The organism is Priestia sp. P5 (assembly GCF_029522155.1).
GTDB classification, from domain to species: Bacteria; Bacillota; Bacilli; order Bacillales; family Bacillaceae_H; genus Priestia; species Priestia megaterium_E.
The window spans coordinates 2115303-2171895 of record NZ_JAKWFJ010000001.1 but is presented as its reverse complement, the minus strand read 5'-3'; the positions used below and the strand labels follow the sequence as shown (position 1 = coordinate 2171895).

The 56593-nt window shown below is 38.5% G+C and carries 65 protein-coding genes, 1 pseudogene and 2 riboswitches (2 of these 68 only partly in view); of the genes and pseudogenes, 19 read left to right on the top strand and 47 right to left on the bottom strand.

Translation table 11 applies throughout. The features are described from left to right. The 7 genes from MMB69_RS11750 to MMB69_RS11720 all read right to left on the bottom strand — a co-directional run. A protein-coding gene (locus MMB69_RS11750) for an MrcB family domain-containing protein (protein ID WP_221785043.1) crosses the window boundary here: on the bottom strand, positions 1-1349 show its 5' portion. The gene continues 286 nt to the left of window position 1, outside the view; the window shows 1349 of its 1635 coding nt (coding positions 1-1349); the start codon lies at positions 1347-1349; its stop codon lies off the left edge, out of view. A gap of 420 nt (positions 1350-1769) precedes the next feature. Beyond that, entirely contained in the window at positions 1770-2258 is a 489-nt protein-coding gene (locus tag MMB69_RS11745; RefSeq protein WP_115654071.1) for a hypothetical protein, read from the bottom strand. Positions 2259-2272: 14 nt separating this feature from the next. Further along, entirely contained in the window at positions 2273-2773 is a 501-nt protein-coding gene (locus MMB69_RS11740) for a (2Fe-2S)-binding protein (protein WP_115654072.1), read from the bottom strand. A gap of 1 nt (position 2774) precedes the next feature. Continuing rightward, complete coding sequence (locus MMB69_RS11735) at positions 2775-3608, bottom strand: FAD binding domain-containing protein (protein WP_277447765.1); 834 nt, start codon at positions 3606-3608, stop codon at positions 2775-2777. After that, positions 3595-5925: a xanthine dehydrogenase family protein molybdopterin-binding subunit gene (locus MMB69_RS11730; protein WP_277447764.1), complete on the bottom strand. Its 2331-nt coding sequence runs from the start codon at positions 5923-5925 to the stop codon at positions 3595-3597. The genes MMB69_RS11735 and MMB69_RS11730 overlap by 14 nt, the downstream gene beginning before the upstream one ends. An 18-nt stretch (positions 5926-5943) precedes the next feature. Further along, complete coding sequence (locus tag MMB69_RS11725) at positions 5944-6588, bottom strand: NTP transferase domain-containing protein (protein WP_277447763.1); 645 nt, start codon at positions 6586-6588, stop codon at positions 5944-5946. A 2-nt stretch (positions 6589-6590) separates the two neighbouring features. Then, positions 6591-7595, bottom strand: coding sequence for an XdhC family protein (locus MMB69_RS11720; RefSeq protein ID WP_264407588.1), 1005 nt, complete (start codon positions 7593-7595; stop codon positions 6591-6593). A gap of 184 nt (positions 7596-7779) precedes the next feature. Here MMB69_RS11720 and MMB69_RS11715 point away from each other — a divergent pair, with 184 nt between their 5' ends. Together MMB69_RS11715 and MMB69_RS11710 are read left to right on the top strand one after the other, a co-directional pair. After that, positions 7780-8010, top strand: a complete 231-nt coding sequence (locus MMB69_RS11715) for a hypothetical protein (RefSeq protein WP_014459874.1) — start codon at positions 7780-7782, stop codon at positions 8008-8010. Between the two features lie 12 nt (positions 8011-8022). Next, positions 8023-8256, top strand: a complete 234-nt coding sequence (locus MMB69_RS11710; protein ID WP_014459873.1) for a hypothetical protein — start codon at positions 8023-8025, stop codon at positions 8254-8256. 125 nt (positions 8257-8381) lie between these two features. Here the strand turns inward: MMB69_RS11710 and MMB69_RS11705 are convergent, their stop codons facing one another. Then, the gene (locus MMB69_RS11705) at positions 8382-8621 is read right to left on the bottom strand and encodes a hypothetical protein (RefSeq protein WP_013057271.1); all 240 of its coding nucleotides are present in this window, start codon (positions 8619-8621) and stop codon (positions 8382-8384) included. 70 nt (positions 8622-8691) lie between these two features. On the opposite strand from MMB69_RS11705, the gene MMB69_RS11700 reads away from it, so the two are divergent. The 5 genes from MMB69_RS11700 to MMB69_RS11680 all read left to right on the top strand — a co-directional run bounded on the left by MMB69_RS11700 (position 8692) and on the right by MMB69_RS11680 (position 11541). Further along, positions 8692-9165 carry an Hsp20/alpha crystallin family protein gene (locus tag MMB69_RS11700; RefSeq protein ID WP_013057272.1) on the top strand — a complete coding sequence of 158 codons (474 nt, stop codon included), beginning with the start codon at positions 8692-8694 and terminating at the stop codon, positions 9163-9165. A gap of 147 nt (positions 9166-9312) precedes the next feature. After that, complete coding sequence (locus MMB69_RS11695) at positions 9313-10218, top strand: dynamitin family protein (RefSeq protein WP_221785041.1); 906 nt, start codon at positions 9313-9315, stop codon at positions 10216-10218. Positions 10219-10310: 92 nt separating this feature from the next. Continuing rightward, positions 10311-10442, top strand: a complete 132-nt coding sequence (locus MMB69_RS11690; protein WP_013057274.1) for a hypothetical protein — start codon at positions 10311-10313, stop codon at positions 10440-10442. A 74-nt stretch (positions 10443-10516) separates the two neighbouring features. Then, positions 10517-11071: a PadR family transcriptional regulator gene (locus MMB69_RS11685; RefSeq protein ID WP_221785040.1), complete on the top strand. Its 555-nt coding sequence runs from the start codon at positions 10517-10519 to the stop codon at positions 11069-11071. Beyond that, on the top strand, positions 11068-11541 hold the full coding sequence (locus MMB69_RS11680; RefSeq protein ID WP_277447762.1) for a DUF4188 domain-containing protein: 474 nt from the start codon (positions 11068-11070) through the stop codon (positions 11539-11541). The genes MMB69_RS11685 and MMB69_RS11680 overlap by 4 nt, the downstream gene beginning before the upstream one ends. A 25-nt stretch (positions 11542-11566) precedes the next feature. On the opposite strand, the gene MMB69_RS11675 is transcribed toward MMB69_RS11680, so the two are convergent. From MMB69_RS11675 to MMB69_RS11665, 3 genes are all read right to left on the bottom strand, one after another. Beyond that, positions 11567-12262, bottom strand: a complete 696-nt coding sequence (locus MMB69_RS11675; RefSeq protein ID WP_013057277.1) for a class I SAM-dependent methyltransferase — start codon at positions 12260-12262, stop codon at positions 11567-11569. A gap of 67 nt (positions 12263-12329) precedes the next feature. Next, the gene (locus MMB69_RS11670) at positions 12330-12671 is read right to left on the bottom strand and encodes a DUF3147 family protein (RefSeq protein WP_041816570.1); all 342 of its coding nucleotides are present in this window, start codon (positions 12669-12671) and stop codon (positions 12330-12332) included. Continuing rightward, on the bottom strand, positions 12664-13071 hold the full coding sequence (locus tag MMB69_RS11665; protein ID WP_016764337.1) for a MarR family winged helix-turn-helix transcriptional regulator: 408 nt from the start codon (positions 13069-13071) through the stop codon (positions 12664-12666). Before MMB69_RS11665 ends, MMB69_RS11670 begins: the two co-directional genes overlap by 8 nt. A gap of 172 nt (positions 13072-13243) precedes the next feature. Here MMB69_RS11665 and pssA point away from each other — a divergent pair, with 172 nt between their 5' ends. Further along, positions 13244-13735 carry a CDP-diacylglycerol--serine O-phosphatidyltransferase gene (pssA, locus tag MMB69_RS11660; protein WP_170959531.1) on the top strand — a complete coding sequence of 164 codons (492 nt, stop codon included), beginning with the start codon at positions 13244-13246 and terminating at the stop codon, positions 13733-13735. 32 nt (positions 13736-13767) lie between these two features. Here the strand turns inward: pssA and MMB69_RS11655 are convergent, their stop codons facing one another. Then, a complete protein-coding gene (locus MMB69_RS11655; RefSeq protein WP_277447760.1) occupies positions 13768-13995 on the bottom strand; it encodes a hypothetical protein in 228 nt (75 codons plus the stop codon). A gap of 223 nt (positions 13996-14218) precedes the next feature. On the opposite strand from MMB69_RS11655, the gene MMB69_RS11650 reads away from it, so the two are divergent. The 3 genes and pseudogenes from MMB69_RS11650 (at position 14219) to MMB69_RS11640 (ending at position 16610) form a co-directional block, all read left to right on the top strand. Continuing rightward, a complete protein-coding gene (locus MMB69_RS11650) occupies positions 14219-14977 on the top strand; it encodes a TrmB family transcriptional regulator (protein ID WP_264407593.1) in 759 nt (252 codons plus the stop codon). A 104-nt stretch (positions 14978-15081) separates the two neighbouring features. Then, positions 15082-16251 (top strand): MFS transporter, encoded by a 1170-nt coding sequence (locus tag MMB69_RS11645; RefSeq protein WP_057245050.1) that lies wholly within the window; start codon positions 15082-15084, stop codon positions 16249-16251. A gap of 123 nt (positions 16252-16374) precedes the next feature. Beyond that, positions 16375-16610, top strand: a pseudogene (locus tag MMB69_RS11640) (hypothetical protein). On the opposite strand, the gene MMB69_RS11635 reads toward MMB69_RS11640, so the two are convergent. The 6 genes from MMB69_RS11635 to MMB69_RS11610 form a co-directional block, all read right to left on the bottom strand. Further along, positions 16597-17055 (bottom strand): 2-thiouracil desulfurase family protein, encoded by a 459-nt coding sequence (locus MMB69_RS11635; protein ID WP_221785035.1) that lies wholly within the window; start codon positions 17053-17055, stop codon positions 16597-16599. The pseudogene MMB69_RS11640 and the gene MMB69_RS11635 sit on opposite strands and share 14 nt — an antisense overlap. A gap of 83 nt (positions 17056-17138) precedes the next feature. Next, positions 17139-17591, bottom strand: coding sequence for an Asp23/Gls24 family envelope stress response protein (locus tag MMB69_RS11630; RefSeq protein ID WP_277447759.1), 453 nt, complete (start codon positions 17589-17591; stop codon positions 17139-17141). 27 nt (positions 17592-17618) lie between these two features. After that, the gene (locus tag MMB69_RS11625; RefSeq protein ID WP_029322072.1) at positions 17619-17828 is read right to left on the bottom strand and encodes a DUF2273 domain-containing protein; all 210 of its coding nucleotides are present in this window, start codon (positions 17826-17828) and stop codon (positions 17619-17621) included. Between the two features lie 15 nt (positions 17829-17843). Further along, the gene (gene amaP, locus MMB69_RS11620) at positions 17844-18386 is read right to left on the bottom strand and encodes an alkaline shock response membrane anchor protein AmaP (protein ID WP_098524982.1); all 543 of its coding nucleotides are present in this window, start codon (positions 18384-18386) and stop codon (positions 17844-17846) included. Positions 18387-18533: 147 nt separating this feature from the next. Next, positions 18534-19364, bottom strand: coding sequence for a YihY/virulence factor BrkB family protein (locus MMB69_RS11615; RefSeq protein WP_221813276.1), 831 nt, complete (start codon positions 19362-19364; stop codon positions 18534-18536). 282 nt (positions 19365-19646) lie between these two features. Continuing rightward, on the bottom strand, positions 19647-20009 hold the full coding sequence (locus MMB69_RS11610; RefSeq protein WP_071274061.1) for a YidH family protein: 363 nt from the start codon (positions 20007-20009) through the stop codon (positions 19647-19649). A 334-nt stretch (positions 20010-20343) separates the two neighbouring features. Between MMB69_RS11610 and MMB69_RS11605 the strand changes: the two genes are divergently transcribed. Beyond that, on the top strand, positions 20344-21543 hold the full coding sequence (locus tag MMB69_RS11605) for a multidrug efflux MFS transporter (protein ID WP_221785129.1): 1200 nt from the start codon (positions 20344-20346) through the stop codon (positions 21541-21543). Positions 21544-21576: 33 nt separating this feature from the next. On the opposite strand, the gene MMB69_RS11600 is transcribed toward MMB69_RS11605, so the two are convergent. The 4 genes from MMB69_RS11600 to MMB69_RS11585 all read right to left on the bottom strand — a co-directional run bounded on the left by MMB69_RS11600 (position 21577) and on the right by MMB69_RS11585 (position 24471). After that, a complete protein-coding gene (locus MMB69_RS11600; protein ID WP_028413131.1) occupies positions 21577-21876 on the bottom strand; it encodes a TIGR04104 family putative zinc finger protein in 300 nt (99 codons plus the stop codon). Positions 21877-22028: 152 nt separating this feature from the next. Further along, on the bottom strand, positions 22029-23201 hold the full coding sequence (locus MMB69_RS11595) for an MFS transporter (RefSeq protein WP_014459848.1): 1173 nt from the start codon (positions 23199-23201) through the stop codon (positions 22029-22031). After that, positions 23171-23611, bottom strand: a complete 441-nt coding sequence (locus MMB69_RS11590; RefSeq protein WP_221785033.1) for a MerR family transcriptional regulator — start codon at positions 23609-23611, stop codon at positions 23171-23173. The genes MMB69_RS11595 and MMB69_RS11590 overlap by 31 nt, the downstream gene beginning before the upstream one ends. Before the next feature lie 155 nt (positions 23612-23766). After that, entirely contained in the window at positions 23767-24471 is a 705-nt protein-coding gene (locus MMB69_RS11585; RefSeq protein WP_277447758.1) for a hypothetical protein, read from the bottom strand. Positions 24472-24677: 206 nt separating this feature from the next. Here MMB69_RS11585 and MMB69_RS11580 point away from each other — a divergent pair, with 206 nt between their 5' ends. Both MMB69_RS11580 and MMB69_RS11575 read left to right on the top strand, forming a co-directional pair. Next, positions 24678-25265, top strand: coding sequence for a beta-class carbonic anhydrase (locus MMB69_RS11580; protein ID WP_221785031.1), 588 nt, complete (start codon positions 24678-24680; stop codon positions 25263-25265). Positions 25266-25281: 16 nt separating this feature from the next. Next, the gene (locus MMB69_RS11575; RefSeq protein WP_277447757.1) at positions 25282-26901 is read left to right on the top strand and encodes a SulP family inorganic anion transporter; all 1620 of its coding nucleotides are present in this window, start codon (positions 25282-25284) and stop codon (positions 26899-26901) included. Positions 26902-26942: 41 nt separating this feature from the next. Here MMB69_RS11575 and MMB69_RS11570 read toward each other — a convergent pair whose 3' ends face one another. Both MMB69_RS11570 and MMB69_RS11565 read right to left on the bottom strand, forming a co-directional pair. Next, a complete protein-coding gene (locus tag MMB69_RS11570; RefSeq protein ID WP_013057296.1) occupies positions 26943-27626 on the bottom strand; it encodes a response regulator transcription factor in 684 nt (227 codons plus the stop codon). Then, a complete protein-coding gene (locus MMB69_RS11565) occupies positions 27604-29094 on the bottom strand; it encodes a sensor histidine kinase (protein ID WP_277447756.1) in 1491 nt (496 codons plus the stop codon). The genes MMB69_RS11570 and MMB69_RS11565 overlap by 23 nt, the downstream gene beginning before the upstream one ends. 270 nt (positions 29095-29364) lie before the next feature. Between MMB69_RS11565 and MMB69_RS11560 the strand changes: the two genes are divergently transcribed. Further along, on the top strand, positions 29365-29865 hold the full coding sequence (locus MMB69_RS11560; RefSeq protein ID WP_269870781.1) for a GNAT family N-acetyltransferase: 501 nt from the start codon (positions 29365-29367) through the stop codon (positions 29863-29865). Between the two features lie 42 nt (positions 29866-29907). Here the strand turns inward: MMB69_RS11560 and MMB69_RS11555 are convergent, their stop codons facing one another. Next, on the bottom strand, positions 29908-30447 hold the full coding sequence (locus MMB69_RS11555; RefSeq protein ID WP_269870782.1) for an SMI1/KNR4 family protein: 540 nt from the start codon (positions 30445-30447) through the stop codon (positions 29908-29910). Between the two features lie 155 nt (positions 30448-30602). Then, complete coding sequence (locus tag MMB69_RS11550) at positions 30603-32195, bottom strand: APC family permease (protein WP_074680910.1); 1593 nt, start codon at positions 32193-32195, stop codon at positions 30603-30605. A gap of 249 nt (positions 32196-32444) precedes the next feature. Between MMB69_RS11550 and MMB69_RS11545 the strand changes: the two genes are divergently transcribed. After that, positions 32445-34013, top strand: coding sequence for an RQC-minor-2 family DNA-binding protein (locus MMB69_RS11545; RefSeq protein ID WP_277447754.1), 1569 nt, complete (start codon positions 32445-32447; stop codon positions 34011-34013). Between the two features lie 160 nt (positions 34014-34173). Then, positions 34174-35343 carry a stage II sporulation protein P gene (gene spoIIP, locus MMB69_RS11540; RefSeq protein ID WP_264407599.1) on the top strand — a complete coding sequence of 390 codons (1170 nt, stop codon included), beginning with the start codon at positions 34174-34176 and terminating at the stop codon, positions 35341-35343. 26 nt (positions 35344-35369) lie between these two features. On the opposite strand, the gene cobO is transcribed toward spoIIP, so the two are convergent. From cobO to MMB69_RS11455, 17 genes are all read right to left on the bottom strand, one after another. Next, positions 35370-35909, bottom strand: coding sequence for a cob(I)yrinic acid a,c-diamide adenosyltransferase (cobO, locus tag MMB69_RS11535; RefSeq protein ID WP_014459837.1), 540 nt, complete (start codon positions 35907-35909; stop codon positions 35370-35372). A 31-nt stretch (positions 35910-35940) separates the two neighbouring features. After that, positions 35941-36510 (bottom strand): nitroreductase family protein, encoded by a 570-nt coding sequence (locus MMB69_RS11530; RefSeq protein WP_014459836.1) that lies wholly within the window; start codon positions 36508-36510, stop codon positions 35941-35943. Between the two features lie 20 nt (positions 36511-36530). Beyond that, positions 36531-37301, bottom strand: a complete 771-nt coding sequence (gene cobA / locus MMB69_RS11525; protein ID WP_014459835.1) for a uroporphyrinogen-III C-methyltransferase — start codon at positions 37299-37301, stop codon at positions 36531-36533. Next, complete coding sequence (locus MMB69_RS11520) at positions 37298-38680, bottom strand: cobyrinic acid a,c-diamide synthase CobB (protein ID WP_221785023.1); 1383 nt, start codon at positions 38678-38680, stop codon at positions 37298-37300. The genes cobA and MMB69_RS11520 overlap by 4 nt, the downstream gene beginning before the upstream one ends. Positions 38681-38693: 13 nt before the next feature. Beyond that, the gene (locus MMB69_RS11515) at positions 38694-39818 is read right to left on the bottom strand and encodes a cobalt-precorrin 5A hydrolase (RefSeq protein ID WP_221785022.1); all 1125 of its coding nucleotides are present in this window, start codon (positions 39816-39818) and stop codon (positions 38694-38696) included. After that, on the bottom strand, positions 39815-40591 hold the full coding sequence (gene cobM / locus MMB69_RS11510; protein WP_057273283.1) for a precorrin-4 C(11)-methyltransferase: 777 nt from the start codon (positions 40589-40591) through the stop codon (positions 39815-39817). The genes MMB69_RS11515 and cobM overlap by 4 nt, the downstream gene beginning before the upstream one ends. Continuing rightward, positions 40588-41289, bottom strand: coding sequence for a precorrin-2 C(20)-methyltransferase (cobI, locus tag MMB69_RS11505; protein WP_013057310.1), 702 nt, complete (start codon positions 41287-41289; stop codon positions 40588-40590). Before cobI ends, cobM begins: the two co-directional genes overlap by 4 nt. Before the next feature lie 2 nt (positions 41290-41291). Next, a complete protein-coding gene (cbiE, locus tag MMB69_RS11500; RefSeq protein WP_277447753.1) occupies positions 41292-42488 on the bottom strand; it encodes a precorrin-6y C5,15-methyltransferase (decarboxylating) subunit CbiE in 1197 nt (398 codons plus the stop codon). Next, positions 42478-43581, bottom strand: a complete 1104-nt coding sequence (locus tag MMB69_RS11495; RefSeq protein WP_277447752.1) for a cobalt-precorrin-5B (C(1))-methyltransferase — start codon at positions 43579-43581, stop codon at positions 42478-42480. The genes cbiE and MMB69_RS11495 overlap by 11 nt, the downstream gene beginning before the upstream one ends. A gap of 3 nt (positions 43582-43584) precedes the next feature. Continuing rightward, positions 43585-44232 (bottom strand): precorrin-8X methylmutase, encoded by a 648-nt coding sequence (locus MMB69_RS11490; RefSeq protein ID WP_013083415.1) that lies wholly within the window; start codon positions 44230-44232, stop codon positions 43585-43587. A 5-nt stretch (positions 44233-44237) separates the two neighbouring features. Beyond that, a complete protein-coding gene (cobK, locus tag MMB69_RS11485) occupies positions 44238-45005 on the bottom strand; it encodes a precorrin-6A reductase (RefSeq protein ID WP_277447751.1) in 768 nt (255 codons plus the stop codon). Continuing rightward, positions 45002-45913 (bottom strand): sirohydrochlorin chelatase, encoded by a 912-nt coding sequence (locus tag MMB69_RS11480; RefSeq protein ID WP_028413117.1) that lies wholly within the window; start codon positions 45911-45913, stop codon positions 45002-45004. Before MMB69_RS11480 ends, cobK begins: the two co-directional genes overlap by 4 nt. Before the next feature lie 18 nt (positions 45914-45931). After that, complete coding sequence (gene cobJ / locus MMB69_RS11475; RefSeq protein ID WP_277447750.1) at positions 45932-47554, bottom strand: precorrin-3B C(17)-methyltransferase; 1623 nt, start codon at positions 47552-47554, stop codon at positions 45932-45934. Positions 47555-47567: 13 nt separating this feature from the next. Beyond that, positions 47568-47948 carry a (2Fe-2S) ferredoxin domain-containing protein gene (locus tag MMB69_RS11470; RefSeq protein WP_028413115.1) on the bottom strand — a complete coding sequence of 127 codons (381 nt, stop codon included), beginning with the start codon at positions 47946-47948 and terminating at the stop codon, positions 47568-47570. A 100-nt stretch (positions 47949-48048) separates the two neighbouring features. Continuing rightward, a riboswitch (cobalamin riboswitch) is annotated at positions 48049-48228 on the bottom strand. Positions 48229-48346: 118 nt separating this feature from the next. Beyond that, a riboswitch (cobalamin riboswitch) is annotated at positions 48347-48525 on the bottom strand. A 145-nt stretch (positions 48526-48670) separates the two neighbouring features. Next, positions 48671-48829: a hypothetical protein gene (locus MMB69_RS11465; RefSeq protein WP_014459832.1), complete on the bottom strand. Its 159-nt coding sequence runs from the start codon at positions 48827-48829 to the stop codon at positions 48671-48673. 352 nt (positions 48830-49181) lie between these two features. Beyond that, a complete protein-coding gene (locus MMB69_RS11460; protein ID WP_277447749.1) occupies positions 49182-50219 on the bottom strand; it encodes a M42 family metallopeptidase in 1038 nt (345 codons plus the stop codon). A 107-nt stretch (positions 50220-50326) separates the two neighbouring features. After that, entirely contained in the window at positions 50327-51598 is a 1272-nt protein-coding gene (locus MMB69_RS11455) for a cation:dicarboxylate symporter family transporter (protein ID WP_251444025.1), read from the bottom strand. Between the two features lie 386 nt (positions 51599-51984). Between MMB69_RS11455 and brnQ the strand changes: the two genes are divergently transcribed. After that, entirely contained in the window at positions 51985-53340 is a 1356-nt protein-coding gene (gene brnQ, locus MMB69_RS11450) for a branched-chain amino acid transport system II carrier protein (RefSeq protein ID WP_034651532.1), read from the top strand. 39 nt (positions 53341-53379) lie between these two features. Here brnQ and MMB69_RS11445 read toward each other — a convergent pair whose 3' ends face one another. The 4 genes from MMB69_RS11445 to MMB69_RS11430 all read right to left on the bottom strand — a co-directional run bounded on the left by MMB69_RS11445 (position 53380) and on the right by MMB69_RS11430 (position 56083). After that, complete coding sequence (locus tag MMB69_RS11445) at positions 53380-53757, bottom strand: hypothetical protein (protein WP_221785015.1); 378 nt, start codon at positions 53755-53757, stop codon at positions 53380-53382. A gap of 297 nt (positions 53758-54054) precedes the next feature. Further along, positions 54055-54252: an IDEAL domain-containing protein gene (locus MMB69_RS11440; RefSeq protein WP_013057324.1), complete on the bottom strand. Its 198-nt coding sequence runs from the start codon at positions 54250-54252 to the stop codon at positions 54055-54057. A 134-nt stretch (positions 54253-54386) separates the two neighbouring features. Beyond that, positions 54387-55670 carry an ammonium transporter gene (locus MMB69_RS11435; protein ID WP_098999400.1) on the bottom strand — a complete coding sequence of 428 codons (1284 nt, stop codon included), beginning with the start codon at positions 55668-55670 and terminating at the stop codon, positions 54387-54389. Continuing rightward, on the bottom strand, positions 55667-56083 hold the full coding sequence (locus MMB69_RS11430) for a hypothetical protein (protein WP_013057326.1): 417 nt from the start codon (positions 56081-56083) through the stop codon (positions 55667-55669). The genes MMB69_RS11435 and MMB69_RS11430 overlap by 4 nt, the downstream gene beginning before the upstream one ends. A gap of 429 nt (positions 56084-56512) precedes the next feature. Between MMB69_RS11430 and MMB69_RS11425 the strand changes: the two genes are divergently transcribed. Beyond that, positions 56513-56593, top strand: the 5' end (the start) of a protein-coding gene (locus MMB69_RS11425) for a DUF1641 domain-containing protein (RefSeq protein ID WP_013057327.1). Its footprint extends 372 nt past the window's final position; the window shows 81 of its 453 coding nt (coding positions 1-81); its start codon is at positions 56513-56515; the stop codon falls past the right edge of the window.

Here is a 56593-nt window from a genome sequence, read left to right as displayed (position 1 = left end):
AAATAAAAGCATATTTCGTCGCGTACGCGGTAACCTATTTGCAAATCGACTTCTATAAGCATCTCGTTGACGGTTAGCAGTTCATTTGTTACTTCGTGAATGAGCTCAGCATGTTCAACATACGCATCTTTTAAGTGCACGTATTGACTTTGAATTTGTACATTTTGAATGTTGTGCTGCGATGGCTCTTTATCATTTAAAAAATCAAAAGAATCGAGCTGAATCTTATTTAACTCAATGGTGTTGGTACGATCTAACAACTTTTGACTAAACCCATGAGTCGTTTCATCCATATTAACGGTACCGATAATAAGAAGATTAGATGGCAAATAAATATCTCGGAACATCTTATGTCCAGGAAATAACGGAGCCGTTTTAATTTTCCCTTTTGACCAGCTCCTGCTTTCCATCACGCTTAAAATATCGCTAAAATAATGTTCAACTCGAGCTAAGTTCATTTCATCCAATATAGCGACATATGTGTAAGCTGGATGCTGAATGGCTTGCTGCATAATCGACAGAAATGATCCTCTGCGAAAATCTCCTCTTAAATCAATATATCCTAATAAATCTGAACTATCGTGCCAGTCGGGGCGAACTGGAATGAGAACTTGTCTTCCATTTTCAATCGTAGCACCGATACTATCTGCTAAGAGCTGAGCAAGCTTTGTTTTTCCTGTCCCGCTCATTCCTGATAAAACAATAAACGGTTTGGTCTTTAAAGCAAAGTAGGCGTTGGCTATATCATGTCGTTCATATGTAAATCCAGATTTCCTAATATACTCATGAATATGGACGATGGCGTCTTTGTCTACCATCATCTCTTTGCTCATTCCGTATGTTTTTATATACTGTTCATGCATACTTAGCAGTAAATGCAAGTCATCTTGCAGCTGATCATTGCTAGGTAAGTCTGCTATATTGTAAGGAAGGTAAAGAGCTACTCTATCCTCAAAGCTTTTCGCTTCCATGCTTGTACCAATGACAATATGATTATCTTTCAATACGCGGGCATGTTCAGGAGTAAAAAAACGAATGTCTTTCAGATCAGTTCCTTCTTCTGAGTCTCCTCTCATCATGACTAAGTAAATGCGCTGACCGTCTTCGCTGAATAAATACGCGACCATCACGTCACTCTCTATATTTTTATTCGCGAGGGTCACGTAAGGAAATGTTTCAGCGTGGTGGCCTGATATACGCATTTCTTCTCGATTTATATGCTCCAATCGATAAAGAGAAATCGGAAGCCTGCGTGTAAGCATATTTTCTATTTCATGTTTTACAAGTACGTCTCCACCCATTTGTTTATAATGTTCCGCTACGTACAGTAGCCGCTCGCGCAAACTCATCGAATTCTCTCCTTTCTGCCTTCACTGCAGTTTGTAAAAATAAAAAGCATCGTCAGCTGACCACGCAAAAGGTTCATTTCTTTTATTATAGACGCTTTCTTCGTATAGTAAGCTATTTTATAACATTAGGAAACACTACATTATTCTTTTCTCTACATATATGTTTATGTTCATTTTAATGAAACATGACAGAAAAGAAAAGCGTTAGGGGCTTAATGAATGAAGAGGCAATGATATGAACAGAAAAATAAGCAGCTTGTGTGCCCAGGGATAAAACACCCATTATCCTACATGATTATTTAACGTCTGATGCTTTTGGCTGAGTAAAGAAAAAGATAAAAATAATAAGCGGCAGGGCGATAAGAAAAATACTCTTCTCTGAAGGTCTTACTGTAGGTATATCCGTTAATGACATTTTAATCAGTCCTTTGTAAATTTTTCAACTAAGTCAGGATTTACATAAAAATGTTTTGATACCGTACGATGAAAAAACTGAGAGGATTGATTCAGTTCACTGAATGCAGGTTCTGTTTTAGGAACGCCAAAAATAGGTCCACTTACGTTAATGGTAAACCTTCCAGAAGAAATAAAGGCGCCCGACACATTAATCTGGTTATTAAGCAGCAAAGCCGCAAGAAACACATCAATCATATCAATAATAATATTAATTCCCACATTTCCGTCTTTTCCTTCAATGCGACTGGTTCCTGTAATAGGTCCGCCTACTGAAACACGAAAAGCGCCGGGTGTCACAAATACTCCTATAATTGTTATTTGGCCAGTTAATAATAATATGGCCGTTACTACATCCAGATCTCGTTGAATGGCAAAGATAAGTTCCCTTTCTTTGTCAAAGCCGCTTTTCCATTCCACATTCTCCACACCCTTAGCACATACTATTCTAAACACGTGTAAGTGTTATTCTAATTCTGCTTTTTCTTTTCTCGCTCGCGCTCCGAAAAGTGTAAAACAGATTTTACTGCGTCTTCAATTTCTTTATATCCTGTACATCTGCATATATTGGAAGCTAACCACTCCTTTATAATATCGTCACTTCCTGAAGGATGGCGTTTGGAAAGCAAATGAGCATTCATAATAAAACCTGATGTACAATAACCGCACTGAAAAGCAAAGTGTTCAATAAAAGCTTTTTGCATAGGTGAACTCTTCAGCCCTTCTATAGTCATTATTTCTTTCTCTTCTGCTTCTGCCGCTAACATGAGGCAGGATTTCATTGGCCGCTGATTTATACCTACTGTACAAGCTCCGCAGTCTCCATTTAAACAGCCTGGTTTTGCTCCGGTAAGGCCCAGCTTTTCTCTTAATACGTAAAGCAACGTATCTGCTGTTCGGATATCAACCATTTTTTCTTCCTCATTGACCTTTAGCTTAACTGTTATTCTATACCGTTCATCTCTTAGCACATTACGCTCCTCCCAGCTCTTTGAAAATATCAAACAATAAATTTTTAATCACAAATTTGCGATATCGATCCGATCCTTCTCCATCATTTAAAATTGGAGCTGGTATATAATCAAGAGCAGTTTGAAGTCGAGCTTCTAATGGCTTTTCTCTATGGTTTAGCACTTCTTCTATTTCAGCTGATCGAAAAGGAAACGAACATACTCCGCTGAAAGCGACTCGAATGCTTTCTTCTGTTTTTAAAGCTGCTATTGTCACTAATGGATATCCTGTGTCCCACTGCTGGCGCTCTTTTATACTCATATACGGCAGGGCAGCATACTTCGTTTCAACAAACACCTGAACAAGAAGTTCTCCGTTTTTTAGCTGCAAACGCCGGTTAAAAAGGTCGTGAATCGAATAGATATTTGTTCCAGCAGGACCTGCCACTGCAAGTTGACTATCCGCTAAAAGCAGCGGCAATACGGCTTCTCGATAAAAAATATGTCCACAAATATTTCCTCCTAGCGTTATTTTATTTCGAGCCGTGTGATCAGCCACTTCGCTAGCAGACTTACTTAATAAAGGAAACAAATTTTTATCTTCCAGTTCAGTTAACGTTACTCCTGCACCAAAAATCATCCAATCTTCATTAGCTTCGGTTTGTTGAAATTCAGGTATATTTTTTATATCAATAACAGCATGGGTAACAAACAAACCCAATCTTCCTAATGTCAGAATTTCGGTACCGCCAGCATAATACCGCGGCTGTTTGCCTTGATTCTCTAACTCTTGAAACAAGGCAACTGCTTCTGAAACAGTTGCAGGTTTGTGATATTCAAAGTCAAATGAAATCATCAGCATTCCCTTCTTTCATTCTCCAAATCAATTCTGGAATAAGCGGAAGTTGGTTTAATTCTGTTTCTGCCGCCACCGTTAAGCTGTTTCCTAAAGAAGCCGGCATACCAAGCAGCCCGTGTTCTCCGACTCCTCTAGCTCCGTACGCCGCATCTAATTGAGGCGTATGAACAAAATCTACTACGTACTCCGGATGCTCTCCGTAGCGAAGAGGACGATATTTCCGAAGCTGAGGATTTAAAATACGGCCATTTGAATCAAACCAAAATGTTTCTCTGCCTGCAAATGATAGTCCCATACTCATCGCACCCATGACTTGCCCGCGTGCCATTTTCTCGTTTAGCACGGTTCCTATATCAATAACAGAGACAGCTTTTACAATACGATATCTATACGTTCTAGGATTATATTCCACTTCAACTCCTTCAGCTGCTACCGTCCATTCAGGCCCCGGACGCCCAGCTCCCGTTTCTTTATCCAAGTAGGTCATCCCTCTTAAAATATAGTTGCCTCTCCCTATAATTTGCCCTCCAATTGCATTTCCGTTCGGATATTTATAGCCATATACAATTTCTTTAAAGGCCAAGGATGTTTCAGGCTCATCCCGTAAAAAAACTTTTTCATTTTTTATTTCGATATCTTCCTCAGAAGCTCGAAATATACAAGAAGCTATCTTTTTTAATTGATTAATCACATCTTCAGCGGCTTCTAAAACCGCTCTTCCTGCCATAAAAGTGCCTCTGCTAGCCACAGTTTTCCAATGTTCAGGAGTCGTTTGAGTATCTACTTCCATTCGCACATGAATACGTTCCACGCGCATCTGCAATTTTTCAGCCAGTATTTGCGCGAGCACGGTTTTTGTTCCCGTGCCTAATTCAATAACGCCAGACATTAAATTCACGCTTCCATCCGGATTGAATGTTAGAATAACACCTGAACCTGCGTTTGTTTCAATTGTAGAGGTTTTCCAGACGCAGCTAATCCCCTTAGCAGTAATAAGGCCGCTTTCATGCACCGTTCTCTGTCCTTCCTCCCATTTGATCAGCTGCTTCAAGCGACGAATACATTCTGGTAAGTTACCGACACTGCTAGACGTTAAACGTACTTGCGTAGGCGTAGTATCGCCCGGCAAAATAGCATTTTTTTCTCTAAACTCCAAAGGATCTATACCTGCTTTTTTAGCAAGGATGTCCATCGTGCGCTCAAACGCAAATAATAGCTCAGAGTGGCTGAATCCTCGAAAAGGAGAAGCGTAAGGGTGATTTGTATATACGCATAATGAATCACAAAAAATATGTTCAAGACGATAAGGTCCCGTACAGTCAGCTGCTGCAGCTTTACTCAAGTCCGTTCCTTTATCTGCATAAGCACCGCTGTCAAACAAATAAAGAATGTCAGCAGCCTGCAAGAGTCCCTCTTTAGAACAACCTAGCTTGATTTTAGCATCTAGACCTACGTGAGCAGGCGAAGTAAGCATATCTTCTTCTCTTGTGTTCAATATTTTAACCAGCCTTCCACCCACAGCTTTTGAAGCTAGATAAGCAAGCAGCTCCAGCTGGACAGCTGCTTTTCCTCCGTAGCCTCCTCCTACTAGCGGTGTTTCAACGATCACTTTTCCCGCTTCAATTTCAAAGTACTCACTGATTAATTTTTTCACCATAAAAGGAGCTTGAGAAGAAGTGATAATTTTAACTAATCCATTCGGAAGAATTTCAGCAGCGGCACTTCTTGTTTCCATTGCCACGTGATCTGAAGGAGATAGAGAAAACGTTTCTTCAACTATTAGCTCACTTTTTTTCCAGCCTTCTTCCATATTCCCTTTTCGTATTTTGACTCTGTTTGCTACGTTGGTGCCGGGCTCTGGATACACCGTTTCATCATGCTTGTAGATGTGCATATGTTCATGCACTAAAGGAGAATCATGCTCAATAGCGGCGCTAGGAGAATGAACGACAGGTAACTGCTCATATTGAATATGAACAGCACTCGCCGCACGCTCAGCGAGTGCAGGAGTCTCTGCTACTATAAGGACTATGGCTTCTCCGTGATACCGCACTTTTTCAAACGCAAGCGGTCGCCGGTCACGAACTCCTTCTCCGGTTAACGGCAAATGCTCACCCGTCACAACTGCATGAACACCGGGAGTAGCGATCGCTGCTTGAATGTCTATTGCTTGAATTCTTGCATGAGCGTAAGGACTGACTACTATTTTGGCGTGAAGGGAACCTTTAAAACTGTAATCATTCGTGTACCGAGCTGTTCCCGTCACTTTTTCTAACGCATCTTTTCGAATCACGCTTTTCCCAATAACATCCACTCTTTTCACCTCCGTCAATCAAACCCGTCTACATTTCTCTTTATATATCTTTTTAATGCGTTCATACGCTTGTTTTGTATCAACATCCATAAAAAGAGAAGCGTCGGTACATTCATAAAACATTCCATTTCCAGGTCCGTTTTGTCTTATGATTTTTCTTGCTCCTTGATCTCCCTGCAGCTTATCCAAGCTTGAAAACATTTGTTTTGAAAATAAAACCGGTGCCCTGACAATTCCTTGATAAAAAGAAGAAATAAACGGAGCGGAAAAATGGTTCTCAAACAGAGAAACAAATGTATCTATCAGCACGATACTTATAAGAGGCTGATCTGCCAGCAGCACAATAATAGCATCAGCGCTTAATTCTTTTGCTTTTTTTAATCCGCATTTTAAAGACGCAGACTGACCTTTTAAGGCGCTACTACAAGAAGTATGACTCCACTTCTGCTGATATGCTTCTGAAAAAAGAATAGGGTCAATCCACTCAAGAGAATCTCCTTTCTTTGTTACTACTATCGTATGATTTACTTTTGAACAAACCGCTGTTCGTAAAGCTTTACTCCCTAAACATCCATTCCCTAAAGGCAGCAGCAGCTTATTGCTGCCCATCCTTTTACTAGCTCCCGCGGCAAGATAAACAGCAACAATATTTAACCCGGACATTTTCACCCCTTTTTTTCATCATACATTCGGAGGTTTTGAATTAATTCAGCAAGAATACTAACGGCAATTTCCTGGGGTCCTACCGCTCCTATAGAAAGTCCTACCGGGGAATGAATGCGTGAAGAAATATCAGTATTCAATAATCGAAGCGTTCGCTTTTTAGACCCTAAAACTCCTATATACTTCACAGGGCTTGATTTTAATAGCGAGAGAATTTCTTGATCGCGATAAAAATTATGCGTCATAATCACAACAAAATCATCGCTTTGTATGGATAATTGTTTGTCTACTTCTTCCGGGAATCCAATATGTATTTCCTCTGCTAGCGGAAAATGTTCCTTATTACATAAAGCTGGTCTCCAGTCGCATAAAGTAACAAAAAACCCCGTATTGGCAGCAAGTGATACTAAATATTTTGCATCGGTACCTGCTCCCCAGATAACTAGACGAGGCTTTGGTTTATATAGATGAGCATATGTGAGCAGAGAGCAATTTGAAAGTTGAATACCGCTCTTTCTCCCATTCCAATCATCTGTTGCAAAAGATGATGCGTCGCTATTTGCACCAAATGTTTGGCCCGTCTTTTCTACATAAAAAGAGGTTGTTTGAATAAAGTCTTTTTCTAATTTTTTAATATGTAAAACAGGATTTCGATTATCTAAATGGCGTTTTACCCGCAAAAGATCTTGCTTCATCTTCGCAGTTACAGGCTCTAGGAGAATATAGAGAATTCCATTGCAGCCTGCTCCTTGTCCCCACCCCGCATCACCTTCTTCTTTTAAATTGTACGTAACGGTTAATACGTGCTCAGTGTCGAACAACTCTTTTACGCGCTCAGCAAGATCTGCTTCTAAACAACCAGCGCTTAACATCCCAATGTTCTCCCCGTTTTCTTGAAACAGCATGGACGTTCCTTCTTTTAAATAAGAGGATCCTTCTACATGAATAATCGTTGCCAACACGCTTTTTACTGTTGATTTTTCTACAGTATGTAAAATGTCGTGCATTTTTATTATTTCCTCCTTTTACTACTGATTTTTTAAAATCTTTTCACGTTTTGTGGAGAACTAAAATACGCTACAGTAGGCTACTTCTACTCTCGGAATGAATCCATGTATTATTCATATTTTCAACGAAGCTACAATAAGCTTTTAAAGACTTAGAAGAACTGTCGTTTGAAAGGAGAATAGTATGTTATTTGACTCAACAAAAATCAACCTAGGAAAATTGAACGTTCACAATGTAGATGAAGCGAGCAGTATTTCTATTGGAAATACGTTAAAAGTTACAAGATATGTAACAGCAAAGAAAAATCAGGCCTTCGGACAACAGCTCGCTGATCAATGTTTTTCAGCAGGATCTGCTCAAAAAACCGCAGATAATGATTATGTGGATGCATTTGCAACAAAAAATGATAAATAAGGAGGAAACCATATGATTTTTTCACCTATGGTCATTAACTTACAAGCTTTCAAAGTGAACGTTATGGACAATTCGTCCGTTTTAAGTATAGGACCTAATCAGCAGCTTGACGTGTTCGTATCTTATAAACGTAATCAAGGACTAGGAGAATCAAACGGAGATTTTTCTCCAAACGTAACTCCGTTCTCCTGGATTATAGATTCAGATGTAAACGATTCAAACTCAGTTAAAAACAGCGTAATTTAAGCTTCTACACCGCCTCTAACGAGCATGACTAGCAGCATACCTTCATCTATTCGTCTATCAGTATTCAACCTGAAGCCTAATAAATATAACCTGCGTCTGAACTGGCTATATTTATTAGGCTCTTTCTATGAAATGGGCACTTTTTGAAAAGACGATGGGCTATCAATTTGATCTCGATCATCAACACAGCTTCTCGTTCCTATAAACCCGCTATCATCACCGAAATTTTGCCCAAATCCCTGTGTTTTTTTATCTGAATTATTCCAGTCTGCTAGTAAATTCTGTCCGATATTTACTGCAGACGCATTTTCAAAGGAATTTATCTTTAGCATTAAAATATTAATATTTATAGATGCACCTGCCATTTAAACCACCCCCCTTTCAAACTATATTCAAATTCCATCTTTTTATGATGTGTGGTAAGGAGGAAACCATATGGACTTTGATAAACTTATGCAGTGGATGGAATTTGCTAAAAAATATCAAACAAATGACTTTTGGAACGGTGTTTTTGATCAAACTGCTTTCAACGAATTTATGAAAGAAAATATGGATATGAATGCTCCTGATTCATATCAGGCACCTCAGGCTTCTAAAAGTAATTTTCCACCTGTTGACATTTACGTTACCCCACATGAAATCATTATTATCGCTGACTTGCCCGGCTATCTAAAAGAAAATTTGCAGGTGTCTGTTTCAGGCAGCCGGCTTTTGTTAAAAGGCTCACCGCACCCTCTCATCACAGGACAGCCGGTTGTACAAGAACGACCTTCTGGAGACTTTAACCGAATTATTGAATTGCCAGAACCTACGGATGCGCATCATCTGCGTGCGAAATTTGAAAATGGACTGCTTATTCTTTCTTATCACAGGCAGTTTTTCCAAGAAGAACGTATTCACATTGAATAAGGCTTAGTAGTTTTATGAATGAAATTCAATAGTTCACATAAGCATTTATAGACGCAAAGAATTTAACGTGAATTTCCAAACTGGACCAATATATATTTATCTAACTGTTATTACATCGGAAATAAGCCCAAGATGAGGAGAAGCGAAATGTCTATGAAAGGATTTTTCAACCCCAAACAGACTAACCGACAGCTTCATACTGAGCTAGCGGACTTCAAACATCAAATTAAACGTATTAACACGCTTGAAGTTCACATGAACCGTTTTTTAAAACTCGAACCGCAAATTGGTTCTCTCATAATGCTCAAAAAAAAGCTGGAGGCTCAGCCCTCGCACTCCAATGCTTCTTCACCTTCACAAAGAAGCACTCATAAAAATGCTGAACACGCATACACAAAAGATAAGAAAGAGATTGCTAACCAGCTTCAATTTTTAAAGGAAAAAGTAGCGCAATTGGAACAAGTGATCTCCATGCAACCCCCTCGCGATAAAAAGATAGACGCTGTACCTTATATGGATATAACTCGGTTAGTAGAACAATCTGTAGAAAAACAAATGGCTCCTTATCTCGAAAAAATGACCGAACTAGATGAAAGAGTTTCAGCATTAGAACGCAGCATGTCGCTTTTAACTGAAGTACAGGTGGACATGTTAAAACGAACGTCTGCCCTTCAAGAAGAAGTAAAAGCGATTCACCAAAGAGCCGCACTCTTAGAAAATGCTCCCCCGCCTATTCATATTGATAAATTTTTTCTTGATAAATACGAACAGAACAATAATATTGGCCAAGTTGGCATTAAAGAACTCGGCGGTACTTTAAACATCGGAGCTACATACGGAAGCGGAGCTATACCAAAGGATTTCACGGACCAAATCCAAAAAGACATGGAAGAGTTAAAAAACGCTAAATCAGATATTTCTTCTGGAAAAACGAAGCCTGCACAACCTGCACAAGAGGAAAAAGAAAATTCTTCTTCCGCTTTCGAAAAAGAAGAAACATATACGGAAGTTCCTATTTTTGATGAAGATGATCCAAAGGAAGAGTCAATCTAAAAAAGTCATAAAATTATATCTAGTTATGACTAGAATTTTTGCAAGCTATTCTTTACACTATAGGTAATAACTTCAAAAAAGGAGATATGCTGATGCCAAAGCTTTTATGGAGAATAGGTGCTGTCATGTTGCTAATGTGTGGAGGCTTTATCTTTTTATTTATTGCTGCTTCGCAAATGATGGTTCAGCAATACAAACCTTTTTTTAGACGCGAGAGTGCATAACTCTCGCGTTTTTTTATTGAATATTATCCTGTTTATGGTAATATATATCAAAAAGATATAGGTGAGGAAAATAAATGAAGGAAAATCAAACAACATATGCAATTTTAGGGCTGCTTACCACGGAATGCAGAACTGGTTATGAAATTAAGCAGTTAATGGATCGAAGTTTAAATCATTTTTGGAAAATCAGTTATAGCCAAATTTACCCCACTTTACAAAAGCTTGTGAATGATGAACTAGCAACGGTCAATTCCGTTGCTCAAACTGGTAAACCAGATAAAAAAGAGTATGTAATAACAACTAAAGGAAAAGAAGTTCTGCAAGATTGGCTGCGTGAACCTATTAAGCAGCTCCCTTCAGAAAGAAATGAAATTTTGTTAAAACTCTTTTTTAGTAGTCAGCAAGAAAAGCAGCTCACAATTTCCCAGTTAAAAAACGCTCAGCAGAAACTAACTGAACGTTATCACATGTATTGCGGAATCGAAGACAGCATTTCTAACAGCCCTTCTCCCGACAGAACGTATTGGCTTATTACCCTAGACTACGGTAAACGAACAACGTGTGCTTCGATAGAATGGTGCAAAGATACGATTAATAAATTATATGATGAGGAGGCGCATAATTTATGATTCATTCCAATCGCGTGATGGCTAAGCCCGGTCAGGAGTTGGTCGTCTTTGTTATAGGAATGCGTATTAATAAATGGACAGCCGTACACAAATGGTTCCCTGTATTTAAAGCAATGCCTCCTATGATTCGCGAATTGTATGCAAACAAAAACCTTGGATTTTTATCTTTGCAAGGAACTTTTAATTTAAGAACCATCACGCTGATTCAATATTGGAAGTCAGTTGATCAATTGACCTCCTATGCCAAAGGTCCTCAGCACTTAAAAGCTTGGAATTCTTTTTATAAAAAGGCTTCAAAAACGAATGCAGTGGGCATTTATCATGAAACGTATGTGATTTCTGCAGGAAATTATGAATCAGTATATGTGAATATGCCTTCGTTCGGTTTAGCTAAAGCGCTTGGATCTGAAACCATAACGAAGCATACTCAAACTGCCAAAAAACGTTTGAATGTTAAAAAGCCGCTTTAACTAAAAGCGGCTTTCGTTATATTTGTTATACATATATCTTCAGCATTTGATTGGCACCTTTTTGAAATTCATACGGGACGTCTGCTATTTCTGTTCCTTTTACTAGAGGCGCAATCTCTTCTAACAGCTGCCGCAAATAGGTAGAAATCTTGCCGCTTAAATTCGTTAAAGGAAACAAACGTACTTCCTCTTTTGTAACGCGTATCAGTTCTTTTAAAGCTTCTAAATGAAACGTATAATCTAACCGGTCGCTGTACATAAATAAAAAGTTTGCACAAAGAGTTAAATCAAACTCGTTCTTTTGAAACGGCAAATTAGGGAGTGCTCCGTACTGATAGGCTTCGGGGTTCTTTTTCATATGAGCAATACAATCTTTTAATGCTCTTTTTCGATGTTCAGTTAAATCATCAATAGACGAAAAATACTTCCACACATACTGTTCCTGTACGTGCTGCATTTGATTCATCGTATGAATTAAATCCAGGCTTCCTTTCTTTTCAAGCTCTTCTGCCGTAAATTTATAGGCAATATCACAGCTAGTAGCCTCCGTACCTTGCTGCAAGGCATGAGCAGTAAAAGAACAGGCCCCGCTAGCACAATCTAACACTTTTTTTCCTTTTAAATACTTTTCATTCAAATTAAACATAGCTCTATACTCTTCAAACGTTCTGCCGATAAAAACAACTCGGTCAATTCCTAACTTTTTCTCTGCTAAACTCAACTCTACTCAGCTCCTATCTTTTACTTAGACTTTCATTTTACAGAAAATTGGATTAAATTCCAATAGTTTATGTATTAATTAGTTTAACCACTATCTTTTGAAGGCCTAAAAACAGGCCCCAACACATAACTCCTATCGATAAACTCATAAACAAATGAAGAGAGTTTTTTAAGCAAATATAGACGACAGCAAGTAGTAAAATAGTGCCTGGCAGTCCATAAAGAACGCCTAGTGTAAACTGACTGACCACTTCCTTTTTTTCTCCTTGCACTGATAACCATATAATACTTAGTAAGCTCACAATTGGAAGGGCAGCCACAATTCCACCGTATGTCGGAACTCTTTTGGCCATTTCTGTTACCCCTGCAATAATAAGAGCTGACATTAAAATTTTGATGATACTATACATGTTTTGCACGCTCACTCAATAACTGAAAAGCCTGTTGAATCAGCTGTTTTTCAGATGCTGTCATTTCGCGTAAAATAGCTGATACTTTTTCTTCATCCAAGCTTGAATTCCGTTTTAATAGGTCTTTTCCTGCTTCTGTTAAATGCAGAATTACTTTTCTTTCATCATGTATATCTCTATTTTTATATACATACCCTTTATCAATACTTCTCTTTACGTGTTCAGATGCCGTATTATGTGAAACGTGTAAATAATCCGCAATTTCTTTTATTCCAACCGAAGATGATTTATCTATATGCTGTAAAAGACGTATTGTCTGGTGTGTAATTTTCTCTTGATGCGTATAGTGCAAATGATAATAAATAGACGTCCAATAACTGTTTAACTCTTCTACTTTCATGATCCTGCTCCTTTATATCGTATTTTAAGTTATTATCGTATTATACGATATATATATTACAGGAACGACAGCCAGGTTTCAATACTACCTTCTTTTTATCTGACATCTCACATAATAATACGATTTAACAGTTACACTAATCGTACACACTGTGAAAGGCGGTTGTATGACATTGATTCTTCGACTGTTAAAATGGGTTCCGAATCTCTTTACGATTGGAAATTTGCTAAGCGGCGTATTTTCCATAGCTTTTAATATGAATAGCTACGAACGCTTAGCTGCTCTTTTTATTTTTCTAGCCGCTTTTTTCGATTTATTTGACGGCAAAATTGCGAGAAAGCTGAAAGTTAACAGTGAGTTTGGTGTAGAGCTAGATTCTTTGGCTGATATTATAAGCTTTGGCGTAGCGCCTGCAATGCTATTTCATACTCTTTCTCCCCACTCTTGGCTAACCGTACTCGCTTTTATGATTTATCCAAGCATGGGCGCATTAAGATTAGCTAAATTTAGTGCAAATCCAACCATAGGTTATTTTATAGGGCTTCCTATTCCTTTTCCAGCTCTAATTATCGCACTGCTTGGCATGTTTTATTACGTAAACCCTTACCTTATGATTATTTTAGCTATTTTGATGGTTAGCCCTATTCGAGTGATGAAAATTTAGATGCAATAAAAGACAGACAAAATGCCTGTCTTTTATAGTGCTGCCCATTCTTCGCACAGCATTTTATGCTTGAATTTCAGCTCATGTTCTCTTTTTTCAAGCTGAGCTTGTAAAGAAAGCCACTCGCTATTATCAGGTGCTGCGCATAATTTTTCTTCAAGGGACAGTAAGGAATCCAGTACGTCTTCAAGCTGAACAGCCACTTCTCTTTGCTGTTTTATGTTCATTTTTTTCAACAGTAGTTTTTCATTTTTCTTCATTTTTTTCACCTCTTTCTTTTCTTTACCCAATGTTGAGTGTTTTAGTATAGAAAGTATATGGTTAAAAATATTTCTGCTGTAATAAAGATTCTTTAATAGCTTATTTTATTTTTAATGATTATTTAGAACATAGTTTAGCGAGATTATTACATCTGATACAATTAGTAATACTTTTACAAACCGTGATATACTTAAAAAAAGAAAGGATGATGAATAGAGAATTATGCTGCAAAAATTTGGTTTTTCTCAGTATGAAAGTCAAGTATATGAAGCGCTGCTTGCGAATGATGGCCCGCTGGATGCTAGTACGATTGTTACGTATTCGCATGTTCCAAAAGCAAAAATTTATGAAGTGCTTAATCGTTTAATTGATAAAGGTATTGTAGTAAATACATTGTCCGGGAAAAAGAAACTTTACTCAGCGGTAGCCCTTCAAACCGTCATTCAAAAACTTACTGCTGATTTTGAAAATGACATTAGCGAATTAAAAACATATAAAATTAAAAAAACGTTTACAGATGATCATGTTTGGAGTTTAAAAGATAAATCCTCTATTTCTGCTCACATTGAACAATTGATTCATGAAGCGGAATCTTCTATTATTTTATCCGCGTGGAATGATGAGTTAGCACATTACCGCTCATTGCTAGAAGAAAAAGAGAAACAAGGCGTAAACGTCGAGGTCTTAACCATAGGAAACTTGCAGACTGCCCTCAAACATTTACATACATTAAATCCAATAGATGATCATAAAAACCTTGAGCCGTCGCAGTTGATTATTGTTGACGATGCTTACCTTTTATTTGCCGGAATTGAACATGAGACATGGAAAGCAATAAAAACCATGTCGCAGCCGCTTGTAAAAGTTTTTGCTGATTTCTTTTATCATGACGTCGCACTTACCCATATCACAAAGAAATACCAAGAGCAGCTTCTTCAAGATTCTGAGATCATGGAGCTGCTTACTCGCCTGCGATATTAAAAAGGTTACTAATTCATTAGTAACCTTTTTAATATTACCTATTGAAATCCCTTCTAAAAAAGGTTACTATTCTAGTTGTAACTTTTTAAAGAGGGGGTTTTTTGATGAATAAAAAAGTTTACATACTTGCGATTGCTTCCTTTGTTGTTGGAACGGTCGAATTAATTCTAGGAGGCATCTTAGACTTAATTGCCGATGCATTTCATGTATCATTAGCAAAAGCAGGTTATTTAATCTCTATTTATTCGTTTGTTTATGCCTTGTCTGCGCCGATTTTACTAAATGTGACGGCTAAGATAGAGCGTAAAAAAGTTTATATGTGGACATTATTTATTTTCTTATTGAGCAATGTATTTTCAGCCTACAGTTCGGGCTATTATATGCTACTGATTGGACGTATTCTTGCTGCTGCGAGCGGTTCTTTTATCATTGTACTATCTACCACAATGGCTTCTAGAATGGTAAAGCCTGAATACCAAGGCAGAGCGATTGGCATCGTATTTATGGGAATCAGCGGCTCACTTGTTTTAGGCATTCCTCTTGGTATTTTGATTGGAAATGCGCTTGGCTGGCGTCAAGTATTTGTTATGATTGCAATTTTGACTGCCATTATTATGATTACCGTTTGGTTTACAATGGAGCGTCTAGCTCCTGCTCCAATTGTACCGTTAAAAACTCAGGTAAAAGCTTTACGCAATAAAAAAATGCTCGCTATTCACCTAGCAACATTATTTGTACTGGCGGGCCATTTAACGCTTTATGCGTACTTCACACCATTTTTACAAGAAACGCTAGGATTAAATACAACGATGGTGACCATTATTTATGGTATTTTCGGTCTTGCTGCCGTAGCAGGAGGAGGACTTGGAGGAGCTGTTTCTGATAAATGGAACCCTTCTTCATCTGTTATCACCATGATTGCTCTCTTTTTTGTTAGCATGATTGCTATGCCTTTTGGCGTTCATTTGCCATTTGTTGTGTTCTTGCTTCTTATGATCATTTGGAGTGCGCTCAGCTGGGCGGTCTCACCGGCTCAAAGCAATTTAATTATTCATAGTGCACGCGACACCTCGGACATTTTAATCAGCACCAATGCAGCGATTTCACACGTAGGAATTGCGATCGGCTCCTATGTTGGAGGAATTGTCGTTAATCAATACTCTGTTATTTATAACGGCTGGGTCGGGTCTATTTTTGTTTTGCTTGGTCTTTTCTGCTCTCTTTATGCGGTAACACGAACAGAAAGCACAGCAGATACGCTTCACAGTAAATAAGCTTTTACAAAAAGAGATTGGATAAAAATAATTTCATAAAAGTGAAACACGAACTATCTGTCAAAAATGGATAAATAGTTCGTGTTTTTTTATAATCATGGTGAACGCAGGTACTTATAGCTGTTGGTTGGAGGGCAAGGTGAAGACTCCTGCGGGAACAGCGGAACAGATGAGACCCCGCAGGAGCGAAGCGACGAGGAGGCTCATCGGCCGCCCGCGGAAAGCGAAGCCTTGCACGGAAATCAACGGCGGTCGAGCAAGCAGTCCAGATCATGCATCCAAATTGTTTGTCTTTGGGTTGGATTCATTTCGTTCTGTCCCATCCTCTTTTCATTGTGATTGTTCTTAATACATTTTAGCTGCAAATTGAGATTCGGATATAACGATAAAACCATGTTTTCTTAACAACGCAGTTGTTACCCCTTCACCGGCTATTTTAACATTTGAAAATGCTCCGTTATATATATGTTCACTTCCACATGAAGGGCTGTTTTCTTTTAGTACAATAACAGTAGCTTTTATTTCTTTTGCGATGCTCAGTGCCTTATACGCCCCGTCTATGTATATGTCTGTGACGTCTTTTCCCGATCGTTCAATAACTCGCGCATTTCCGTTTATTACGTCTATTCCCGTTCCTTTTATAATTTCTGCCGGTTCTCTAGGCGTGTGAAATCCACCTAACAGTTCCGGACACATCATCACCGCTTCTTTATTTTCAACGAGCGCTTCAATTTCCTTAACTAAGGCACTGCTTCCATTATATCTGCACCCTTGACCTGCTAAGCAGGAACTAACCAAAATCACAGAATTCTCCCTCCCCCAAAAAAACACTTCTCATTCATCATACAAAGAATACATGATGAATGGAAGTGTTTACCTTTTATATTTTATTCAAGATCACGCTTTGACTCCTGCTCTTTGTCTCGATCCGTTTTCGCTTCAAATTCAGAGCGAGTCATTACGTCCTCTACATGCATATTTACTTCTACTACTTCTAATCCCGTCATCTCGTGAACTGATTTTTTTACGTTATTAACAGTTTCAGAGAAAATGGCTGGAACATTTTTTCCGTATTCGACAATTACTTTTAAATCAAGGGCAACTTGCTTTTCTCCTACTTCAGCGTTAATCCCTTTTGTGATATCTTCAGTGCTGCGGAAACGATCTGTTAACCCGCTCATAAATCCGCCGCTCATTGATAAAATCCCTTTAATTTCATTAGCTGCAATTCCAGCAATTTTTTTAATAACTTGGTCTTCAAATGTTAATGTATTTTGATGTGTATTTTGATGTGTATTTTCCTGAGATTTTACTGCTGTATTTGTTTCATTAACTGCCATAACTAACATCTCCCTTAAAGTGATTTTCTATCTTCCTTTAGTAAAGAATCCTACCCAAGCATTTATGTCTAAATGACCGTCTCGCCACTTCCCAATTACATAACCAATTCCCATAAAAGCTACAATTAGCAGCGTGGGACCAAAACCAATTGTTAATAGCAAAATTGCCAACACTAAACCTGCCAGAATACCAAGTACTCGGCCACGGTACGGAATCAATTTATCTGGAGTACCCATTATGTCCCTCCTTCATCACACAACACGCTCTTTCTTTCGTGTTTGTGTATCTGTTAAGTCAATACGAACGGAGTGAACGGGAAGCTCGAGTAAGGCCTCCACGGCGCGTTTTGTTTCAAGCTGCATTTCTTTTCCTAGCGTTGGTAATCCATCTCGTCCAAACAACGAACAGTTGATATACAGACTAACTTTTTCTTTGCGAGAATGAATAGATGCCTGGACTTCAGGAGAGCGTATTCCCTGAAAGCTTCTAATTGCTCGTAAAGCTGTAGATTCGATCGTTGCTTTAGAAATTGTTATTTTGCCTTCACCAGTTACAATTGCTAAATTCTTTTTAGGCGGTCTGCTAAATATGCCTGTTAAAAGAAAAATAATAAAAATAACTGCTAAAAATGCGCTTATTGATAAAATTGTGTAGTAAAACCACTCCTGATGCTGCCACTTTTCTAACCAGTTTGAAAGGTGAGGAACCCTATAAACCATCAGTGCTAACATACCGGAACAAATCAGTCCTGCAATTCCAATAATTGCGATTAAAAACCGATTAAAATTATTCAATTTTCCACCTCATCTCAACGTGAACTCCTACTGCTTTTTTGTTGTGTATAAAGGGAAGGCAACGAGATATTCAATAGTTACCCGCAATATTTTTTTGATAAACTTTCTAACTGTAAAACTGAATATAAAAAAAACGACTAGGTTTCCCTAGTCATTTTCCGCGTCTCTATACGTTGTCTTGTGAGCTTTGATGAACTTATTACCGTTTATTAAACCGCCAATTAATAAAATAGCGGCCGTTAAATAAAACCAGACCATTAAAATAATAATACTTCCAAGCTGACCATAGATTTGCGAGTAGCTTCCAAACTGGACATAGTATCCAAATCCGGTAGATACAACTTGCCATCCTAGCGTGGAGAAAACAGCTCCTGGAAGTACATCTTTCCACGTTACTCTTGCGCTTGGCATCAGTTTGTAAAAAAGAATAAAAAAGCCCCATAAAAATAATGTCCCAATTCCCCATCTAATTGTCGTCCAGCTTTGAAACCATATGTCAGGAACATGGACTTTTGTTAGGACCAAATGTCGAATGACCTCTTCAATAATTGGTACAAATAATGAAATGGCTACCACAACCATAAAACCAAAAGTTAAAATTAAATCATTGATTAAACCGCGCAAAAACGTTTGTTTTCTTTGAATATGATACGCATCATTTAACGAGCGAACCAAAGATTGTATAGCCATAGATGCGAGCCAAAAAGTCGCCAATAAACTAAAAGATAAAACTTTTTTCCCGCTATTGTTAACTGTTTCAATTGACCTTTCAATTACGTCGTAGGCGCTTTTAGGCGTAAATGGTTCAATAAATATCAGCAAATTGTTTGTATCAATTGGAAAGAAACTCAGCAGAGAAAAAAGAAAGATAATAAACGGTACAAAAGATAACAAAAAATAGTAGGCTGTTTGAGCAGCCTGATCAAAGAAACGCTCCGTAAAAAAACGAGCGGCAACGGTCTTAGATGTTTGAATCATAACAGCGTTCTCCTTTACTTTCGCTTCACTCTGTAGTGAAATTCATATTCAATTTTTATGTTCAACATGTATTGGATAAGTTTCGGCTTATAAAGCGTTCCTTTTCCATTATCCGCGGTTAACAAAGAATTTAACCTGTAAAATTATACAGCCGGTTCATAAAGAAGATATTATTATAATTACATCTGCCATTACCACCATATCAATAGATCTTCTTTTTCTTTCATAAAACCATAAATTCTTTGGGACTGCCTTCCCTTTTTCCTTACATCTTAAACTTTTTTACGCTATGTTAAAAAAATAAAAAATAAGAGCGCCGATCAGCATCAGCATAATCATTGAAACAAAAATAACCAAAGCGTGAGATGATTGATACGTTTGGCTGTTAATTTTTTTGCGCGTTGAAAAATAATGATAGGTTGAGAAAAGAAGCAAACCTGCACTTGCAGCTAAAGAAAAGATGATAACAGCAATAATAAGAGTATCGGCTGCTTCACTTAATTTTTTTCCGGAATTGAAATGCAGGCCGCCTGCAACAAAGCCAATGCCGAGTGTGGCAATAGACGTTCGAATCCATGCTAAATACGTTCGTTCATTTGCTAAATGCTGCTGAATATAAATGGATTCATTTTCTTTTTTAGTCATGCACATACCACCGTCCTTTTATATGTCTTCTATTATAAATAAATGCTCAAACGAAAATAAATTGAGGACGCTTCACGCCACATTATACCCGAAAAGAACGAATCATTACCATCTTCAAGCGGCTAGAAAACCCTAACGTAAAACTTTACCCCTTTCTATCTTCATTTCACGTCAATAGTTCACTAAGTGAATCATTTTATTTTTAAATATTTCTGATATATGGTATAATTTAAACTGATAAAAAGATGCTGCATGTATGCTAAAAGAGCAGGCCGTATGGTTTCGCTCTTTTGTTGTTTTCACGCCATGCGGCACAACGAAAGAAGGAAATAGAATGGAATTATGGAAACGAAACTTGTACATTTGCTGGTTCGGTTCTTTTTGCACCACAGCCGGGATGAGTTTAGTTATTCCGTTTTTACCGCTTTATATTGAAAAGCTGGGAGTTCACGATACAGGCTCCATCAGCAGATGGGCTGGTATTGCGTTTGGAGCTACCTTTTTAATGGCGGCTATTGTTTCTCCTTTATGGGGGAGTTTGGCCGATAAATATGGGCGCAAGCTGATGCTCCTTCGCGCAAGCTTGGGTATGGCAATTGTTATGACTTCTATTGGTTTTGTGCAAAATGTCTATCAGCTTGTCGGACTGCGCTTTTTAATGGGGGCCGTTTCCGGCTTCATCTCTGCAGCCATTACGTTAGTAGCGACTCAAACACCTAAAGAGCACAGCGGTAAAGCATTAGGGACGTTGTCTACAGGAGCTGTATCAGGATCTTTATTAGGACCCCTAGTAGGCGGCTACTTAGGAGATACAATTGGATTGCGTCACGTCTTTTTCGTAACAGGCGCATTTATGTTTTTGTCTTTTTTAATTGTAAATTTAATTCAAGAAGACAAAAAAGAGACGGCGAAAACGAGGAAAGAATCTCACATTGGGTTACTTTCTCTTAAGAATTCAAAGGCCGTGATTGGTGTATTTATTACAACTTTTTTACTGCAGCTTGCGGTTATGGCTATTCAGCCAATTGTTACACTGTATGTAAAACAACTGTCTACTCATACCGATCACCTTGCTCTTATTTCAGGCTTTGTCGTAGCGGCAACAGGAATTTCAAATATTTTAGCTGCATCCAGACTTGGCAAAGTCAGCGATCGCGTGGGTCCTCAAAATGTGCTTCAAATATGCTTGCTTATTGTAGCGGTTATTTGCGGCTTGCAGGCCTTTGTGCATAGTACTTGGCAGCTATTCTTACTGCGTTTTTTACTCGGTTTTGCAATGGGAGGATTATTACCTTCTATTAATTCTTATTTAAAGAAAATTGTGCCGGACTCGATTACAGGTAAAATGTTTGGCTATAATCAAACAGCGCAATACTTTGGGAATTTAGCCGGTCCAGTCATTGGCGGACAAATTGCCGGAGCTAAAGGAATTCCTTACGTATTCTTAACAACGAGTGTTCTTCTACTGTTGAATGCTGGGTGGGTATATTATCAGCGCCATCACGGACAACAGCTAGACGGTAAAGCCGCATAAAAAAACCTTCCGTTTTAACGGAAGGTTTTTTTATTACCACAAGGGTTCTTCTTCGCTGCTTACTTCATAAGAAAGTGGCATCATAATAACCGCTGCTATGAAGAAAATAAGCTCCGCGACAACAATGGATGGAAAGGAAAAGTCAAATAGTGAGAGAATAAGCCAAATAATAAGGGGTGCAAATGAGTAGATTGATAATCGCTTTTGGGATTTTGCAGAGATATACTGTTGTTTGTCACAGTGTGGGCATTCTAAAACGTTTCTAAATGTTAACAGTTGTTTAAAGGTTGTCCTCCAGTTCCATTTATGATTACAATTTTGACAGGTGGCCATGGGCATCACGCTCCTAAAAAGATTTATGTACATATAAAGTATACGTACAAGTTGGTATAGAGTTTCATTTTTATGATTAAAAACGTTTTTACTATTATAACATAAAACAAAATAAAAGGCTTTTTACAAGAAAAAGCCTTTTATTTCAACGTTTATTTAGATACAGCTTCATTCGTTTGAGAAGTTGTTTTTACTTTTATAACCATAATAACAAAAGCTAACAATCCAAGAATCGCTGCTACGAGAAAAGGAGCTTGAGGCGCTACGGCATTGCCAATAACTCCTGATAGTAAAGGAGCAAACGCTGCGCCTAACCATCTTAAGAAATTATATCCTCCAGATGTAATTCCTCGTTCATAAGGAGATACTTCCATTACATGACTCGTAAATAATGCATTATTAAGTCCTGATACAAGACCTGCTGCCATAATTAAAACAATGCGCAACCATGTTGCATCAAAGGCAAATAAACAAATTAAAATAAGTGAAAAAACAATTAAGCTAACATGTAACACTTGTTTTGGCTGATATCTTTTTTCTAACTGATGTGCTAAAACCGCTGAGCCATAAGCTAAACATAATCCCCATCCAAAGAAAACAAAGCCAATTTGAAGAGCTCCGATCGATAGAATAAGCGGCGTATAAGCTAACACTGTAAAAAATCCGTAGTAATAAAGCATGCCTGATACAGCGCCTTGAGTAAAAGGTTTTAATTTATAAAGTTTTACCATGTCTTTAAAACCCGCTGCTTTACGAGGCTTAGTGCTTGTAGGCTGTTTAACAATCGTTAATACTAAAATAAAGGCGATAAAAATTAAAGCACTTGTACCAAAAAACGGCAATCTCCAAGAAGCATTTCCTAACACGCCTCCTACAAGCGGTCCTCCGGCCATTCCCAAACCAATTGCAGCTTCATATAATCCTACTGCTTTTTTCACTTCACCTGATAATGCAATAAGCAGCGTCATAGCTGTTGCAAAGAAAAACGAATTACCAAGTCCCCATCCCGCTCGGAAAATAGAAAGCTGAGGAATATTGTTAGAAAATCCGCATAGCGCTGCAAAAATCGTCACAATGATAAGGCCTGTTACCATCAAGCGCTTGTCTCCTACACGTGATGCTAAGATGCCTGCTGGAATCATCATGATAGCCATCATTAATAAATATGAAGTAAATAACATTTCAACTTGCCAATGAGAAGCTCCAATTTGCTTAGCAATCTCCGGTAAAATCGGATCTACTACCCCGATTCCCATAAATGCTAAAAAAGTAGCTACTACCGTAATAATTTGACCTAATCGGTTATTTGAATGCTGTCCTTCCACTCTTTCATCTCTCCTTTTGTTTTTTCATGTATTTCCATAGCAGATTCTCGCATTTCTTTTAATTCTGTTTTAAATGCCTGCATTTTAACCACTTTAAATTCAATCATCTTGATTTGATTTTCCAGTAAATTTTCTATTTGCGTTATCTCTTTCGCTGATAACCCTTGCTGCTCACTTCTTTCTTCAATCATTCTTTTGAGCGACATAAACTGCTGTAGCTCCTGTAAAGAAAAACCGAGAACTTCCTTTGCTTCTGCTACTTTTTTTAGTTCTTTTACCTCTTCTTCGGAATAAATCCGTGCATTTCCTTTTGTGCGCTGCGGGGGTAAAATGAGTCCAATCTCTTCATAATACCGAAGAGCACGCTTGGTCAAACCGGTCATTTTCGTCACGTCATCGATTAAATACATATGTTTCACCTCACCTTTCATTAACATTAACGTTAACGTCAATTACTTATATACTCATTATAGATTAACGTTAACGTTAATGTCAACAATGTTAAGGTATTTTATGTAAATCTTAAAAATATGTGCACGAAAAAACCTATTGAAAAATCAATAGGTTACATCAATATGTCATATAGCTGCTGTGCTGTTTCTCCTGTTACTTTACCGTACACTCCTCTTTTTTTAGAAGTAAGTTCCGCACTATCGGAGGTGAATCGTACATTGTATACAGCGCCCTCATAAGTAAGCTGTACATCTGGGTCAAGAGCGACGCTGTAATCAGCTTTTTTCCACTGAATTTGTTTCATAATTGATTTCACAGTTAAAGCATCTTCTGAACTTAATGTTTTATCTCCTGCTTTTATAGGCTTGCCCTCCCTGTTTTTATTAAATTTTAGTTCCGAATGAGAAAATGAAAATTCAAGTTGGTTTTTATCATGCGCTATGAAATCTTGGGGTAGTTCTACATAGCGGACAATTTCTCCTTCGTGTACAAACACAAGCATTTGATCAGCAGAAACTATTTTTTTCATCACCTCTTCACTAATCGGTGCGTTTACAAGTCTTTCTACGTCGGCTTTCTTACTTTTGTTTGTGAATAAATATCCTTTTTCCCATTTAAAATCACTTAACTTCGATACATCCACTGAGCTTACACCTTTTTTTGCAAATGATTCCTGAATATTCTCCCCCATTTCTTTGTCGTTGGTAACTTGGGCATTAGAACTGCACCCTACTAAACAACAGAAAATAATGCCTATTGCTATAAGAGCCTTCACTTTTGTCTTCCTCCTCTCTACCATTCTTTTAGAAAATTCCAACTTTGTACCATTTTAACATATAATTCCTATTTTTCGTGAAAACAAACAAAGAATGCGCTTACATAATTTCACGCATATAATTTTTATTTATTTATAAGTTTTTTCTGAATATTTTAAGAAAATTTTAATATTTTATTTAGTTCGTTTTTAAACTTTATCTTTAGACTAAAAAATAAGTTAAAAATAAATAACGCAGGAGGAAAACAATGACTTGTCTATCTGAAGTTTTAAAGTTTAATGAAAAATTTGTAACAAATAATCAATTTGAGGCTTTTCAAACATCCAAATTTCCTAACAAAAAAATAGTAATCTTAACTTGTATGGATACACGTTTGTTAGAATTACTTCCTAAAGCCATGGGGCTAAAAAATGGAGATGCAAAAATAGTGAAAAATGCCGGAGCTGTTATCTCCCATCCCTTTGGCAGCGTCATGAGAAGTATATTAGTTGCCGTCTACGCTTTGCAAGCTGATGAAGTATGTGTCATCGGTCATCATGAATGTGGAATGACGGGCATGAAAGCTGAAGCTATTTTAGCCTCTGCTGAACAAAGAGGGATTAGCACGGAACAGATTCGTAATCTAAAATATGCTGGTATTGATTTAGAATCATGGCTGACTGGGTTTGAATGTGTAGAGGATAGTGTCGAAAACAGTGTGGATATGATTCGAAATCACCCTCTATTACCAAAAGACGTGCTTGTTTCTGGAATGGTTATTCATCCTTCAACCGGAAAACTTGACGTCGTTGTAAACGGCTATTCCCAAGACCGAACTGAAGCCGTAAGCTCATGAAGGAGGATCCTATTGAATGCTAAAAGATAACCGATTTCAAGGCTATTCAGCAGGGCATTTACAAAAAGACATTATCGCCGGTTTGGTTGTTGGGGTCGTTGCTATTCCTTTAGCGATGGCCTTTGCCATTGCTTCTGGTGTAAGACCTGAATACGGGATTTATACAACCATTATCGCAGGGATTATGGTTTCAATATTAGGCGGATCGAAATTTCAAATTGCAGGTCCAACGGGTGCATTTGTTCCGGTGCTGCTTGGAGTTGTCATGCAGTTTGGTTATGAGAACCTCATTATTGCCGGCTTTATGGCTGGAATTATGATTACGCTTCTCGGAGTATTTAAGCTAGGGAAATTTATAAAGTTTATTCCGCGCCCTGTGACGATTGGATTTACAGCAGGAATTGCGATTATTATTTTCTCAGGTCAGATCGCTAATTTTTTAGGATTAAAAGGAATTGCAAAACATGAGGAATTTCATTTAAATATGATTGAAATCCTACGAAAAATTGCAACGATTAACATTTACAGCGTTATCATAGCCGCTATTTGTTTAGCTATCGTTATTACAACGCCAAAGTTTTTACCTAAAATTCCAGGTGCCCTTCTAGGTCTTCTTGTCTCCACACTTGTAGCCATTACACTGTTCCCCGGAAAAGTTGCAACGATTGGCTCTACTTACGGTGCCATTCCGAGTAAACTACCATCTTTTAGCTTCCCAGATTTAACATGGGATAACATCGTGATGCTATTTCCGGCTGCCTGCGTAATCGCGATGCTTGGAGGTATTGAATCTTTACTATCGGCTGTTGTTGCTGATAATATGGCCAAAACCAAGCATAATAGCAATAAAGAACTTGTCGGTCAAGGAATTGCTAATATTGCTACCTCTCTATTTGGCGGAATTCCAGCAACTGGTGCCATTGCCAGAACAGCTACCAATATTAAAAACGGGGCGGCTTCTCCGTTATCAGGAGTCATACACGGCTTAGTTGTTTTATCGGTCCTTGTGATGCTGGCTCCTTATGCATCAAACATTCCGCTGGCAAGTATGGCACCTATTTTAATGTTTGTGGCTTGGAATATGAGTGAGCGTAAAGAATTTGCGCATATTTTAAAAACCAAGTCAGCTGATTCATTTGTACTTGTAGCTACGTTTTTATTAACAGTTTCAATCGATTTAACAACAGGTGTAGGCGTGGGTCTACTTTTAGCTATTGTCATGTTCGTGAAACGAATGAGCGGATCACTGAAGATTTCAAAGGTTTTAGCGGAAACATCTGAAAACGCTAACAAATCTGAGTTGATGGAATATACCATGCAAGGATCTCTTTTCTTTGGATCGGCTGAAGTACTGGAAGATTCTTTTGATAACATCGTCGAAGCGAAACCGAAAGTTTTATTGCTTCGAATGAGCCAAGTATCCTTTATTGATACATCTGGAGAAGCTTTACTATCAAAGGTGGTCGAACGGTTGAAAGATTCGCATAGCCAAGTCGTTATTTCTGGCTTACAGCACCAGCCGAAAGAAATGTTAAAGTCAACCGGTCTATACGATAAGATCGGTGAAAAAAATATATTTTCCTCCGAACCTCCCGTCAGTAAGATTAAAGCTCATCATAGAATCGTTACTACGTAATAAAAAGGAGATCCGAACGATTAATCGTTCGGATCTCTTTTTTAAATATTAAACCGGTACCCCGCTCCCCAAACCGTTTCTAGGTACTGAGGATCTGCTGGGTTTTCTTCTAACTTTTCTCTTAGTTTTCGAATGTGAACTGTTACGGTTGAAATGTCTCCTGAAGAATCAAACCCCCAAATTTTTTCAAATAGATGTTCTTTACTTAATACTTGATTTGGATGAGAAACGATAAACTTCAGCAAATCGAATTCCTTCGCTGTAAAAAACACTTCTTTGTCATTCACAAATACTCTTCTAGCCAGCGTGTCAATCGCTAAGCCATGAATACGAATCATACGCTTTTCCTGCTTATCAGAGAGTCTTTCATATCTCGCTAAATGCGCTTTGACTCTTGCGACCAGCTCCCCAGGGCTGAATGGCTTGGTAATATAGTCATCTGCACCTAGCCCGAGCCCTCTAATTTTATCGATTTCTTCTTTTTTAGCTGAAACTAAAATGATTGGAATATCTTTTGCAGCTCGAATTTGCTTGCACACTTCAAATCCACTCACTTTAGGGAGCATAATATCCAAAATAACCAAATCAAAATGTTCATTTAACGCTTTTTCTAATCCCTTATCCCCGCTATATTGAACGTCTATTTCAAAATCGTTAATTTCTAAATAATCTCTTTGCAATTCAGCAATACTTACTTCATCTTCAATCAACAATATCTTCTTCATGTGTATCACCATTTTCATTCATTTTTTGCAAAGAAAAGAAAATACTTGTTCCTTCGCCAAGCTTACTTAGTGCCCAGATGTCTCCCCCGTGGCGTTCAACAATTTGTTTTGCAATGGCTAGTCCAAGTCCACTTCCTCCAGTATTGCTGTTGCGGGACTGTTCTGCCCGATAAAACCGGTCAAAAATATGCGCTAATGCTTCCGGTGAAATACCAGAGCCGTTATCTTTCACTTCAATAATGAGTTCACTTTCGGTAGCGGAAAGAACGATATCGATTCTTTTTCTTTCTTTATCCATAAATTTAATACTGTTGGTTGTTAAATTTATTAAAACTCTTCGCAGCTGCTCAGCATCTGCTTTTGCATACAGTGTGGTTAGAGAATTATCGGAAAATAAAACATCAATATCATGTTCGCTCATTTCAAACTGAAGCTCTTGCACATAACTTTTCATAAAAGCAGAAAGATTAAGTTTTTTAAATACAAATGGAATTTCGTGCAAATCCAATTTAGAAAATAAAAACAGCTCATCGATTAACGCATTCATGTCTTTTGCTTTCGTTGAAATCGTTAACAAATATTTAGAAAGCTTATCTGGCGTATTAGCTACGCCATCTTGAATTCCTTCTACATATCCTATAATGGAAGTAATAGGAGTTCGTAAATCGTGTGAAATACTTGAAAGCAGCTGCTTTCGATTATCTTCATATTGAATTTGCAGTTCAACAGAAGATTTTAGTTTTTGCCTCATTTCTTCAAAAGCTTGCGTTAATTCGCCAATTTCATCTTTTGAATTAGCAGAGATCTCAAAGTGAAGATCACCTTGTTTTATTTTTTCAGCCGCTTCTTTTAATTCACGAATGGGTTTAATAATGCTTCTTGAAACAAGATAGTTTAAAAATCCAATAATCACAATCACTAAAATTAATAGTAGAAAGATTAAAAAAGGGAAAATTCGATTAATAATGCCTACATAAGGGCTGATTTTTCGCAAAACGTAAATGCTTCCTTTTTCTTGATTTGAGAAAGGAAAATCAAGGTTGATATATGTAAAGTACTGCTTGCCTATGCGCAGCATGTCCTGCTGATACGAATGATTTCCTTTACTTTTTTGATGCTTTGGCAAGTATTTACGAAGGTTTTCTCCTTTAATGGATTCTGAAGCATATACAACCTCTGTGTTTTTTTGAATCACAATATCAATATTTTCAAATTCATATTTTTTAACCGTCTCCGGCCGCAGCAGCTGTTCTGGTTTTTTTTCACTCAATAACTTTAAATCTAAGAATGCATTTTCTTCTTCTGGCGTTAACAATTTATACTCATAGGAGTGACTGTACAGTTTTCTTACAAAATCGGCGTCTCCAGTAATAGAGAAGAAAATGAGAAAGCCCGATAAAAAAAGCAAAATAATAAAGACAAACACAATACTGATATACGTTAAAACAAAACGCAGCTGAATTGACATGACTTACCCTATGCCCCTTTGGCTTTAACAAAACTATTTGATAGACTAGTAAAGGTGAATAACAAATAGATCGTTAGACATTATACATATAGCAAAAATTAAAACAACAAAACAAATGTATATTCTCACTTTACCGTGATAGAGTGAGAATGAACACCACCTTTTTTACCATTTTATGAATTACTGGAAAATTATGATCTATTTTTCATAATATTCTTAGGCTGAAAGGTATACTATCTGTCTTAATATTTTAAAAAAGGAGACTTTTTAATGAAGATTATCAAAGCTACTTCCTCTCACATCCCTTCTGTTGCCCGTTTATACGTAGACAGCTGGCGCATTACATACAAAGGGTTAGTACCTGATGCTTATTTAAACAGCTTGTCTTATAAACAAAGTGCAGAAAAATGGTCCTTCTTTCTTACCGAGCCTTCTCATTTTATTTTGCTCGCTATCGATGAACGAGAAAAGATTGTCGGCTTTTCAGCAGGTAAGCCTCGTTTGTCCGGTGCTGAAATATACGCGCTATACGTTTGCAAGGAAGTGCAAAATCAAGGAGTTGGTCATCTTCTGTTTTCTCATTCAGTAAAAGAATTTACTGATCAGCACTATACGTCTATGATTATTTGGGCTATGAAGAAAAATAAGAAAGCCGTTCAGTTTTATAAAAAATTAGGCGGCAAAAAAATCTTGAATCGCACAAGTCAATTTGGAGACACTAAAGTTGAAGACGAAGCATACGGTTGGGAACGTCTTCCTTCTAATAAATAAACGAGCACACTAGTGTGCTCGTTTATTTATTAGAAGATAATATTATTGAGCCGTCGTCTTTTTATCCGTTGAATGAACTTTATTACAAAGCCCATTCCAGTGCCAAAAACAATTCCCTTGACTCACTATAAAACAATCCAGCCATTTTTGAAAATTCATATGTAATACATGTGCATCTTGAAACGATGCGTTCCGCTTTTTTACTATTATATATGCAGAGTGCGCTGATTTTTTAGAGTCAATGATAATCTCTTCTTCTCCAACAGACCCAATTGTCATATAGAGACTCTGACTTTTATAAGCTGTTTCTCTTACATCTTCTAAGCTATAAAGATTCCCTGCTATTTTTTTGTCAGCATCAATGAACAAATTACACCCATTTGTTAGCTGCAAAAACTGCTTGTAGTCTTCAGGAAGTGATACATGCATTTCTTCTTCAAAAACATTCAGTTGATTCTTGCTTACTCCATCAAAAAAAGTACAAGTGGTTCTGTATACTTCTCCTTCATTTTTACACACTTCTATAACATTATTGTTTTCCCACAGCCGCTTTCGAAGTGAATTTATTATTTTTTCAATCATACTCTTCCTCCAAGCGTTGGATTTAAAACGGTTACATTACATTAATTAAACAATAATGTGCTAATTCCTTCTTTCCTACTAAATTATACGACAAACTTTAGAAATTCATGTTCAAATAACATAGAAAAAAGCAGCGAATATCGCTGCTTTACAGGTTATACAGGTGCTTTTTCTTCCTGTTCAGGATGGTGATCGTAATCAATAAGCGCTTTTGGAAGGCCCGTATATTTAGCCCAATAATAAATCCCAAGAGATACGACCGCTATGATAATTAAGTCTACAGGCGTATCGATCAAACCCTTTCCTCCGCCGAACGAACCAATATAAGAAATAAAGAGCATGATGATATAATAAGCAACTAACCACCAAGTTGATTTAATCTGCTGACGAAGACTTACTTCGTTTTTAGGCACATATTTAGCAAAAATCAAATATATAACAAACATAACCAGTTGAGAAGTTAACAGCCATGAAATAGTCTTCCATCCTGACCAGTAGACAATAAAGGAAGCAAAAATAAAGGATAATGGACCAATTATACTCATTCCTCTTAATTTAAAAGGCTTTTCCAAATCTTTTGCGTTCACCATAAAGGCCGCTGATGAAATTGGTGCAATCGCGTAAGAAAGAATAAGCGCAACAGAGCATACGTTTACGAGTGCATTCCATGAAGGAAATGGCAGTGTCCAAAAAATCGAAAGTCCTAATGAAAGCCATAGAGATGATCGAGGAATCCCTGTTTTTTTATCCACATGAGCAAACGTCTTAAATAGCGTACCGTTACGAGACCAAGCATAGATAAGTCTAGATGTTGTATTCATAAAAATATTACCGTTACCACCCGGTGATAAAATAGCGTCTAAAATAACAAGTGTTGCTAGCCAGCCAAGACCAAGAACAACAGCGATGTCTTTAAATGGCAGTGAGAATTTATCTTGAATGCCGGACCAACCGCCTTTAATCATGTCAGATGGAATAGCTCCGATAAATAATATTTGTAGGGCAGTATAAATGAGAGCTGCTAGAATGATACAAATCACAAGAGCAATTGGAATATTGCGCTGAGGGTTTTTCACCTCTCCAGCTACCGATACAATTGGATGAAGGCCTAAGTAGGCAAACATAACCCCGCCTGTGGCAATGGCGGCCTGGATACCATCAAATCCCCCGGGAGCAAACTCTCCCATCGTAAAGTTTCCTGACTTAAAATAAAATGCCAGCGTTACGATTACTGTAAGCGGTACAAAATATTTAAAAATAGAAATAATAATATTCGATTTCGCAAATGCTTTTACACTCCAGTAATTGAGTAAAAAGAATAAGCAAAGCAACACAAATTGTAGAATCCATCCAGATATCGTCGGTGAATCAGATCCAGATTTTGTTAAACCCGGAAACCAGTAGGCTACATACTGTCTCACTGCTGTTACTTCAATAGCGATTAAGCTAGTGTAAGCTACGATCGTAATAAATGAAATCATATATCCTACAAGATGACCGTGTGAATAAACAGGATATCGAATAATTCCCCCTGTACGAGGCAAGGCAGCCCCTAGCTCAGCGTATACAAGGCCTATTAATAAAATAATAACTCCACCAATAACCCAAGAAAAACTTCCTGCAGGACCTGCTTGCGTAGCGACATTACTAACGGCAAACAGCCAAGCGGAGCCAAAAATAGCCCCCAATCCAATTAATGTTAAATCTAATAGGGATATCGTCTTTTTAAACGGACCTTTATTCTCCATAAGCTTCCTCCTTTGGATGAATCATCACTTTTGTTGTTTTTTTTGACAGCATTCATATATATTCGATAATATGTGTCAAAATTTTTATTACTATACCCATTCAAAATTACTTTGAACCCCTTTTCTTTACTTCTATAAATTAATTAACAGAAAATTTTAAAAATTAACTCTTATGTTAAAGACACACTAAAACTTTTTCTTCTTTTCTTTAATAGGTAAAATACTCAATAAATGAAAGGAGTTAGATAAATGACTTTACCAGAGAATTTGCCTGTTGATTTTACAGCTTACAGCCAATTAACATTTCTTCCGCTCGGACGCAAGAATAAATCGATTCGATCCGTAGGAAATAAACATACTAAAGGGCTACTTGGACGTTTAAATGACTACTTTGAGCGAGCAATGAATGAGTTATCTCAAGAAGATATCGTCCTTTTTCAAACGTTCTTATATGGAAGTCATAGGGGCGGTTTTCCCGTCGCAATTGATAAAAATGAAGACGTTTATCCTCACTTTTGGCAACCAACTTCATTTCTATGGAAAGAATATAATAAGAATCGCGGCATTCCTATTCATCATGATGAGTTTTATTCTCAAAATTTTACGGTTTTGACTAAAAATGAGTTGGAAAATTATCTTGGAAGCATTATGAAAGATTACATGTTTTGCGCCAGGATACATGATTCTTCAAAAGGAGAATGGATTCAACATATTAATAAGTGTTTCTTCAAACATCCGCTCATTTCCCTTTATCATCGAAATGCAGATGTGATTGAAGCAATTGAACAATCCAAAAAATCACCTTTGCTTTTTATTATGAAAAACCCTGAGCAAATTGCTTTTTGGCGCAATCGGATTGAAATCATTATGAGACCTTTTCGCTCTCTTCCTTACACCGCCTTTGAGAGAGGATTTTCAGATACGGAAGATACGGTATTAACTGTTCACGGAGAAAACGAGATCATTCGCTTAACCTCAGAAAACAGAGGTCTCGCCGTAACATATGATGTCACAAATGATGCTATTTCACTCGATGAGGAGTATAATGTAGTGCTAGCAGCCAAACGCTTAGCTACAACTCAGCGGCAGTTCGAAGAGATTATAGATGAAAATGAAGAAGTGACTCAAAAACTGCTTGTCTTTTTTAAGTGGAAAAGTCTTTTAAAGCATCATGAAGTGCACATCAAAGAAATCCAAGACAAATTGTGCAGCCTAACCACTTATCAACTTAATCAAGAACAAGTTTTGCAGGAAAACGATCGCTTTCTTTCCTTCATTCAAAACGTATTACAAGTAAAAACACCGAATTCAAATCTCGAAGTCGGTTCCATTCAATGGTTTTCGCAATGGGATTTTCCAGATGTCACCCTGCTGCAGGAAACAAACAAATTTACATGTTATATGGACCCAAACGAAATAGAAAAGAAACTGACAGAAATAAGCGCTAAGATAGAAAATGAACTTCATAAGCAGCGTCAGGCCCTGCTTTCAACTCCGCTAAAAATCGGTCAAATAACTTTTGATTCAAACCAAATGTTACGGTTATTAACGCTTATAGATACCTTAAAGAACACGGAAACTCAGCAGATTTATGTACAGATTTTAGAAGGCGTTTCTACTAACAGTATTCGTCAAAAAGAGCTCGATAAAATACCCGCATTTGGATTATTAAATTCGGTAAAGCGCAAGCGCATTGTTACGTATTTACAAGAATTACAAAACTATCAGCTGCTTAAAAAAGAGAAAAAAGGATTCAGCCTCACTCCAAAAGGCGAAGCCATCCGACGTCTATTTGAAGAAGAATCACGGAGAATATGAGATTATATCTCGCGTGATTCTTCTTTTTTGATTTTGAAAACTACTTTCTCTATTAAATGCTTATCATAATTAGAAATCTCCATTCATATAATCATTACTAGATTAGCAAAGTCCTTCATACCTATTAGCCTGATGCTGACATAGAGAGGAGATTTCGCCATTGAAATCTAGTAATCGCGCAAATTTTGTAGTGTTAACATATAAGATGGTTCTTGTTATTTTATCCATTGTTTTAATGACATCATCTATCATTGTTCTAGTGAGTTACTCAGCATTTAAAGAACAGTTCAATTCTTCTATTGTCTATCAAACGTTATCGAAGCATAAAGCGGAGAGCCTTTATTATTTGATGAGCCAAGAAAATCACCATTTTTCAACGGCTTTCGATAAAAACTACTCGCCTCCAGGTCTTTCTTCTACACTGCTAGAGTTATCAACAAGTATTCGAGCAGAAGACGCGAGAAGCTTGTTTGGTTCAGAACTGCCTGGATTCAGTATTTACGACTCCAATATTATCATCGCCGGTGAAGGCACAAATTTCACAAACTTCCCCAGAGAATCTGCACCGCCATTAGATGAAACGCTAAAAGAAAGAAATTCTACTACAAAAGTTCAGCAACCTAAAGATAACGATGGTGCGAATGCTCCAAATAATAATACAACTGGCGGAAAAAAGGTATTTTATATTTATCATACGCACAGCTGGGAATCTTACTTGCCTCTGTTAGGACTTGAAGGTGATCCAGATGCTAATAAAGCTGTAGATAGCAAAACAAATATTAATATGGTCGCAAATATGCTAGGAAAAGATCTAGAAGCTCAGGGAATTGGAACAGAAGTAGATCAAACCAATATTGGACAGAAGTTAAAAGAAAAAGGATGGAATACTAATCAATCGTACGCCATGTCTCGCACAGTAATTGAAACGGCGATGACTGAGAATAAAGATTTAACTTACTTTATCGATTTGCACCGAGATTCGCTTCGAAGAGATAATACAACCATTAAGATTAACAATAAATCGTATGCAAAAGTCGTGTTTGTTTTAGGGAAAGCAAATCAAAACTTTGAACAAAATTTAAAGATGGCAAAAGCGCTTCATGAAGGTCTTGAAAAGAAATATCCTGGGTTAAGCCGCGGAGTTATTGGCAAAAACAAATCAACCGGTAACGGTGTATATAACCAAGATGTTTCTAAAAATGCGATTTTAATTGAAGTGGGCGGAGTTGATAATAACTTTGACGAATTAACCAACACAGCAAAAGCACTGTCTGATGTCATTAGCCAATTTTACTGGCAAGCTGAAAAAGTAGATGCCCCTGCTCAATAAAAAAAGCCCTCTTCACTGAGGGCTTTTTAAAATTCAATTCCTTTTACAGCAGGAATTCCTTCGTCGTAATAATGTTTATGAGGCTTCATTTCCGTCACAAGATCTGCTGCTTCCATCACTTCTTTTTTGGCAGAACGCCCGGTAATGACCAAATGCATATGCTCCGGGCGCTTTTGAATAAGGTCAATTACTTCGTGTAGCGGTAGCACATCATCAATAGGAAATTTCTCGATAGCCAGTGCGTTATTTAACTCGTCTAAAATAACCACATCATATTCGTTTGAGAAGACTTTTTCCTTCGTTAGCGCCCAGGCTTTTTGCAAAGCTTCACGATGTTCAGGCGGTGTTTTTGTCCACGTAAAGCCGACTCCTGTTTGAATCATTTCAATTCCTATTCTGTCAAACATCAGCTTTTCGCCATATGTACGCTGAGGAGATTTAATAAATTGAATCATTAATACTTTTTGTCCGCGTCCCGTAGCGCGCAGAGCGAGACCTAAAGCAGCGGTTGTTTTTCCTTTACCGTCTCCGGTATAAATTAACGTAAGACCCCGTTTGTCTTTCAATCTAAAAACCTCTTTTTCTTCGAATTTCAGTTTACAGCCATGTTGTTTTTTCTGTAAACGATGTTCTAGCAGGCTCTTTCATTTTTGTAAGAGACTCTTCATTTGGATAACCTAAAAAAACGTTTCCTACTACGACTTTACCTGAAGGGTTGCCAATAAACTCATACAATCTCTCGTCTCGAACAAGACCAACGCCTCTTGTTCTCCAAACAAAGCCAAGTCCTAGTTCTTTAGCTGCTAACCACATGGAATGAATCGCGCATGAAACCGCATATTTGTTATCTTCTGTGGCTTCTTCGTCTCCTTCAACTATGTCAGCTGTTACGACGATATGTACGGGCGTATTTTTTACTGCTTTTAACGAACTTTCTACTAAATGAGGCTTTGTAGGAAAGCGCTCCTTTAAATATGCTTCAGCCAGTTCTTCATACTTCTTTTTTGCTTCTCCTTGAATCACATAAAAGCTCCAAGGCTCTCTCATTCGGTCATTTGGAGCCCACGTCGCTGCTTCAAGCAGCTGTTCGATTTTCTCTTGTTCCACTTCACGCGCTTCATGATCTCGTACCGCTCTTCGTTCTTTTAGCTGTGAAATAATCGTCATATTGTCTCCTCCTTTTAACGTTAAAGCAGAATATTTTCCGCTCTTTCTTCGAACCATTTTATTTTTTCTCTAATTGTCACAACTTCACCTACAAGCACAATGGCAGGATGAGCAATTTCTGCTTTTTTTGCTATTTCTTCGATTGTGGCAAGCGTTCCTGTTACGGTGCGCTGATACTTCGTTGTGCCCCATTGAACAAGCGCTACTGGCGTATGTTTATCTCGTCCATGGTCCATCAACTGCTTGCATATATGAGGTAAATTTCCAACGCCCATGTAAAACGCAATTGTATCTATTCCTTGAGCAAGCGCTGACCAATTTAAATAATCTTTTCCTTTTTCTTCTCTTCCATGACCCGTTACAATCGCAAAAGAAGTGGCATGATCTCTGTGGGTAACCGGAATTCCTGCATAGGCTGGAGCTGCAATTCCTGACGTGATACCAGGCACTACTTCGTAAGGAATTCCTCGAGTAGCAAGTACTTCAGCTTCCTCTGCTCCGCGGCCAAACACAAAAGGATCGCCTCCTTTTAAGCGCGTCACTACTTTTCCTTGAAGTGCTTTTTCAACAAGCAGTTCGTGAATACGATCTTGGATGACTCCGTGCTTGCCCGGTAATTTCCCGCAAAAAATAAGCTCCGCGTCTTTTTTAGCATAGTTTAACAACTGTTCGTTGGCTAAGCGGTCGTATAAAATAACATCCGCTTCTTGAATACACTCCATTCCATATACGGTTATTAGCTTCGGATCTCCTGGTCCGGCTCCTACTAAATATACTTTTCCAACTGTCACACGGCATCTCTTCTTTCTTTTTTTACCGCTTTACACTGTTCCACCCAGTTTTCTACCATCTTCGTAGAAGAGCCGAAATGAAAGTGCGTATAACCGGCAATTAAATTATTGTTCATATAGCCTTCTTCTTTCATTCCTCGCATCCCTTTTGTATCATAGGCAGGCGAAAACTTTTTCTCTGAATGAAAGGTTGAATAATGAAATTCATGGCCTTTAGCTTGTATATCGCCTTTAAATAAAAAATTCCCCGGCTTTCCCGTTACTTCTCGGTACCCTAAAGCAGCCAATTTTGTCTGCATTCTTACTTGTCCAGGAATAAGCCCCACCATTTCATGGCATGTATCATCTGTTGTGACAATAGCATCTGTTAAAAACATAAACCCTCCGCACTCAGCAAGTGTAGGAATCCCTTTTTGGATGGCTGCTCGAACAGAATTTTTAACATCAATTTGCTGAGCCAGCGTTTCAGCAAATTCTTCTGGAAATCCGCCTCCTATATAAAGACCGTCAGCATCTTGTGGAACCATTTCTCCTTTTAAAGGCGAAAATTCTACAAGCTCTGCTCCGTAAGCTTTTAACAATTCGAAATTTTCTTCATAATAAAAGTTAAAAGCGGCATCTCTCGCTACAGCAATTTTCACTTGAGGTACGGACGGCTTTGTAAAGATAGGCTCATTAATTTCTATTTTAGGAGCTAAAGCCAGTTCATATACTTTTTCGATATCAATTGTATCATGAACAAGCTTTCCTAACTGTTCAAAAAACGGTGTTAACTCTCCTCGTTCAATCGACGGAATGAGCCCGAGGTGACGTTCAGGAATCGTAAGATCATCGTTTCTTTTCAAGTAGCCTACTACAGGGATATGACATTCCTGCTCGATCGCTGCCTTAACAAGTTTATAATGTCCTTCACTTCCAACCCGGTTAGCAATTACACCGACGATGTTAGCTTCCGGTAAAAATTGCTGAAACCCTTTTACAATCGCCGCTGCACTTCTAGCCATGCTAGCACAATTGACAACTAAAAGGACAGGGCTATTGGTGATTAAGCTGATTTCTGCTGTTGTTCCTTCGTTCGTTAACGGATTTTTCCCATCGAAAAATCCCATAACTCCTTCCATAATGGAAATATCAGCATCTTCACTAGTACGAGCGACAATTTCTCTAACCATATCATGCTCAAGCATCCAGCTGTCTATATTTCGAGACGTTCGTTCTGTAACAGCCGTATGATACGTTGGATCAATATAATCGGGTCCGCATTTAAACCCTTGAACTCTGTAACCAGCTTGTCTTAATGCTGCCATCAGCCCGATTGTAAGTGTTGTTTTCCCTACGCCACTTCCGGTACCGGCAATGACGAGTCTTCTGTTTGACATGTTGCTCTCTCCTTTAGTCATATGAAATAACGGCCACTGAAATGGTGACATTCCCTGACTTTTTCTTCACAAGTTCAAGCGTATCAGCACCGCTGTATAACATAGCAGCAGGTTCGCTGACGCCATATGCACCTGTATATTTAAAGACTGCATCTGAAGGCTGTTGGATACTTATGCTGTTTAGCTCTTGGGGCGAATAATAGACAAACTCCCAGCCGTACTTAGACGCCACTTCTAGCAGCCCTTCTTCATCCTTCTTTAACTCTATTGTACATAATGCTTTTACACTTTTCATTGAAAACTGAAGTTCAGCAAGCGTTTTTTCAATAACGGTTTCAATTTCAGCTGCGCTTGTTCCTCTGTTGCATCCCATCCCAATCGCCAGTACTTTTGGTCGATAAAGAACACCGTTTTCTAAGATCGCTTCTTCTTCTTCTTTTAAATTGCGATGCGTTACAACCAAGGCTGCATGTGGCGATGCTTCAAGAGCTGCGTGAATTGATGAATACGTTTTAATATTAGCTGGAACAGGGTGCTCATAATGCCACCAGTTCTTTTCACCTGATTCTTGAACCACTGCTATTTCTTCTTCGTTTACCACAGAAGCGCTGACAGGCGTTAGTTTTTCTGCTGATTCCCACACCCATCCAAAGCGCTTACCAAATAAATCAACCGGAATTGTTTTTTGCACATCAGATGCTGTTGTAATGACAGGATGAGCTTCAAGAGCTGCCGCCACTTCACGCGTTAGCTCATTTGCTCCTCCGATATGACCCGAAAGCACGCTGATGACATTTTCGCCTTTATCATCAATGACAACAACCGCAGGATCCGTTTTCTTATCTTTTAAAATAGGGGCAATCATACGCACAACTGCTCCCAGTGAGATAATAATAATAAGTCCTTTATACGATTCAAAAAGAGAAGGCAAAAGCATCCGAACGCTTCCTGAAAACAGCTGGATGTTCTGCTCTTGTTCGTCTCCTTTTTCAAACTTGCTCATGTAATATACGTCAGACTGCTGAAAAGTGCAACCTAGATTTCTTGCAATTTCTACGCCGTGTTTCGTGATTGCCACGACAGCATAATCCCCGCGCTGTGTAATGAGGGCTTTTCTTCCTTCTTGGAGTTGAATCATTCCGACTTCACTCCTCTTCGAAAGCCATGGGTAAATGTTTTATCATAAAGTTTTGAACGATAATCTTTGTCATGAATGTGGGGGTCAAGTGCCCAGCCTGCCAAAATCATCGCCTGCTTGCGAATGCCGTTTGTTCGCATAGCATCATCAAGGTCTTTTACCGTTGTGCGAACAATTTTTTCATCTGGCCACGTTGCCTTATAGACTACTACAATCGGCGTATCCTCACTCCAACCGGCGTTTATAAATTCTTTCATTACTTTTTTTGTGAGCGTCGCGCTTAAAAATAACGCAATCGTACATTTATGTTTTGCTAAATCGGTTAATTTTTCAAACTCAGGCACAGGCGTTCTTCCTTCAGCACGAGTTAAAATAACTGTTTGAGTCAAATCTGGAATGGTTAATTCTGCTTCAGCCGCTGCTGCAGCAGCGAATACGGAGCTGACGCCCGGGACGATTTCAATATCAACGCCTTCTCTTTTTAAAAGCACCATTTGTTCCATAATGGCTCCGTACATAGCGGGATCTCCGGTATGTACTCTTACAACCATTTTTCCTTCACGCATGCGCTCAAGCATCGTACCGACCATTTCTTCTAAATGCATACCCGCTGTTTTTAACACTTCAGCTCCTGGTTTAGACTTAGCAACTAGCTCTTGACTTACCAGTGAGTCAGCATATAAAACAACATCTGCTTGCTGAAGTAATTTTAAACCTTTTACGGTAATTAAATCTGGATCTCCGGGTCCAGCTCCGATTATGTATAACTTCATTTTCGCACCACCATTAGCGTTAAGTATTGTAAATCGGCTCCTTCTAGTTCTGAGGCTTTCCAGATAATTTCTTCATCTGACGTTACTTTTGTCACCACTGACGCTTTTTCAAGCAAATCAAGCTCTTTTAAAAGACCGACCATAAAATCGATGACTTTGGCCACTTTAATAAAAATGACGCAGTCGTTTTCCATTAATACTTTTTTCATTGTTTCATAATCTTCACGAGCAGGAACAATTGCTACGTGTTCATCACCGTCTGCTAACGGAATACCTAAACGAGATGCAGCCCCATTAATAGATGAAATACCAGGAATTACTTGAATCGGAGCTTCAGGGTGACGTTCTTGCATTAGACGCATCATGTGAATAAACGTGCTATAAAGCATAGGATCGCCCTCTGTCACAAACGCTACATCTTTTCCTTCCTGAAGCTTCTCCCATACTCGTTCTACCGTTTCGGTCCATTTTCTTTCCAAAATAGCAGGATCTTTTGTCATTGGAAACACAAGGCCAAGCATATCTTTTTCATTTGCACTGAAATAGACATCAATAATTTTTTGGGCATAGCTTTTGCTTCCTTTTTGCTTTTTAGGATACGCAATAACGGGTGATTCTTTTAGTTTACGAAATGCTTTTACTGTAATAAGTTCTGGATCTCCCGGTCCAACTCCAAGTCCGTACAATGTTCCAATCATATTCATTCTCCTCTTTTGGCTGTAATAATATAAATGGGGTTTAAAGCGTCAAATCGCGTTAAATGTAAAATGGGCTTGCTTCTTGAAATTTGTGCAAGGGTAACAGCAGTCTCAAATCCTCGCTCTTTAAAAGCTTTCATCGCTTCTGCTAAATTTTCAATCGTTACGGCATTTAATACGATGCGCCCTCCTGAATTTAATCGGCTGCAGCACACGTCTAAAATGGTTTCCATGCCTCCTGCTGTCCCTCCAATAAACACCGCATCAGGATCAGCAAACTCACCTAACCCTTCCGGTGCTTTTCCGTGCACAGTATGGGCATCTACTCGAAATTTCGCTAGATTTTCTCTGCAGTTTTCCAAGTCTGCTTCATTTTTTTCTACGGCAAAAATTTGTCCTTCACGCGCAATTTTAGCTGCTTCAATCGCGACTGAACCCGTACATGTTCCGATATCCCACACCACGCTGTCTCTCTTTAGCTGCAGGGCGCTAATACTAAGTGTACGAACTTCTTTTTTAGTAATAAGTCCCTTGTCCGGCTTGCGTTGAATAAATTCATCGTCCTCTATTCCAAGAGGCCAAACTGGGCTTTTTTCTACCTGTTTTAATATCACGACATTAAGCGGAGAAAAGAGTTGATTCGCCGCTTCTTCCAGCGAAAGCAGCTGACAGCGCTCTTCCTCTCCACCTAGATTCTCTGCTACAAACATCTTGTATTCCGCCATGCCGAATGATAATAAGTAGTTTGCCAGAGCACTAGGAGAATTTTGCTCATCAGTTAGAATCGCCACTGTTTTATAGCCGTCAATGCGCTGAGCCAGCCCTTTTATGCTCCTGCCGTGCACGCTTGTAAAATAAGCGTCTTGCCATCGCTCTTTTAAACGTGAGAATGCAAGCTGAATAGAACTTAAATAAGGATATATTTCAACGTCTAGCTTCGTAGAAAGATAGCTCCCAATTCCGTAAAATAACGGATCGCCTGAGGCTAACACAATCGCATTTCCTTCTTCGTTTTTTAAACGTTCAACAAGAGGAGAAAGCCCTCCTTCAATCGCTACTTTTTCTCCTTCGAAATCTTGAAAAAAATCCAGGTGACGCTTTCCTCCAATTAGCACATCACTTTCATACACCCACTGTTCATACATAGGAAGCAAACTTAACTTCCCATCGTCACCAATTCCAATAATTTTAATTGCCATGTTGCACCGCCTGTCCTAAAAAATCTCCTTTTAATGTGTAAAGAGACGTATCGACATCGATTCCGTCCCCTATTTCCTTTAATACTGATAAACAGCAGTACTCGCACAGTTTTTCAAAAAACTGATGATGACCGCTTTGCGTCATTAAATCTCCCACTTGAGAAGCTGTGTTTGCACCTTTTATTTCCTCTACCAGTTCAGCAGAAGCGCCTGACTCAGAAGCTGCTTTTGCTAAAAAATTAAAATCAATAGGTGCACTTTTTGAATGAACCATCATAACGCCTTGCGCGACTTTTGAAAACTTTCCCATCATGCCTACGAGCGACACTTTTTTCATTCCTTGCTTTTTACATTGTTTTAAAGTGAATCCAACAAAATCTCCCATTTCGATAAATGCTTCTTCCGGAAGTTCAGGGAACTGTTTCATTCCATACTTTTCGCTTCGGCCTCCTGTCGTAATGACAACGTGCTCACAATTACTTGCTTTAGCAACGCTAATTGCCTGCACGATGCTTGCTTTATAAGCAGCTGTTGAGAACGGAACGACAATCCCCCGCGTCCCCAGTATCGAAATGCCTCCTAAAATACCTAGACGCGCATTTAATGTCTTTTTCGCCATTTCTTCTCCCTCAGGAACCGAGATGACAATCCTAACGCCTTTTTGTATATTGTATTGGGCTAAAAGCTGTTCAGCCGTTTCTTTCAGCATCTTTCTTGGAACAGGGTTAATGGCTGCTTCACCGACAGGAACTGGGAGGCCGGGCTTTGTCACACGCCCTACTCCCACTCCTCCATCAATGATAATGTCTGCACCATTACACCACGAAACTTCAGAAATAATCAGCGCTCCGTGCGTGGCATCGGGATCATCTCCAGCATCTTTAATGATGCTAGCTACAGCGCTGCTTGTGCGATACTCGCATTCTTCAAGATGAAACGTAGCAAAGCGGCCGACAGGTAAGTAAATCGTTGACTCATCTTGCACTTCTCCTGAAATTAGCGTAAGCAGAGCTGCTCTCGTAGCTGCCGTTGCACAAGCGCCCGTCGTGTAGCCTTCTCTGAGTTTCTTAGGTTCTTTTGGTACTTCCTTCATGCGTTACACCTGATCTGCAAGAATTGAAATTGCATTTAATGCAGCAACCGTTACCGTACTGCCGCCTTTTCGCCCGATGTTTGTAATAAACGGCACGTCAAGTTTTGCAAGTTCTTCTTTCGATTCAGCTGCTGAAACAAATCCTACCGGCAGACCAATAACAAGCCCAGGCTTCGCTTCTCCTTCTTTAATCAAACGAATTAATTCAAGTAAAGCTGTCGGTGCGTTCCCAATTGCAAAAATTCCGCCGTCTGCTTCTTTAATTGCTTTTCGCATTGAAATAATTGCACGCGTTGTATTTAAGCGCTTTGCTTCTTCCATTACGTCCGGATCTGAAATATAAACTTTGATTTCACCGCCGTGTTTTTCAATTCGCTGCTTGTTTGTTCCTACTTGCACCATTTGTACATCCGCAACCACTTGCTTGCCGCTGCGAATGGCTTTAATTCCTGCTTGAATCGCATCCGGATGAAACAGCATGCTGCGTCCAAGTTCAAAGTCTGCAGACGCATGAATCACACGCTGAACAATTGGGTACTGTTCATCTGTAAACGGGTGAGGCCCAAGCTCTTCTGTAATCATTTCAAAACTTTTTCCTTCAATTTGCTGAGGCTGAACAGTTAACGGTTTAAATTCTGTACGAAAATCCATCTCAATCAACTCCTAGTTTGGTTTGCTAAAGCATGAACCACTTCTTCAAACGTGGAATACACGGTCCCATACTCGATTTTTGGTCGCCCAATCATAATAATATCTAAGCCTAACTCTTTGGCTGCTTCTACTTTTTCATCCACAGATCCAACTTTTCCGCTTTCTTTTGTGACCATGACCGTCACGCCGTATTGCTTATACAGGGCTCGGTCAAACTCTTTTGTAAACGGACCTTGAATAGCAATAATATTTTTTTGCGGAAATCCTAACTGCTGACACTTTTCCATATTATCCAGCCTTGGAAGCATACGAGCAACAAGCCGTACATCTGAAAGAGGAAGGAGCTTTTCTGTAAAAACCTGCAGCGTTTTGCTGCCTGTTGTCAGCATAATAACTCCTTTTTTCTGAGCCGCTACTTCAGCTGCTTCTTCGTACGTGGAAACCATCGTCATATTGTCGTAGGTGAAAGCCTGTGAAGCCCGCTCATAGCGTATGTAAGGAATCGATGTTTCAGCAGCTGCGCCGATAGCGTTTTTAGATGCTTCTTCGGCAAAAGGGTGACTTGCATCCACAATAGCTTTTACACTATGTTCGTTTACAAAATCAATCATATCTTCTTGTGTGAGACGTCCAATTTTCACGTTCACTTCTGCACGCTGTAATTCGATTGCTGCATTGTCGGTTACAACCGTCGCCGTAACGTCGTAACCTTCTTTTTTCACTTGAACAGCTAATGCACGTGCATCGCTAGTTCCCGCTAACAATAAAATCATTTTAACTCGCCGACCTTATCTTCATGGTGGTGATGGTCATGATGGTGATCGTGGTGATGGTGCCCGTGATCGTGATCATGATCGTGATGATGATGGTGATCAATATGCTCCATAATGCCGAGGCGATATTGACATGTATCGCAGTTCATTTTCACTTCGCCTTCTAATCCTTCTTCAGCACGTTCTTTTAAAATTGTCTGTAGTTTTGGATGAAAGCCGAAATAGCCGGCTAGCTTAAACTCAATGTCTTCATACTGCAATTTATACTGCTTCACCATTTCTTCCAAACGCTTAATTAATACTCCTGTAAATAAGAAATATGGGAGAATAACCACTTTTTTAGCGCCCAGTTTTAAACATCGTTCCACCCCTTCATCAATCAATGGAGCGGTCACGCCCATAAAAGAAGTTTCGACGATTTTGTAGTTTGTTTTTTCCCAAAGAAGGCGCGTAATTTTATATAGATCACTGTTTGCATCAGGATCGCTTCCTCCTCGTCCTAAGACAATAACAGCCGTGTCTTCAGCTGGAGTTTCTAAATTTTCTCCTGATTCTTGTAATCTCGTTTTTAAAATTTCAAGAGCTTCTTCATGAACGCCAATGGGACGTCCGTATACGAAGTTTACGTGTGGATATTTTTCCTTAGCTTCATCTATAGCTGCCGGAATATGTATTTTAGAGTGGCCAGCAGGCAAGAGCATAATTGGAATCACAACTACATCTTGTGCTCCTTTTGCCACACACGTGTCAATTCCTTGACTTACATTCGGACGTTCAAATTCTAGAAAACACGTTTCTACTAAAATAGATGCGTCCCAATCATGCTTCATAGTAGAGATAAACTCGCGAATTTGATCGTTCCCTTCAGAATCTCTGCTTCCATGACCGACAAATAAAACTGATTTCATATAATGCCCTCCCATTTCTTAATCTCCACAAGGAGCTGGTTCTACTTTTATTTTTGGTGTTATATCCTGATAATCGAATCCATAAACGTTCTTCACACGCTTAAAGAATTTGTGAAACCGCTCATTAGGATGACCTTTTTCTTTATATTCACGGACAATGTTATCAACTATTTCAACAATGTCATCAGGCGCTATGCCTTCCGCCACAATTTGACCTGAATGCGCGTTGCGCCCAACCGTTTTAGCTCCTAAAAATAAGTCAAACGCACCTTTTCTATAGACAATGCCGATATCTTCTTGAACAGCACCGTAACAGGCCATACCGCATCCATTAATACCAAGCTTCAGCTCTTTTGGCATGTCCATTCCACCGAGGCGCTTTTGTAATTCTTCCGTATGTGGGATGGCGTCGCTTTTTTCTCCATCACAAAAATCACACGCTTTAATTGTAAACACGTCTCCGACCGGAGATAATAAAAAGGAAGCTGCTTGAAGTTTTTCAATGATCACATCTGGATGAGCCGTTGGAATTTGCAATTTAATTTGATGATCAGGCGTATACTCCATCGTACCTTTTTCACCAACAACTTCTGCTAGTGTTGTCATTTGAACGGGCGTAAACTTCTTATTCGCAAGCCCTGGACTAACCGCCACTTCAAAAATAGACTCTATTGGCTGATGTACGACCGGAGAAGTAGTTTCACCTAAAATTGCTTGAAGCGCTTCTTCTGCAAGAGCTCGTGAAGCTGTTTTTTCTTCTTTTTTATTCTGAACAGCTTCAATAGCTGAAGCCGTTTGCTGTACAGTCTCCTCTTGATCAAGAGCCCATGGTTCTGCTTCTTTTCGAAGTCGCTGATGCGGTCTTAGCGGCTGTTCCGTTTGATTGAGGGTATATTTCCGCTGATACCCTCGCGGTGTAATCATCAAATCGTCATAAAAGAACGTAGATGAATTCCCAACAACAACGGTAGTCAGCATGCCAATTTCATGGTTTAACATATCTTTTAAGTTGGTCATTACGACTTCTTCACGGTCACGATAAGCGCTTTTCACAAGACCAACAGGCGTATCAGGAGAACGGTACTTTAATAGAATCCTTTGCGCTTCAACAATTTGTCTTGTTCGTCTTCCGCTTTTTGGGTTGTAAAAAGCCACTACGAAATCTGCTTGTGCAGCTGCTTCAATTCTTTTTTCGATTAGCTCCCAAGGCGTAAGGTGGTCACTTAAACTAATCGTACAAGCATCATGCATCACGGGCGCTCCAAGGAGAGATGCGCATGAATTAATAGCCGAAATGCCAGGAATTACTTCCATCTCTACGCCCGTTTCTTTTTTCCAGCTTTTTTCAATCAACACTTCATACACAAGGCCTGCCATTCCATATACTCCTGCATCTCCGCTTGAAATGACAGCTACGGTTTTGCCCGCTTCAGCTTGCTTTACAGCTTCTTGTGCACGGCTTACTTCTTCGGTCATTCCTGTACTAATAATTTGTTGATTCGTTAACAGTCCTTGAATTAATTCCACATAGGTTTTATAACCAATGATCATATCACTTTCTTGAATGGCTTCTCTTGCTCGCTGTGTGATATGCTCAAAGCTTCCTGGACCGAATCCAATAACTAGTAGTTTACCTTTCATGCTAGCTCCTCCTTTATGCGTTACTTTTTACTTTGTCAATTCCTTCTATGGAGTCACTGTTTTCTGGAGAAACGAAACCATTTTGATCATATTCATAAATAAGCGATTCCTTTATACTGCAGCCCCCTGCTAAATGCTCTTCAACAATTCGATGAGCTACGTTTTCAGTGACCTGCTTGTACCAATCTCCTGAAGGGTACACGATAGCTACAGGAGCATCTTTGCATCTTCCGTTACAGCGCGTGCGGGTTGTATGAACCGCTTCATCTAGATTCAGTTCGGTCACTTTATTTCGAATAGCCTGCGTGGCTTCTTCTCCACCTTTTCTCATACAGCTGCTTCCATTACAAATCAATACGTGATGCTTTGTTGCATTCAAGTTCCAAGTCGTCACACTCATTCTCTCCTTTACTAAAAAAACGCCTCTATCAATGATAGAGGCGCAGAAAATTCAAACTAAGTTTTTGCACTTCCACCTATATCCCGTAGGGTAAGCTTCGCATTAGAAAAAGGCTGGTTTCCTGACTTCGATTCATTACTTGATTGCGCCTTCCCGAATACAGTGGCATATGCAATCAGCTCCTCTTCACAGTGGCGGGTACCGCGCTGGCTTCACACCAGACTTCCCATTTAACGCAATGTGGTCATTGCGCACCTTTTTTGCACGATATGTAGTTTTAGGATATGAGAAAAACCCGCTTCGCTAATATGCGAGCGGGTAAAACGTCAGAATAAGAGTGTACACGAATGCCACTTTAAGCCAACGTTTCCCTTCCCGCTCCCCGGAGAAATAGAAACTTCACAATAAAGACAGGTCTCCTGACTTGTGTATCATTCTACTTGAGAACCTTCCCGTGATTTTTTCACAGTGGTTATACTCGTTCGTCCACACTTACAGTTGCGGGGACAGTACTGGTCTTACACCAGTTTCCCTATTAAGCCTTCTTGGCATCTTTACTGTTGCTGTTTGATATATATGAACCTTTTAAACTATCAGAATAATAGAAGTAACTACCATATCATAGCGTACATTTTTTTTTATTTCAACTCTATTCTTTTCGTAAGATACAAGAAGCTATAAAAAAACAAGAGCATAAAGTCAGCTCTTGTTTTTCATTATATAGCTACTAATGTTAAATGAGGATCATTATAATACACGACTTCTGAAAGAACTTTACAGCCATTTGTTTTTGCAAAAGCTTCTCTCGCCTGCGTTTCAGTTTCAAATTCAAACATTTTCATTTCTTTTCCAGCATACACCGTCAGTACCCACATGAAAAGATTCGCCTCCGATTATTGTAGTGATCGCTATATCCACATTATGACGAAAGCATTTCCTTTTGAAAACCCATTCTACAAAACTTGTCACAAGAAACTTTTAAAAATTTAAAAACATTTTAACTTCTGTAAATGAACAAAATGTACAAAAGGTTGAAGTAGTATTATACCTCTTTAAAAAAGGTGCTTTTTTACCAACTGTTGCTTCACCAGTAAAAAAATATATAGTATTTATTAAAAAAAGAAGCCGGACAGTCGGCTTCTTTTTTAGGAAAGGAAAGTACAGACATCACAGTCCCGTCCCGCTCTTTGTTCTGCATAAAAAATACACTAATTAAATATTCCTTTCTTAAAGCAGAACCATGTTTGACTGCACATAGTGGTGAAGAAGCTTATACGTATGGTTCAATGAATCTTGATGCGTTCTCTCAAACGCATGAGAAGAATCAATTCCTGGACCAATTAAGCCGTGTACGATGTCATGCCCCGCACGAATAGCAGCGGAAGCATCTGATCCGTAAAACGGATAAATATCTAATTTATACTGAATATCATGCTGCTTAGCTAGCTCCACCAAATGCTTTCTCAAACCGTAATGATACGGTCCGCTTGAATCTTTTACACAAATAGACACGGTGTATTCATCAGTAGATTGTCCATCTCCCATAGCACCCATATCAACCGCTAAGTATTCTACCGTTTGAGGCGTAATGTTTGAATTCCCTCCGTATCCAATTTCTTCATTATTTGAAATGAGAAAATGCGTAGTGTATGGCAGTTCGATCTGTTCTTCTTGAATTGTTTTCATGAGCTGAAGCAATAAAGCTACGCTTGCTTTATCATCGAGATGACGAGATTTAATAAAACCGCTTTTGGTTATTTCTACACGGGGATCAAACGAAACAAAGTCGCCGACTTCAATTCCAAGGCTGCGAATATCTTCTGCGCTATGTACTTTTTCATCCAATCGAATTTCTATATTTTCTTGATTTCGCTCAGCTTCCCCTGCATCTTTATACACATGAACAGAAGTTTGATGCATAAGGATGGTTCCTGTAAATACTTCTCCTGATGAAGTTTCAATTTCACAATATTCTCCTTCAATAGAATTGTAGCGAAACCCTCCAATCAGGTCGATTTTCAGACGTCCACTAGGTTTGATTTCTTTTACCATAGCACCTAATGTATCGACATGAGCCGTCAGCATGCGGTGATGATCTGTATCTTTACCGGGAATAGTAGCGACTAAGCCTCCTTTTCGATTGCGATACGTTTGAATATTTAGCTCTTTTACATAGTCTTCGACAAATGAAATCACCTTTTCTGTATTTCCAGAAGGACTGGGAATCGAAACAAGCTTTTTAATTAACTGAACAGTTTCCGTCATTATGACACTTCCTTTGTCTCTCATTTCTTTTATTTTACCATATGTTTCAAAAAAGATAACACGCAGCTCCAAACAAAAAAGCCGGGCAGCTGCCCGGCTTTTTTGTTTTAAGCTATGTTTGATTTCTTTAATTTATTTGTATAATTTAATGATTTTTGCTTATCAAACTCGCCTTCAGACTTGGACATTACAATTGCAGCTAGAGCATTTCCTACTACGTTAACTGTGGTACGCATCATATCAAGAATGCGGTCAATTCCTGCAATAAATGCCATGCCTTCAAGAGGGAAGCCCATAGATTCAAGCGTAGCAAGTACAACTACAAACGATGCCCCTGGTACACCAGCCATTCCTTTTGAGGTTAACATTAGCACAAGAAGGAGCTGAATTTGATCCATAATGGAAAGGTCGATGCCGTACATTTGAGCAATAAACAGCGATGCCAGCGCCTGATAAATGGTTGAACCGTCTAAGTTAAACGTGTAGCCTGTTGGAATAACAAACGATGTAACCGATTTAGAACAACCGAAGTCTTCCATCTTTTTGATAAGAGATGGTAAAACGGCTTCTGAACTTGCCGTTGTAAAAGCAAGAAGCAGCTCGTCTTTTAACACTTTTATCAGCGTAAACATGCTTGTTCCAGCCATTTTAGCGATAATTCCAAGAACCACAAGCACAAAGAAAATCATGGTGAAGTAAACGGCGAACACTAATTTTCCTAATGGAATAAGTGATCCGACACCAAACTTTATAATATTAACACCAATAAGTGCAAATACACCTACTGGAGCAAATTTCATCACCAAATTAGTTACCCAAAACATTGCATCCAAGACGCCTTCAAAAAAGGCTAAAACAGGTTTTCCTCTCTCTCCAATCGAAGCTACGCCTACACCAAACAGTACGGAAAATAAAATGATTGGTAAAAGATCGCCTTCTGCTACCGATTGAAAGACGTTTGTCGGAACAATATGAAGAAGCTCTTGAGCAATCCCTGTACTTTCAGACGTTTTTGCCGTTGCCTCATATTGAGAAATATCGCTTTTTTCAATATGCCCCATATCAACCCCTGCACCAGGGTGGAATAAGTTCGCGGCAATAATCCCCACTACAATAGCAATGGTTGTAACAATTTCAAAATAAAGAATTGTTTTTCCGCCAAGCTTACCTAATTTTTTGATATCGCCTACTCCTGCGACCGCTACGATTAATGCTGAAATCACAATCGGTACGACAATCATCTTAATTAAATGAATAAATATGTCTCCAACCGGCTGTAAAATAGAAATGGCTGTATCGCTTCCATAAAAAATAGCACCTACAGCTACGCCTAAAATCAGTCCAATTAGAATCTGAGTTGCTAGACCTAACCTTTTCACTTTCTTGCTCCTTTCGCACAGTTGACTTTCATCCATCGAGCATATGCGGTTCCGCGAACCGTGTATAAATATACATCCTTACAGCACCTTATGTAAACAGTTCTTTACTAAAAGGATATAAGGCCGCACATGCGAATTTTTAAAAGCCACGGTTCTGTTTTATCATATCAAATAATTGTTGTATATTGAGATTTTTTTGCTAAGTATTTTTCTATTTTTGCTATTTCAGCGAATAAATTAAAAAAATAAAATTTTATATTGAAATATGCATTTTAGGTTAGTATAATACGATACATGTTTATTTTTATTATTCGAATATAAAATTCTGAAAATTTTAATTATTCAACACGATAATAAAAAGCATTTATAATTTTGGAGGTTTTAACGTGTCAAACAAAGTTCCTTTTTCATTTATAGTGGTTATTGGCTTTATGCTTTTTGCCCTATTCTTCGGCGCAGGTAATTTAATCTTCCCTGCAATGTTAGGTCAGTCTGCTGGAAGCAATATTTGGTCAGCAAACGCTGGATTTTTAGTAACGGGTGTAGGTCTGCCTCTTCTAGGCGTTCTCGCATTTGGTTTTTCCGGAAAAGAGGATCTGCAGTCTTTAGCTAGTCGCGTACACCCAGCTTTCGGTATTATCTTTACTACGATTTTATACTTGGCAATCGGACCGCTTTTTGCGATGCCAAGAACGGGAAGCGTTTCGTTCGAAATTGGCGTTAAGCCTTTTTTATCAGAAAATCCAGGACACCTTCCCCTTATCATTTTCACGGTAATTTTCTTTACTATTACCTGCTTTTTTTCGCTAAACCCTGCGAAAATTGTCGATTTAGTAGGAAAAGTTTTAACACCTATTAAATTAACGTTTATTGGAATATTGGTAGTTGTAGCCGTTGTGAACCCAATTGGAAAATTTGAAGCACCAAGCGAAGCTTATACAACACACTCATTTTTTAAAGGCTTCCAAGAAGGCTACTTAACAATGGATACACTAGCATCATTTGTTTTTGGAATTATTATTATTAATGCAATTAAAGAAAAAGGAGCAAAAACCAACCGACAAATCATCACAATTTGTGCAAAAGCTACGGCTATCGCTGCCGTTATTTTAGCTCTTATTTATAGTGCATTGTCCTATATGGGTGCTTCAAGCGTATCAGAGCTTGGACGTCTTGATAACGGAGGTACGGTTTTGGCTGAAGTATCAAATTACTACTTTGGCTCTTACGGAGGAATTCTTTTAGGTCTGATGATTACCGTTGCTTGTTTAACAACAAGTGTAGGCCTTGTAACGTCTTGTTCATCTTTCTTCCATAAGCTGTTTCCAAGGGTTTCTTATAAGTTGATTGCTGTCATTTTATCAGCATTCAGCGCCGTTGTAGCAAACTTTGGTTTAACGGAATTAATCGCTATTTCGGTTCCAGTCTTAACAGCTATTTATCCGTTAGCTATTGTGTTAATTGCTTTAACATTCTTACATCCTTTATTTAAAGGACGTTCTGAAGTTTACCAAGTAAGCCTTCTGTTCACGTTTATCGTTAGTTTATTTGATGGCTTAAATGCTGCTGGATTCAAAATTGCGGCAGTAAACGATCTGTTTACATCGATTCTACCTATGTATGGAGTGGGTCTCGGCTGGGTAGTTCCTGCTATTGTAGGAGGATTAATCGGTCTTGGCATTACCTTCCTTCGCACAAATGATAATACAAACAGAAACACTTCAAGAAAATTGATTAAATAAAAAGAGGATGCGAGTGCATCCTCTTTTTATTATGGAGTCTTATGAGTAAGGAGTTTTTTTCTCCATTAACTTCACTTCTTCTTTTAACACATGTTTTTCGTATAGATATTTATCCGTTCGTTGAAAATGATATTTATCAGCTTTTTCTTTTTCAGATGTGGTCAAAAGCACTCGACGATCAGAAGCATCTGACACACCAAACGTTTCATTTTGATAAGTAGCATACGGAGCTATAAAAAACACTTCTTCAACAGCATCACGAGGAACTTCTTTTGTAAAAGTCGTGTCATTGTATGGAATGAATCCATTTGCTACATCGCCTTCATCATAGCTAATTAGCTTTACACACCCGTTTTCCGTTTCATAACATTCGTAATCTCGTTCATTATATGCTGCATACAAACCTTTTCGAATCACAAAAAACCAGTCCTTTACATTGGGTTAGCAACCGCTGGTACAAATCGTTTTTCTTCTGCCACATAGGTAGCTACAAGTACTTCTTCCCCATTTACCACTTGATATAGTTCCGCTCCGTTTGATAGTGGATAATAGTTATCAAATTTGAACTCTGGAACGGTTTCCCCGTTTCGAGATCCCGTAAACCCATTAAGCGTACATGGAGGTCCGTAATTATTACTAATTAATCCCTTTTAGTAGGTCTCAAAAATAAAACACGCCATCCAAAATAGATGGCGTGTGAAGTATAGTAAGTAATTAAGAAATTTGTTTAAGTTCTGATGAGAGTTTTAAAAACTCTTCTTTATTTTTCATCAATAGCGTGCGGTCGATTTCTTCTTTTAGCTGTGCTTTACGAAATTCTGCAATCGCCTTATCTAAAATCATCTCAGCGAATAATGCATCAAGCACCTTTCCGTTGGATTTTTGCGGTGAATTAAGTAAATTCTTTTTCATAAGAAATCAACTCCTTGGCTTTTTTATAATATAACACAAATATTCTGACTTTTCAATCATTTAAACCAAGTATTTTACATCTATTTTTTTCCACATAAAAAGGCCGCCCTTTTGTTATAAAGCGCGGCCTTTTATTACGAATCTGCGGCTTTTTCTTTTACTTCCGCATAGTAGTTTTCATATTCAATAAATTCAGGAGCTTGATGAGCTGCCATGATACCGTGGTAGCTGATATCTAAGCCTACTTCTTCTTCTTCTTCCGTAGATCGAAGCGGAACCACCAAAGAAATAACCTTTAACCCTATCCACGTCGTAACAAATCCCCAAGCGCATAGAGCGATTAACCCAAGAAGTTGAACGCCAAGTAACGTCCAGCCTCCTCCTGTAAACACACCGCCGTCTGTAGAAAACAAGCCCACAGCCAACGTGCCCCATATTCCCGAAGCAGCGTGTACAGGAAAAGCTCCTACAGGATCGTCGATTTGACGTGCTTCGAGCCAGTTTGTAGCTGCCATCATTAATAAGCCAGATACAGCTCCAATAAAAATAGCAGATGGTGTGTTAACAAAAGCGCACCCCGCCGTAATGCCAACCAGTCCGGCAAGCGATCCATTTATTACAGAAGGTGCATCTGAACGGTTGTAGCGAAATAAAGTATAAAATAAAGTAGCTGCTCCGCCTGCTGCTGCTGATAACATTGTGACAATAGCAATGTGACCAATTCTAACGTCAGTGGCACTTAGCGTACTTCCTGCATTAAACCCGAACCATCCAAACCATAATAAAAAAGCACCCACTGATGCAAGCGGCAAATTGCTTGGAAGAGAAACAGAACTAATTCCATTTTTCGTGAACTTCCCTTTTCTCGGTCCAATCATGATTGCAGCTGCTAAAGCTGAAAAACCGCCAAGAGCATGGATCACTGCCGAACCGGCAAAATCAAGCATCCCTAGCTTACTAATCCATCCGCCTCCCCAAATCCAGTGTCCGGCTATAGGATAAATAAATGTAGTCATTAAAATCGCATATAAAAGATATGCGCGGAAATTAATTCGTTCTGCCACCGCTCCAGAAACGATAGAAATGACCGCAATAACAAACGCACATTGAAACAGCCAAAACGTTTCAAGCCCAATTGGAATGTCAAGGTGCGATAAATTACCTGAGAGCGCAAAACCGCTTTTACCGACGATTCCACCTAAATCATCGCCGTACATTAATCCAAACCCAATTAAATAGAAACAAAGCGTTCCTATTGTAATATCAGCGAATACTTTCATAATAATATTCACGCTATTCTTATAGCGGACAAAACCTGCCTCTAGCAAGGCAAAGCCGCCTTCCATTAACAAAATCATCGCTGCTGTTAATACAACCCACGTTGTATTTATACCTAAACTTAGTTCATTAACACTCATATCCCAACGCCTCCACTGCTTTTTAATCGTTTTATTTCTTGTACAATAGCAGGCGAAAGCGTAATTTCACTTGTTTCTTCATTTTCTGCTTTTATTAATTCAAGAACTTCATGAAGTTCTCGCATTTGTGCTTTAAGGTGATCAATTTTTTTAAAGCGTTCCTTTACGTATACCATATACTCGACCGCTTGATGCTGACTTAAAGGACGCCCGGTAAAAAATTTACGAAACGGTGATAGTGATTGATACCAAGCTTCTTCAGCACGTTTCTTCTCTTCGTATTTACTAATTTTCGTTTTTATATCTTCTATTTCTTGTGCTTTAGCTTCTTTTAACTTCATTATAAATTCAATTAATTTTAATTGAGGCAATGTAATGACCACATTATGATAAAGTTCATCCACTATAACCATGTTATATCTCCTTACATAAGATGTTATATTCTGATTATATGTAGAACAACATAGTAAGTCAATGTAATTTTTTGAAAACTCTTTAAATAGTAAATGCGCCCTATCTTTTTAATACTTATAGAATATTAAGTTCGTATGTGTTGAAATATGACGTTATTTGTTTTATCGTAGGAAGAGGAATCATGTTAGTTCCCTATTTTAATTTTATTTACCTAGGCAATTATTCGCTTTATTTTTTATAAACTTTTATTAAACAAAGGGTTACGAGGTTCTTCACTTATTTTTTCAACGAAATGAGTTGATTTTATCTCGTATTAAAATTAAAATAGAATTATGTGCAAGATTTCACAACTTCACAATGTAGTTTGAAAGTCTAGCAGATAACTAGGAACTACATATGCAACAGTATCCAGCAAAGGAGGACTTTTCATGTCTCAATCAACTATTCAAAAATCAGCTGCAGAGGAAAATGCTGCTGTACAAACAGAAGCGGCAGTTAACAAAGGTCAA

What these genes read in the sequence shown, in the direction of transcription:
- MMB69_RS11735 (WP_277447765.1), bottom strand. Translation starts at nt 3,608, where the DNA reads ATGATTTCATTTGACTTTGAATATCACAAACCTGCAACTGTTTCAGAA.
- MMB69_RS11725 (WP_277447763.1), bottom strand. Translation starts at nt 6,588, where the DNA reads ATGTCCGGGTTAAATATTGTTGCTGTTTATCTTGCCGCGGGAGCTAGT.
- MMB69_RS11720 (WP_264407588.1), bottom strand. Translation starts at nt 7,595, where the DNA reads ATGCACGACATTTTACATACTGTAGAAAAATCAACAGTAAAAAGCGTG.
- MMB69_RS11715 (WP_014459874.1), top strand. Translation starts at nt 7,780, where the DNA reads ATGTTATTTGACTCAACAAAAATCAACCTAGGAAAATTGAACGTTCAC.
- MMB69_RS11710 (WP_014459873.1), top strand. Translation starts at nt 8,023, where the DNA reads ATGATTTTTTCACCTATGGTCATTAACTTACAAGCTTTCAAAGTGAAC.
- MMB69_RS11705 (WP_013057271.1), bottom strand. Translation starts at nt 8,621, where the DNA reads ATGGCAGGTGCATCTATAAATATTAATATTTTAATGCTAAAGATAAAT.
- MMB69_RS11700 (WP_013057272.1), top strand. Translation starts at nt 8,692, where the DNA reads ATGGACTTTGATAAACTTATGCAGTGGATGGAATTTGCTAAAAAATAT.
- MMB69_RS11695 (WP_221785041.1), top strand. Translation starts at nt 9,313, where the DNA reads ATGTCTATGAAAGGATTTTTCAACCCCAAACAGACTAACCGACAGCTT.
- MMB69_RS11690 (WP_013057274.1), top strand. Translation starts at nt 10,311, where the DNA reads ATGCCAAAGCTTTTATGGAGAATAGGTGCTGTCATGTTGCTAATGTGT.
- MMB69_RS11685 (WP_221785040.1), top strand. Translation starts at nt 10,517, where the DNA reads ATGAAGGAAAATCAAACAACATATGCAATTTTAGGGCTGCTTACCACG.
- MMB69_RS11680 (WP_277447762.1), top strand. Translation starts at nt 11,068, where the DNA reads ATGATTCATTCCAATCGCGTGATGGCTAAGCCCGGTCAGGAGTTGGTC.
- MMB69_RS11670 (WP_041816570.1), bottom strand. Translation starts at nt 12,671, where the DNA reads ATGTATAGTATCATCAAAATTTTAATGTCAGCTCTTATTATTGCAGGG.
- MMB69_RS11665 (WP_016764337.1), bottom strand. Translation starts at nt 13,071, where the DNA reads ATGAAAGTAGAAGAGTTAAACAGTTATTGGACGTCTATTTATTATCAT.
- MMB69_RS11655 (WP_277447760.1), bottom strand. Translation starts at nt 13,995, where the DNA reads ATGAAGAAAAATGAAAAACTACTGTTGAAAAAAATGAACATAAAACAG.
- MMB69_RS11650 (WP_264407593.1), top strand. Translation starts at nt 14,219, where the DNA reads ATGCTGCAAAAATTTGGTTTTTCTCAGTATGAAAGTCAAGTATATGAA.
- MMB69_RS11645 (WP_057245050.1), top strand. Translation starts at nt 15,082, where the DNA reads ATGAATAAAAAAGTTTACATACTTGCGATTGCTTCCTTTGTTGTTGGA.
- MMB69_RS11630 (WP_277447759.1), bottom strand. Translation starts at nt 17,591, where the DNA reads ATGGCAGTTAATGAAACAAATACAGCAGTAAAATCTCAGGAAAATACA.
- MMB69_RS11625 (WP_029322072.1), bottom strand. Translation starts at nt 17,828, where the DNA reads ATGGGTACTCCAGATAAATTGATTCCGTACCGTGGCCGAGTACTTGGT.
- MMB69_RS11615 (WP_221813276.1), bottom strand. Translation starts at nt 19,364, where the DNA reads ATGATTCAAACATCTAAGACCGTTGCCGCTCGTTTTTTTACGGAGCGT.
- MMB69_RS11610 (WP_071274061.1), bottom strand. Translation starts at nt 20,009, where the DNA reads ATGACTAAAAAAGAAAATGAATCCATTTATATTCAGCAGCATTTAGCA.
- MMB69_RS11605 (WP_221785129.1), top strand. Translation starts at nt 20,344, where the DNA reads ATGGAATTATGGAAACGAAACTTGTACATTTGCTGGTTCGGTTCTTTT.
- MMB69_RS11600 (WP_028413131.1), bottom strand. Translation starts at nt 21,876, where the DNA reads ATGGCCACCTGTCAAAATTGTAATCATAAATGGAACTGGAGGACAACC.
- MMB69_RS11590 (WP_221785033.1), bottom strand. Translation starts at nt 23,611, where the DNA reads ATGTATTTAATCGATGACGTGACGAAAATGACCGGTTTGACCAAGCGT.
- MMB69_RS11580 (WP_221785031.1), top strand. Translation starts at nt 24,678, where the DNA reads ATGACTTGTCTATCTGAAGTTTTAAAGTTTAATGAAAAATTTGTAACA.
- MMB69_RS11575 (WP_277447757.1), top strand. Translation starts at nt 25,282, where the DNA reads ATGCTAAAAGATAACCGATTTCAAGGCTATTCAGCAGGGCATTTACAA.
- MMB69_RS11570 (WP_013057296.1), bottom strand. Translation starts at nt 27,626, where the DNA reads ATGAAGAAGATATTGTTGATTGAAGATGAAGTAAGTATTGCTGAATTG.
- MMB69_RS11565 (WP_277447756.1), bottom strand. Translation starts at nt 29,094, where the DNA reads ATGTCAATTCAGCTGCGTTTTGTTTTAACGTATATCAGTATTGTGTTT.
- MMB69_RS11560 (WP_269870781.1), top strand. Translation starts at nt 29,365, where the DNA reads ATGAAGATTATCAAAGCTACTTCCTCTCACATCCCTTCTGTTGCCCGT.
- MMB69_RS11555 (WP_269870782.1), bottom strand. Translation starts at nt 30,447, where the DNA reads ATGATTGAAAAAATAATAAATTCACTTCGAAAGCGGCTGTGGGAAAAC.
- MMB69_RS11550 (WP_074680910.1), bottom strand. Translation starts at nt 32,195, where the DNA reads ATGGAGAATAAAGGTCCGTTTAAAAAGACGATATCCCTATTAGATTTA.
- MMB69_RS11545 (WP_277447754.1), top strand. Translation starts at nt 32,445, where the DNA reads ATGACTTTACCAGAGAATTTGCCTGTTGATTTTACAGCTTACAGCCAA.
- MMB69_RS11530 (WP_014459836.1), bottom strand. Translation starts at nt 36,510, where the DNA reads ATGACGATTATTTCACAGCTAAAAGAACGAAGAGCGGTACGAGATCAT.
- MMB69_RS11520 (WP_221785023.1), bottom strand. Translation starts at nt 38,680, where the DNA reads ATGTCAAACAGAAGACTCGTCATTGCCGGTACCGGAAGTGGCGTAGGG.
- MMB69_RS11515 (WP_221785022.1), bottom strand. Translation starts at nt 39,818, where the DNA reads ATGATTCAACTCCAAGAAGGAAGAAAAGCCCTCATTACACAGCGCGGG.
- cobM (WP_057273283.1), bottom strand. Translation starts at nt 40,591, where the DNA reads ATGAAGTTATACATAATCGGAGCTGGACCCGGAGATCCAGATTTAATT.
- cobI (WP_013057310.1), bottom strand. Translation starts at nt 41,289, where the DNA reads ATGATTGGAACATTGTACGGACTTGGAGTTGGACCGGGAGATCCAGAA.
- cbiE (WP_277447753.1), bottom strand. Translation starts at nt 42,488, where the DNA reads ATGGCAATTAAAATTATTGGAATTGGTGACGATGGGAAGTTAAGTTTG.
- MMB69_RS11495 (WP_277447752.1), bottom strand. Translation starts at nt 43,581, where the DNA reads ATGAAGGAAGTACCAAAAGAACCTAAGAAACTCAGAGAAGGCTACACG.
- MMB69_RS11490 (WP_013083415.1), bottom strand. Translation starts at nt 44,232, where the DNA reads ATGGATTTTCGTACAGAATTTAAACCGTTAACTGTTCAGCCTCAGCAA.
- cobK (WP_277447751.1), bottom strand. Translation starts at nt 45,005, where the DNA reads ATGATTTTATTGTTAGCGGGAACTAGCGATGCACGTGCATTAGCTGTT.
- MMB69_RS11480 (WP_028413117.1), bottom strand. Translation starts at nt 45,913, where the DNA reads ATGAAATCAGTTTTATTTGTCGGTCATGGAAGCAGAGATTCTGAAGGG.
- cobJ (WP_277447750.1), bottom strand. Translation starts at nt 47,554, where the DNA reads ATGAAAGGTAAACTACTAGTTATTGGATTCGGTCCAGGAAGCTTTGAG.
- MMB69_RS11465 (WP_014459832.1), bottom strand. Translation starts at nt 48,829, where the DNA reads ATGTGGGTACTGACGGTGTATGCTGGAAAAGAAATGAAAATGTTTGAA.
- MMB69_RS11460 (WP_277447749.1), bottom strand. Translation starts at nt 50,219, where the DNA reads ATGACGGAAACTGTTCAGTTAATTAAAAAGCTTGTTTCGATTCCCAGT.
- MMB69_RS11440 (WP_013057324.1), bottom strand. Translation starts at nt 54,252, where the DNA reads ATGAAAAAGAATTTACTTAATTCACCGCAAAAATCCAACGGAAAGGTG.
- MMB69_RS11435 (WP_098999400.1), bottom strand. Translation starts at nt 55,670, where the DNA reads ATGAGTGTTAATGAACTAAGTTTAGGTATAAATACAACGTGGGTTGTA.
- MMB69_RS11430 (WP_013057326.1), bottom strand. Translation starts at nt 56,083, where the DNA reads ATGGTTATAGTGGATGAACTTTATCATAATGTGGTCATTACATTGCCT.